The organism is Frondihabitans sp. GW821-FHT04F02, assembly GCF_059420045.1.
In genome coordinates this window covers 446,817-500,784 of sequence record NZ_JBWKSZ010000003.1, presented here as the reverse complement: position 1 = coordinate 500,784, position 53,968 = coordinate 446,817, and the positions used below count along the sequence as shown (strand labels likewise).

Here is a 53,968-nt window from a genome sequence, read left to right as displayed (position 1 = left end):
GACCGCCGTCGACGACGTCAGCTTCCAGATCCGCCCCGGCGAGACCCTCGCGCTCGTGGGCGAGTCGGGATCGGGCAAGTCGACGATCGCTCGCTGCGTGACCCGCCTCGTCGAGCCGACCGCCGGATCCGTCCACATCGACGGCAAGCCGATCATCGGGATCTCCGCGCGTCAGCTGTCGGCCTCGTACTCCGACCTGCAGATGGTGTTCCAGGATCCGACCTCGTCGCTCGACCCGCGCATGACGGTCGCCGCCACCCTCGACGAGCCCCTCCGGCTCCACACCCGCCTCGACAAGGAGGGGCGTCGCGCTCGCGTCGCGCAGCTCCTCGCCGACGTCGAGCTCGACGAGTCGTACCTCGACCGCCGCCCGCGCCAGCTCAGCGGCGGGCAGCGCCAGCGCCTCTCGATCGCCCGGGCCCTCGCCGCCGAGCCCAAGGTGATCCTGCTCGACGAGCCGACGGCGTCGCTCGACGTGTCGGTGCGGGGCCAGATCATCCGGCTCCTGAAGCGGCTTCAGCAGGAGCACGGCCTGGCCTACCTCTTCATCAGCCACGATCTCGGTGTCGTCCGCCAGATGTCCGACCGCGTCATGGTCATGTACCTCGGCGGCATCGTGGAGCAGGGGTCGACCGAGGAGGTCTTCGAGAACCCGGTCCACCCGTACACGAAGGCGCTGCTCTCGGCCGCACCCGTCGTCGAGTACGGCCGCGAGCACGATCGCCTGCGGCTCACCGGCGAGATCCCCAGCCCGATGAAGGTGCCCGCAGGATGCCGCCTCGTCGGACGCTGCCCGATCGCCGAGGCGGCCTGCGCGCTCAAGCGGCCCGACCTCATGCTCGTGACCGAGACGCACGCCGTCGCGTGCCCGGTGTCCGCGCCGGACGCCGCTCCGGTGCTCGCCGTCCCGGTCCCCTGATCCTTCCCTCTCCCCTCGCACCATCCCTTCGCACCCTCCCACCGAAAGGAACACCCGTGTCCGCACCCCGACCGCGCAAGCGACTCCTGGCCGCTGCCAGCGTCGTCGCCGCAGCCGCTCTCGCCCTCACCGGCTGCAGCGCCTCGTCGTCCTCCTCGAACACCTCCTCCTCGACCAGCACGGGCATCACCACCGCCTGGCCCGCCGACCTCACGTCGCTCTACCCGATGAACCTGTCGAACAGCGAAGATGCCGAAGTCGCCAACAACGTCTACGAGGGCCTCGCCGCCTACACGTTCACGACGGCCGCCGACGGCTCCCACGTCTGGCAGGGCTCGAAGGTCTCGCCCGCCCTCGCGAAGAGCTGGGACATCGGCACGAACTCGATCACCTTCCACCTCGACCCCGACCGGAAGTTCTACCCGTCGGGCAACCCGGTCACCGCCGACGACGTGAAGTGGAGCTTCGACGGAGCCCTGCACAGCCTGAACGCGCAGGACCTCACGTCGAATGGTCTCCAGAAGGCCTCCGACATCCACGTGATCGACGAGAACACCGTGAAGATCGACTTCACCGACGCCGACGGCAAGCCGATCGAGGTCGGCACCGCGCAGCTGGCGATGTTCGTCAACACCAACGAGCGGATCATCGACTCGGTCGCCGCCAAGAAGCACGCGACCTCGTCCGACCCCTACGCGGCCAAGTGGCTCCGCGACAACGTCGTGGGAACCGGCCCGTACTACGTCGCCAGCTGGAAGAAGGGCCAGGAGGTCGTCCTCAAGGCGAACCCCGACTACCCGAACCCGCCTGCCTACAAGACGGTGACCGCGCGCATCGTGAACGATGCCAACGTCGCCTCGCTCGTGAAGAGCGGCTCGATCAACTTCGCCGAGTTCGACATGTCGCAGACCGACATCACGTCTCTCAAGAGCGCCGGCTTCACCGTGGCGTCGCAGGCGACCCCGACCCTCACGTACCTCACGATGGCGTCCGACACGGGTGCCTTCGCCGACGAGAAGGTGCGACAGGCCGTCGCCACCGCGATCCCCTACGAGAAGATCGTCTCGACCGTCTACGCGGGCCGTGCCGAGCGCGCGCTCAGCATCGTGAACAAGAACTCCTCGAGCTACGACCCGGCGTGGGGCGAGTACGAGACCGACCTCACCAAGGCCAAGGAGCTCATGAAGGAGGCCGGCAACCCGTCGATCTCGGTGCCGCTGCACTACGACACCTCCGACTCGTCGCAGGAGAACATCGCGCTGCTCATCCAGGAGAACCTGAAGCAGATCGGCATCACCGTGAAGCTGACGCCCCAGACGAACAACCAGCAGTGGGACATCATCAACGGCCGCTCGCGTAAGCCGTCCAACCCCGGCGCCGCTGACATGGTGCTCTTCAACTGGGGCCCCTGGACCGACGACCCGAAGATCCCGATCGGCTACGCCACCACCAAGGGCGGCGTGAACAACTACGCGCTCTGGAGCGACAGCACCGTCGACCAGATCAACTCGACCTGGGAGCTGAAGGCCGACTCGACCGAGCGCGAGGACGCCTACAAGAAGGCCCAGGGCATCATCGCCGACGCGGCGCCCGTCATCCCGATCACGTACGCAGACCGCCAGTCGGTCATGGCCAAGGGCATGACCGGAGCGACGTTCGAGCAGTTCGCCGGCACGCGCTACTACCTGATCAAGCCGAGCAAGTGATCACGAGAGAGAGATTGAGCATGATCCAGACGAAGACCGCTGAACGGCTTCTCGACGGCTTCGAGCCGAGCTTCGAAGTCGACTACGCCAAAGCCATCCCCGAGTCCGAGTTCGCGGACCGCATCGCTCGGCTGCGCCGCGCCGCCGCGGTCGCCGAGAACGAGGTGACGCTCATCCACGCCGACGGGCTCACCGGCTTCCAGACCTCGAACACCTACCTGAAGTGGCTGTGCGACTGGTCGCGCGAGGGCATCCTCGTCGTGCCGACCGACGCCTCGAAGGGCATCCACCTCTTCACCTTCTACACCGAGTCGGTCATCATGCCGCCGCAGGGCGAGGCCGTCGGCGTCGAGGAGGTCTGGCAGATCAGCCCCTTCAGCATCGAGTACGGCGGTCGCGCGGGCGACCCGATCCGCAAGACCATCGAGGCGACCGTGAAGCGCCTCGCCGAGCTCGGCTACACCCGCTCGAGCATCGGCCTCGTGGGCGACCGCCTGTCGGCCGACTTCTGGCGCGTCCTCGCGGACGAGCTGCCGAAGGCCCGCTTCTCGGACCGCACCGAGACCCTGAACGACATGACCAAGCTGCTCTCGGAGAACGAGCGCGACCAGGTCCGCACCGCGGCGCAGCTCGCCGATGTCGCCTACGAGGCGGCCTGCCACGTCACGAAGCCGGGCGTCACCGACTTCGAGATCTACGCGGCGTTCACCTTCGCGCAGCTGTCGCGCGGCGGAGAGACCGGCGACGGCTACCAGATCGGCGTCAACCAGTGGGGCACCGCCTGCGGCAAGCCCTACGGCCACGTGATCCGCGGCGGCGACCTGCTCAACCTCTACGTCTCGAACGTCAAGTACCACGGCTACACCGCGCAGATCGCCCGGATGATCGCGATCGGGAGCATCACCGAGAAGCAGGAGACCACGCTGGCCATGTGCGCCGACGCGGTCCGCCGTGCCGAGGCGCGCATCCGACCCGGCGCCCCGATCCACGAGCTGCACGACGCTGCCTTCAGCGCCTACACCGACCGGGGCTACCTCACGGCCGAGCAGACCGACACCGCGAAGATGCCCTACAACTGGGAGTCCGAGAAAGACGGCGGCGCTCGCAAGGTGCCGAAGCAGTACGTGCCCGACGTCGACTACGAGGCCACCGGCCGTCGCCTCGAGCGCGTCTACCCGGCGACCTTCGGCCCGCACAACCCGAACCTCGGCCACAGCGTCGGCAACATGGGCGGCCCGAAGTTCAACGTGACGAGCCACAACACCGAGCTGCTCCAGCCGGGCATGGCGATGGTGCTCCACGCGCAGTGGCTCGACCCGCTGAGCGACGGCGCCAACATCGGCGACATGTTCCTGGTCACGGAGGACGGCTACGAGAACCTCAGCCGCCACACGTCGGTCGACGCCTTCCGCGTCGAGGCCTGATCGGTACCGCGCCCGTTCCGGCTTCGGCCGGGGCGGGCGGGGTGCGTCGGCGGCTCAGGCGTCGTGAAGCGACCGCACCATGCTCTGCAGGATGCGGAACGCCCGGGATTGCTCGTCGGCCGTCATGCCGCTCAGCATCCGCAGCTCGACGGAGCGGACCGCCGCGGTCGCCGACGCCAGGCTCTGCTGGCCCGCAGGCGTCAACCGGGTCGGCAGCGCTTTGCCGATCGGCGCCTCCGTCGGCCGGGTGACGTAGCCGTCGCGCTCCAGCGCCTGCAGCAGCACGTTCATCGACTGCCGGGTGACGAAGGTGCCTCGCGCGAGCTCGGAGTTCGACAGGCCCGGGCGCTGCGAGAGCAGCTCCAGGCACGAGTAGTGCGTCACCGTCATGCCGAGCGGCTTGAGGACGGCCTCCATCGCCGCACGCAGCGCACTCGACGCCTCTTTCAGCAGGTAGCCCAGGGACGTCTCGAGATCGACGCCGGCATCGTCTTGACTCATGTCAGTATTCTGACATAGCCTGGTGTGTGTCAGAAAACTGACACATGACCAAGGAGCACACCATGCCAGTCACCGGCCCCGACTTCATCTCGCTGCAGACCCGAGACCTCGACGCCTCGCAGGCGTTCTACGAGCAGTATCTCGGCCTCGTCCGCTCGCAGGCCGGCCCGCCGCACGCCGTCGTCTTCGAGACGAAGCCCGTCGCGTTCGCGCTGCGCGACCTGGTTCCCGGCACCGACCTCGACGCCGTCGCGCAGCCGGGAATCGGCGCCGCCATCTGGTTGCACGCCACCGACGTCCAGGCCATCCACGACGCCCTGGCCGCCGACGGGCACGCGATCGTCGCCGCGCCCATCGACGGCCCGTTCGGCCGCACGTTCACGTTCGCCGACCCCGACGGCTACAACATCACTCTGCACGACCGCGCCTGACGTCGGGGTCCGGTCAGGCCGCCCGCTGCAGCGCCCGCATCGCCCGGATATCGCTCTCCTGCGTCACGATCATGCTCCGCGCGAGCGCCGTCACCTGCGGGTTCGTCGAGCGGTCGAGCACGGCCTGGGCCATCTCGATGCCGCCCCGGTGGTGCGCGATCATGAGGCGCAGGTACAACCGGTCTTCGGCGGTGCCGGACAGCCTCGCCAGGCGCGCGAGGTCGTCGGCTGACGCGAAGCCCGGCATGACAGCAGGAACTGCGCCGCCCCCTCCGTGATCCATCGCCATGCCGCCCCCGGCCAGCGCCGGCCGGCTCATCCACGTCATCGCGGGCTCGGCCGGTGCCTGCGGAAGCCCCCAGACCTCGAGCCACCCGAACATCTGGCCGGCCTGCTGCTGCTGCGACCGCGCGATGTCGTACGCCAGTGTCCTGACGGCGTCGCTCTCACCGCGGTCGCGCACCGTGAACGACATGTCGACGGCCTGGTTGTGGTGCACCTGCATGTCGCGGGCGAAGCCGGCCTCGGCGCTGGTGGTCGCCGGTGGAGCCTCGCCCCGGACCGTCCGGGCGCCGAGGAAGACCCCGGCGACGAGGATCAGCGCCGCGGCGAGGAGGGCGGCGGCCGTGAGGCGGATCCTGCTTCGGGTCACGCGATCTTTCCGGGGCCGTCCACGCCGCCGGTGCAGGGCGCACCCGGCTCGGGTGCCGTCGAGGCCTGCCAGTACTTCGTGATGAACTGCTCGACGCGCGGGTCGTCGGCCTTCGAGAAGCCGAGCTGCGCGCCCCAGGCCGAGATGTACATCGGCTTGTCGAGGCCCGCGTAGGGCGAGAGGACGGCGTAGGTGGTCGGGACGACCTTGCGCAGGGCAGTGACCTCGGCGTCGCTCACCTGATCGGGGTCGTAGGTGATCCAGACGGCACCGTGCTCGAGGTCGTGCACCGCGTTCTCGCTGGGCACCTCCTCGCTGTAGACGCCGCAGTTCAGCCAGACCTGGTTGTGGTCGCCGCCCGCCGGCGGAGTCTGCGCGTAGTCGACGGTGCCGGCGACGTGGTTGCTGGTCAGGCCGTCGTAGGTCTTCACTCCGGAGATCGACGAGGCCGTCGGCGCGGTCGACGAGCCGCTCGTGACGACGAACACGATCACGAGAGTCACCGCGGCGACCGCCGCCGTGCCGCCCACGATCAGGCCGACGAGGCGGTTGCGCTTGGTGCGGGCCTGCTGGCGCTTGAGCTCTGCGAGCTTCTCCTGCCGGGCGGCGAGCCGCTCCTGCTTCGTCGACGGGGTCTTCGGGGTGCCGCTGGTGGGGGTGCGAGCCACGGGGGTCCTCTGTGATCGGGGATCGTGTTGACGTGTCACCGAAGAAGGTAGGGAACCCGGCTGGAGGAGTGCCGAGAGGGCAGTGTCAGCGCGGCGTGGCCCTGAGCTCCTCGTCGTCGAGCTCGGCCTCGGCGGCATCGAGCTCGGCTTCCGGCGCGGCTTCGGCCTCGGGCGCGACCCGCGGCTTCCACGTCAGCGCCATCGAGGTCAGGGCGAGCAGGGCTCCGAGCACCCCGACGGCGATGAGCAGACCGCCGATTGTACTGCCCGACTGCGTCGCGAACAGCTTCGGGTAGTCGGCGGTGCCGGCCGTGTAGATCGCGGCCTCTCTCGTGTTCGAGATCGTCAGGAGCAGGTAACCGCCGACGGCGACGACCAGCGACGCCAGCCACAGGATCATGCGGGGCAGGTTGATTCGCGACAGGCGGGGTGCAGGGGTCGAGGGCATGGCGGCTTTCCGTGGGGGAGTGATCCGGGTCGGATCACGGCCACGCTAAAGAGGCCGCCTATCCGTCGGGTAAGTGCCGGCCCTCCGGAGCCTCTGCGTCGGCGGGGCCAGCCGCAGCCCCGACGCTCAGATGCCGGAGACGAGCCTGACGCCCGCGGCGATCTTCGCGACGAGGTAGGAGGGAAGGTGCCCGACCGGATACGGGTCGAGGAACCCGCGGCTGACGGGCCCGATCTGCGTCACGACAGCGACGGAGTCCTTGTCGAGACCCGACGCGTCGAGGGGGACGAGCACGTTGCCCGGGAATGACTCGAGGGCGACGTTCGACGTGAGCGGCACCACCAGGACCGTGTTGATGTCGGTCGCCAGCACCCAGTTCTCCTGCGTGACGATGGCCGGCCGGATCTTCGCGGGCTCAGAGCCGCGAGGCGATCCGAAGTCGACCCACACCACGTCTCCGTGGGCGATCACCACTCCGTGCTGCGCAGAGTGGTGCGTGCTGTCTCGCGCAGGAACTCGCCCTCGCCCGACGGCTGACCGGCGCGGGCGATCGCGGCGTTGGCGAGAGCGGTCAACTCGCCCTCGCCCTCGAGCTCGCGCGCCAGCTTGTCGGCAGCAAGTCGGTAGAACTCCGACCGGTTCATGCCGTTGCGCGCGGCCACCCGCTCGAAGCGCGCGAAGTCGCCGTCGGGAAGCGAGATGGCTGTTCTCATTCAGTCAGTATAACAAGTTATACCGATCCGGGCCGAGGCGGTGGTGTCGACCGAGCACGGCGGGGTACAGGCTCCACGCGGCCTCAGAGTGCGGGCGTACCTTCAGCCGCGTCCACGCATCTGACCCCGAAAGCGAGACCACAATGCCGTTCCTCACCGTTCCCCAGCTGTCCGCCCCCGACGTCGAGCTCCACTACGACGACTTCGGCACCGGCAGCCCCGTCGTCCTCGTTCACGGCTGGCCCCTCAGCGGCCGCTCGTGGGAGGGCCAGGTCCCGGCCCTCGTCGAGGCCGGCCACCGTGTCATCACCTACGACCGCCGCGGATTCGGCCAGTCGTCGCAGCCGTGGGACGGCTACGACTACGACACCTTCGCCGCCGACCTGAAGGCGCTGCTCGACCACCTCGACCTCACCGGCGTCACCCTCATCGGCTTCTCGATGGGCGGCGGCGAGCTGGCCCGGTACGTCGCCCAGTACGGCACCGAGCGCATCGCGAAGCTCGTGTTCGCCAGCGCGGTGCCGCCGTACCTCTACAAGGCGTCCGACAACCCCGAGGGCGGGGTCGACGACGACCTGGCGGCCTGGTTCCACGACGGGATCGTCGGCGACCGGCCCAAGTTCCTGCGCGAGTTCATCACCATGTTCTTCACGGCGGGCAAGCCCTCGCTGATCAACAGGCCGCTGGTGAGCGACGAGCAGGCCGCGTACAACCTGGCCATCGCCGAGCTGGCCTCGCCGAAGGGCACGCTCGACTGCACGGTCGCGTTCGCGACGACCGACTTCCGCGACGACCTGACGAAGATCGACGTGCCGACGCTGGTGATCCACGGCGACTCCGACTCGATCGTGCCGTTCGAGGTGAGTGGCAAGCGGACCCACGAGGCCGTCGCGAACTCCGAGCTCGTGCTGATCGAGGGTGCACCGCACGGCGTCACGGTCACCCACAAGGACGAGTGGAACCAGCACGTCCTCGCCTTCCTCTCGAAGTGACCGCCGGCCCGATCGTCAGCCCGCTGGGGTACTCGCACGTCCGGCTCACCGTCACCGACATCCACCGGAGCAAGGCGTTCTACACGGCGCTCTTCGGCATGGGGCCGGGCAGCGACTTCAGCGACCAGATCGACGACCCGACGATCCACGACGACCCCGCCCGCACCTACGGCGGGTGCTCGTTCCGGTTTCACGGACAGACGCTCGGGCTGCGGCCGGTCGCCCCGGTCGGCGACACGTTCGACCCGAACCGGGTGGGGCTCGACCACCTGAGCCTGCGCGTCGGCTCGGTCGACGAGCTGCACTCGGCGGCTGAACGGCTGTCCGAGGCGGGTGTCGTGCACGGCGAGGTCACCGAGCTGCCGGCGTTCGGGCTCGTGATCCTCTCGTTGCAGGACCCGGACGACATCAACCTGGAGCTCGCCGCGGCGCTCGGCTGAGGTGCCCTGGGCTCACGCCCCCCCGCCGAATCGGCACGCCCCCTCCGTCTCGACGGAGGGGGCGTGCCGCTGTGGCGGGGTTGGAGCTGCTCGGCGGGTGGCGGCGGGGGCTCGGCGGGGGCGGCCCCCTAGCCGGCCAGTGCCCCGAACCGGGCGCGGATCTCGCCCAGCACCGTCTGCACGGTGCGCCGCTGGAGGGCCTCGGGCCGAGCGAGCGCGTCGATGCGGCGCGTCACCGAGAAGCCCCGCGTCGGGCGGAGGTCGATGCCGGGCGGGCGAGAGTCGGCGGCGAGGTGGCGGGGCAGGAGCACGACGCAGTCGGTCGCGGCCACGACGGACGCCGCCACCGCGAAGTCGTTGACGCGGTGGCGCACGTCGGCGTCGATGCCGGCGAGCGTGGAGAGCGTCTCGATGGCGCCTTCGAGCGGGAAGCCGTCGTGCACCGCGACCCATTCGGCGGTGCGCAGCTGGTCGGCTCCGACGGCGTCGAACCGCGACAGCGGGTGGCCCTGGCGCAGGGCGATGTCGAGGGGCTCCTCGAGCAGGGGGACCACCGCGACCGACGACGGCCACGGCGGGCTGTTGCGCAGGCGGTGCGCCACGACGAGGTCGTGGTCGAGGGCGAGCGACGGGAAGGCGTCCTGCTGCACGTCGTGGTCGCTGACCGAGACGGCGACGGTCGAGCGCGAGGGGGCGGCGAGCAGCGGGCCGAACAGGGCGAGAGCGGCACTCGTGAAGGCGGCGACCGTGACGTCGCCGACGGGCTCGGCGTGGAAGCGCCCGACCGACTCGTCGGCCTTCGCCAGGGCGATCTCGACGTCGACGACGGCGGCCGAGAGTGCGCGACCTGCGGCGGTGAGGGTGGTGCGGCGGCCGATCCTCTCGGTGAGCGGCACGTCGACGCCACGCTGGAGGGCGGCGAGCTGCTGCGACACCGACGACGGCGTGACCCGCATCGCTGCCGCGACGGCGGCGATGCTGCCGCGATCGCCGAGCTCGCGGAGGGCGCGGAGCTGAGCGAGTTCCATTAGCCGAGACTAATGCTTCACCCAATCAAGCGGTGGCTTGTGCGACTGTCCGCGCGGCGGGACGATCGACCCGTGCTCGCTCGCCTGCTCGGACTCCGCGTCGACGGACTCCTCCTGCTCGTCGCCCTGGTCTGGGGCTCGACCTACCTCGTCGCCAAGGAGCTCGTCGGCCCCGACACCGTCCTGGCCCTGCTCGCCGTGCGCATGCTCGTCGCGACGCCGCTCATGGTCGGCGCCGTCGTGATGCTCGGTCGGCGCAGCCTGCCGACGCGCGCCGAATGGGGAGTCGGGGTCGTGCTCGGCGCCCTGCTGTCGGCGGTCTTCCTGCTCGAGACGTTCGGCATCGCCCACACCTCGGCGACGAATGCGGGCGTCATCATCAGCCTGACGATCGTGTTCACGCCGCTGCTCGAGTCCGCCGTCGCGCGGGTCGCCCTGCCGAGGCGGTTCTCTCTCGCAGCGCTCGGGGCCCTGGCCGGCGTGGTGCTCCTCACGAGCGGGGGAGCCCTGTCGCGGCCCTCCCTCGGCGACGGCCTCGTGCTCGGTGCGGCCGTCGTTCGCGCCGTCCACGTGACGACCATGCACCGGCTGACCCGGCGATCCGCGCGGCGGCTCGACTCGGCGACCCTCACCGCCGTGCAGCTCGCGACCTGCGCCGCCGTCTTCGCGGCCGCCTCGGCGCTCGTCGGGCAGCCCGTGGCGACCTACGTCGGGAGTCTCACGACGAGCGCCGTCGCGCTGCTGCTGTACCTCGCCGTCGTCTGCACCGTGTTCGCGTTCTTCGTGCAGATGTGGGCCGTGCGCCGCACGTCGCCGACGCGGGTCAGCCTGCTGCTCGGCACCGAGCCGGTGTGGGCGGCGCTGATCGGCGCGTTCGTGGCGCGCGACGCGCTCGGGCCGGTGGGGTGGGCCGGCGTCGTCGTGATCCTGGTGGCGACGGCGTGGGGGCGGCGGGTGGAGGGGCGACGGGTGCTGGCGGCGGCGGGCGTGAACCCGCCGGACCGGCCCGTGCCCGCCGTCTGACCGGCGGGGGTGTGCCGATCCGGCGGGTGGGCCGGGCCGGGCCGGCGGGGGTGTGCCGGTTCGGCGGGTGGAGGGGGCGGCGAGTAGCGACGGCGGAGGCGCGGTGAGCGTCAACCCGCCGGATCGGCCCGTGCCCGCCGTTTGACCGGCGGGGGTGTGCCGGTCCGGCGGGTGGCGGGCGCGGCGGGTGGAGGCGGCGGCGGCAGGACGGCGGCGGCGAGCGGCGCCGGGAGTCGCGGCCCGGCGGCGGGCCGCGAGTTCCTGCGCCCGGGTCAGGCCATCGACCCGACGACGCCGAGCAGCTGCAGCCTGTCGTAGGTCTCGGAGCCCGGCTCGGCCGTGTACACGAGGAGGAAGTGCGACTGCTCCGGGTCGATCAGCGTCTGGCAGGCCAGGTCGAGCGCGCCGAGCTGCGGGTGCACGAAGCGCTTGAGGGGCTGCGGGCGGAGGCCGATCTCGCCGAGGTCCCAGAGCTCACGGAACTCGGCGCTGCGCTCGGACAGGTCTGCGACGTAGGCCGCCGCGCGTGAGGCCGGGCCCCGGCGGGCGGCGACGTCGCGCAGGCCGGAGACCCAGAGGCGCGACAGGAAGGCGTGGTCTTCGTCGGCGTAGAGGCGGCGGCTGCCCGCATCGGTGAACCAGCGGTAGCCGATGCTGCGCGCGGGCCCGGTGAAGTGCGCGGTATCGCCGGTCAGCGCGACGCCGAGAGGTGTCTGCCTCAGCGTCTCGCCGAGCTCCGACACGATCTCGGCCGGGGTGTCGTCGAGCCGGTCGAGGATGCGGAGCAGACCCGGTGCGACGTGATCACCCGACGGCCCCGGGGTCGGCGGGTGGTGCCCGGCCAGATGGAACAGGTGGTCGCGCTCGGCCACCGACAGGTGCAGGCCCTGCGCGATGGAGGCGATCATCTGCTCGGACGGCTGCGGCCCGGTGCCGCGCTCGAGGCGCGCATAGTAGTCGGGCGACATGTGGCTGAGCCCCGCGACCTCCTCGCGGCGCAGCCCGGCGGTCCGCCGACGCTGCCCGCGGGGGAGCCCGACGTCTTCGGGCTGGAGCGCCGTGCGCCGGCGGAGCAGGAAGGCTCCGAGCTGATCTCTGTCCACGTTCCAGTTCTAGTGCCCCGGCGCGGATCCGCGTAGCCGCCAGCCAGGACTTCACGAGTCCTGGTCAGACGCCGCCGCACGGGTCAGAGTCGGAGGACCCCACCGACAGGAGCAGCCATGCCGCGCAGCATCAGCGAGATCAGCCTTTCCGACCTGACCGGACAGCGCGCCGTCGTCACGGGCGGCAGCGACGGAATCGGACGCAGGATCGCGACCCGCCTCGCGGCCGCCGGCGCCGAGGTCGTGCTCCCGGTGCGGAACCCGGCCAAGGGCGCGGCGACCGTCGAGACGATCCGCGCGGCCGTGCCATCGGCCGCCGTGACCCTCCGGCAGCTCGACCTGTCGTCGCTCGAGTCGGTCGCGGCTCTCGCCGACACCCTCGCAGGCGAGGGCGATCCGATCCGCATCCTCGTGAACAACGCCGGGATCATGACGCCGCCGAGCCGCCAGGTGACGGTCGACGGCTTCGAGTCGCAGTTCGGCACCAACCACCTGGGCCACTTCGCGCTCGTCGCCCGGCTGCTGCCGCAGCTCACCGCCGGCAGCGCCCGGGTCACGTCGCAGATCAGCGTCTCGGCGAACAACGGCGCCATCAACTGGGACGACCTCGGCTGGGAGCGCAGCTACGCCGGCGGCCGCGCCTACAGCCAGTCGAAGATCGCGCTCGGGCTGTTCGGCCTCGAGCTGGATCGGCGCAGCCGGGCCGGAGGCTGGGGAATCACCAGCACCCTGGCTCACCCCGGCGTCGCTCCCACGAGCCTGCTCGCCGCTCGGCCCGAGATGGGTCGGGCAGCCGACACGGCGGGCGTGCGGCTGATCCGCTGGCTCTCGGCTCGCGGCATCCTGCTCGGCACGCCCGAGTCGGCGGCCCTGCCGGCGCTGCTCGCCGCGGCCTCGACGGCCTCGGAGGGCGGCCGCTTCTACGGTCCGAGCGGCGCCGGGCACCTGGGGGGCCCGCCCGCCGAGCAGAAGCTGTACTCGCGCCTGGGCAGCGAGGAGGACGCCCGCCGCATCTGGACCGTGTCGGAGCACTTGACCGGAGTCGCGTTCCCGGCGGTCTGAGTGCTCACGGCGTCGGAGGTGTCGTCCCGCTGAAGTCGACCTTCTGAGTGCTCGCGTTCCAGGTGAGCGTCGCCGTGGTGCGGCCCGTCGGGTCGGCGTTCGAGTCGCTGCCCTCGGCGTACCGGTAGGTGACCGACAGGCGGTCGTCGGCCTCCCTCGCGACGTCGGGAGAAAAGGCGTAGGAGGTGGAGGTGGCCGTCCCGAGATACGAGCCGTCATGGAAGAGCAGGATCGCGTACGGCGAGCTGGACGTGGCTCGGGCGAACGTGGCCACCGACCACGACAGGGCGGCGCACGCATCGTAGCCGCTGTAGTCGGCCCCGGAGGCGTCCCACTTCTCGCCGCTCAGGCCCTCGGGGACGGGCAGGGCCGCGATCGGCGCAGCCGCCGCATCGCGCGCGTCGGATGGGCCGCAGGTGCTGGTCGCGGTCCCTTCCGTCGGCGGGGGTGGGGTGGCGGTCGTCGTCACCGTGGCGGTCGGCGCCGACCCGGGCGTGGTCGACGTGCACCCCGAGAGTGCGGCGACCAGCCCGGCGCCGGCAAGGAGCAGGGCGGGGGCGGTGGTGGAACGCATGACTCCACCGTGCTCGCTCCCGCCTCCGAGAACCGTGAATGCGCCGGGGGAGCGTGGGCAGGAGGGGAGCGCCGGCGCGAGGGGAGCACTGCCAGGGCACCCCGCTCGCAGGCGCAGGCGTCTACCGTTCACGGCGACCGAACAGGAGACAGCACATGACAACCATGGCAATCATCGGCGCCGGGCCCGGCCTCGGCCTCACCGTCGCCCGCCGCTTCGGGCGCGAGGGATTCTCGATCGCGCTCATCTCTCGCCACCAGGGTCGGCTCGACGAGCTCGCCGCGACCCTCGAGGACGAGGGGATCACCGCGCGCGGCTTCACGGCGAACGTGCGCGACCAGGAGTCGCTGCAGGGGGCTCTCGAGGCGGCGGCCGAGCAGCTCGGACCCATCGAGATCCTGCAGTACAGCCCTCTGCCCGCCAAGGAGTTCATGCGGCCCGTGCTCGAGACGGTCGCCGACGACCTGCGCGGCCCCGTTGAGTTCTCGATCTACGGGGCAGTCACGGCGGCTCGCCAGGTGATCCCGGGCATGCGCGCCCTGAAACGAGGCACGCTGCTCTTCGTCAACGGCGGAAGCGCCGTGCGCCCCGGCCCGGCGGTGACCGGCACGTCGGTGGCCTTCGCCGGTGAGAGCGCCTACGCGCAGCTGCTCCACGACGCCGTGAAGGAGCAGAACATCCACGTCGGGCAGCTCATCATCCCGTTCGGCATCGACGACGGAACCGACGAGCACTCGGCCGCATCCGTCGCGGAGCGGCTCTGGACCATGCACGCCGAGCGCGGCGACTTCCGCGTCTACGCGGAGCCGCTGCCGTAGGGCGGCGCTACTCCGACGGCGGCCGCTGACGGTTGCGCTTGGTGGCCGAGCGCTCCGACTTCGCGTCGAGGCGCCGGCGGTCCGAACCGCGCGTGCGCCGGGTCGGCCGCCGTGGGGCCGCCTCGGGCGCGAGCCCCGCGGCGATGACCGCGGCGAGCTTGGCGAGGGCGCTCTCGCGGTTCTGCAGCTGCGACCGCTGCTCCGACGACACGGCCCTGACCTCGCCGCCGACGAGCCGACCCGCGAGGCGCGCGAACAGCAGCGCCCGCTGGTCGTCGGTCAGCACGGCCGATGCCGCCGGACTCCACGACACCTGAGCGCGCGTGTCGGACGTATTGACGTGCTGCCCGCCCGGCCCCGACGACCGCGAGAACTGCCACCGGAGCTCGCCGGCGGGGATCGTCAGCTCGGGCGTCACCTCCAGGTCCATGCGACAAGGGTGGCACGTCGGCCCGCGCCCGCGCCGCCGGTGCTACTGCTCGATGTCGCTGAACAGGCCCGTGAACGTCGTGCCGAGGCCGATGACCTCCTGGAAGAACGCTCCGCCGGGCTCGTCGGCGACGGCCGCAGACGCCGCCTCGTACGACTCGAAGTAGAGGTCGAGGGTGCGGTAGGCGGGGGTCGGGGTGCCGTCCTCCTTCGGCCAGACCTTCGCCGACTCGACGCGCTGCAGGCCGGTGAGCTGGGAGGCGAGCTCGAGGACGCGCGGGTAGGCGGCGTCGAATGCCGCGGTGTCGGCGGGGTTGTCGATGACGAGGGTGATCTTGGTTCCCATGGTGTGCCTTTCGTGAGGGGGTGCCGGTGCTCGGGGCGATAGCCGAGGTCAGGGAGAAGATACCGCCGCGCCTCCCCTGCCGGGCCAGACCTCACGGCAGAGGAGGGCCGCGTTTGCCGGGCGTTCAGCCGCGATCGCTAGACACGGGGCATGGACACCATGCCGATCGGCGACCTGCGCGAGTACATCGAGGAGCTCCGGGCTCAGGGGTACTCCGTCGGCAACGCCCACACCGCCGACCCCGACCTGATCGACCCCGAGGGCAACCCGATCTACACCTGGCAGGAGGACTACCCGTACGACGAGCGCATGAGCCGCGAGGAGTACGAGTTCGAGAAGTACCGCCTGCAGGTCGAGCTGCTCAAGTTCCAGTACTGGCTCGAAGACACCGGCAAGCGCGCCATCATCCTGTTCGAGGGGCGCGACGCGGCGGGCAAGGGCGGCACGATCAAGCGCTTCACCGAGCACCTCAACCCCCGCATGTCGCGGGTGGTGGCCCTGTCGAAGCCGAGCGAGCGCGAGTCGGGGCAGTGGTACTTCCAGCGGTACGTCGAGCACCTGCCGACGGCCGGCGAGATCGTGCTGTTCGACCGATCCTGGTACAACCGGGCCGGCGTCGAGCGGGTGATGGGCTTCGCCTCCGACGAGGAGTACGAGACGTTCATGGCGCAGGCGCCGTCGTTCGAGAAGATGCTGATCGACTCGGGTATCCACGTGACCAAGTTCTGGTTCTCGGTGACGCGCAAGGAGCAGCGCACGCGCTTCGCGATCCGGCAGCTCGACCCGGTGCGCCGCTGGAAGCTCTCGCCGATGGACATCGCCTCGCTCGGCCTGTGGGACAAGTACACGGCCGCCAAGGAGGAGATGTTCCGCCGTACCGACAAGCGGATCGCCCCGTGGACGATCGTCCGGTCGAACGACAAGAAGCGCGCCCGCATCAACGCCATGCGCTACTTCCTGTCGCAGTTCGAGTACGAGGACAAAGACCGCCGTGTCGCGGTCGCGCCGGACCCGCTGCTCGTGATGCGCGGCAAGTCCCTGCAGCTCGAGGAGTAGCTCGAGAGCGCCGGACGCTCCTCCTTCGCCGCCGCCGCCCGAACGGGTGCCCACCGAAGGGGGACTCGTGGCAGCGCGGGCCTCTGCCTAGCGTGGAGGCATGAGTTCTCCGCGCCACCGCGATGCTCCGCCGTCGCGCGGACGACACTCGCGCCCCGCCTCCTCCGCCTCGCAGTGGAGCGGCAAGCGCGTCGTGCTCTCGGCCTCGGCGGTCCTGGCGATCGGCGGGCTGTCGTTGACGGCGCTGATGCCGGCGTTCGCCGTGACCGGGCCGGCGGAGGCTCCGTCTGCCGCGAGTCGGTCCGCCGCGAGTCAGCCGGCCGCCAGCCGGTCCGCTGCGGGCACACCTGCGTCCCTGCCCGATCAGCAGTCGTACACCGTGGCCGACACGGTCGACGTCGAGCCGTCCGTGGCGCGCGACGGCTACACCGCGACCTCGCCGCAGGTGCTCCAGGCGCGCATCGACGCCGCCCTCGCCCTGAAGACCAGCGCCGGCAAGAAGGCCGCCGCCATCCGCTCCATCCTGAAGACGCCGGTCACCGTCGTCTCCGTCAATGCGGCCGCGCTGAGCGACACCACCCCCGCCGACGACGTCGTCAACACCGCGACCGCCGACGAGAGCGTCACGACGACGACGGTCGGCACGGTCTCCGACGTCGTCTCCGAATCCACCCTCGATTCGGCGTCGGCGACCCAGAACCGCCTCGTCGCCGCGGCCACGAAGTACGTCGGAGTCGTGCCGTACGTCCACGGCGGCGCGACCCCCGAGCAGGGCTTCGACTGCTCCGGGCTGGTGAAGTACGTCTACGCGGAGTTCGGCGTCGACCTGATCCACGACGTCGACGCGCAGGCCGCGGCGGGCACCGAGATCCCGGCCTCGAAGCTCCAGCCCGGCGACCTCGTCGTCTACCCGCACCAGCACATCGGCATCTACATCGGCGACGGCTACATGGTCGACGCCCCCAACGTCGGCCGCGACGTCGAGGTGCAGTCGGTCTGGGGCGATCCGGTCTACGTGCACATCAAGGTCTCCTGACAGGCGCCGGGCGCAGGAACTCGCAGCCCGCCGCCGGGCTGCGAGTTCCTGCGCCCGTGCTCGCGGGGTGGTCCTCGCGGGGTGTCCCGCGCCGGGGAGGTGAGACGATGGCCTCATGCCTCTCGGGTCGCGACGCCGTGCTCTGCCCGTCAGGCGCATCGAGCGCAACGATGCGGAGCCGCCGAAGGAGCCGGAGTGGCCGCTGACGCTGGAGCCGGTCCGCGCTCTTCTCGACGACGGGCTGGACCTCGGCGCGGTGACCGTGCTCGTGGGCGACAACGGCGCTGGCAAGTCGACCGTCGTCGAAGCCGTGGCGGACGCCTTCGGACTCAACCTCGAGGGCGGCTCGACCGGCGCGCGGAATCGGACTTTCGGCAGCGAGTCGGCCCTCGGGGAGCGGCTCACGCTCGTTCGCGACGTCGGGGCCTCCCGCAAGGGGTTCTTTCTTCGCGCGGAGACCATGCACGGCTTCTACACGTATCTCGACGAGGTGAACGACGCCGGCGGGTACCACTTGAAGAGCCACGGGGAGTCGTTCATCGACCTCGTGATGGACCGCAGCCTGATCCGCGGCCTCTGGCTGTTCGACGAGCCGGAGTCGGCGTTGTCGCTCCCCGGATGCCTCGCACTGCTCGGTCTGATGCGCGGCCTCGTCGAGAACGGGTCGCAGATCGTCCTGTCGACGCACTCGCCCGTCCTCGCCGCGTACCCGGGGGCCTTGCTCTACGAGCTCGGCGACTGGGGCATTCGGGCCTGCGACTACGACGACCTCGACCTCGTCCGGAACTGGCGCGGGTTTATGGCCGACCCTGCGCGCTACCTGCGGCACCTGGGGTAGCGGCCCCGGTCCGGAACGTGACCCGAGCGGCGCGAGATGGCCCGCGCCGTCGGGCCGCGGGCTCGCACCCGACGCGGAGGGCCACCTCGCGGCGGCGACCATCGGGCGCGAGGGCCGGGCGCCCCTAGCTCTCTGTGCCCCGCTGCTCGGCCTGGATCTTCGCATCTTCAGCGGCGAGGATGCGGTCGGCCTCGGCGTTCACCTGCTGGGCGTCGTAGTCCGCGATGAACTTGTCGGCGTTCTCGCGTGTGACGCCGTAGGCCGTGCCGCAGTACGCGCACGACACCGTGTACGAGCCATGGCCGAACGGGAAGATCGGCGCGAAGAACAGCGTGAACCAGGTGCGCCGTCGCACCAGGCGCTGCGCCGCCTCGTGGTGGCAGGTGGCGCAGACGAAGATGAGCATCGCAACGACCTTGGAGCTCGTGCGCGAACCGAAGATGATCATGTGTGTTCCCCCTTTTCGTGGTCGAACATACTCTCGTCCGGTTCGCGCACGGTGCGGCGCGGTCAACCGTCCACGACCTGGGCCGCTCACGCCGCGCAACTTGTATAGTCAAGTTGTGCCCGCGCCCATCCATGAACTGATCGCCGAGCAGCTCCGCGGCCGGATCCGATCGGGCGAGCTCGCTCCCGGCGCGTCGATCCCGTCGGAGTCGCAGCTCTGCGCCGAATGGCAGTCGTCACGCGGACCCGTGCGCCAGGCGCTCGCCACCCTCCGCGCCGAAGGCCTGCTCGCCGGCGGCCAGGGGCGTCGCGCGGTCGTCAGCACCCCCGCCCTGGCGCAGCCGTTCGACACGCTCCTCTCGTACTCCGCGTGGGCGACCTCGATCGGCCGCACCCCGGGTCAGAAGACGCTGGAACTCGCACGGCGCCCGGCGAGCCCCCTCGCCCGCGAGCGACTCGGCCTCGAGACCGGCGAGGACCACGTCGTCGAAGAGCTCCGCCTCCGCCTCCTCGACGGCGACCCGGCCATGCTCGAGCGCACCACGTACGCCCTGCGCGTCGGCACGCTCCTGCTCGACTTCGACACCGACTCGGGCTCCGAGTGGAGCTACCTCGAGTCGCACGGCGTGGCCTTCGCCGCCGCCAGCCACGTCATCGACGCTGTGGCCGCCGACGCGGTCGACGCCGCCCACCTCGGCGTCGTCGAGGGCTCCCCGCTGCTGCGCCAGCGGCGCTGGGTGCGCGACGCCGACGGCGCGGTCATCGAGTACGACGACGACCGGTACCTGCCCGGCCTCGTCAACTTCAGTCTCGAGAACGGCCCGGCGCTGACGCATGTCTCCTGACCTCCTCCTGCTATTGCTCTGCGGGGGAGTGGTCGCGGGCGTCATCGGCACGGCCGGTGGGGTCACCTCGCTCGTGGCGTACCCGCTGCTGCTCGCCGTCGGGATCCCGCCGCTCACCGCCAATGTCACCGGAGCCGTCGCGATGCTCGGCTCGGGCGTCGGGTCGACCCTGCGCGCCGGCCCCGACCTCGTGGGCCATCGCGCCACCCTGCGGCGCTGGATGCCCGTCGCCGTGACGGGGTCGCTGCTCGGAGCCGTGCTGCTGCTGGTGACGCCGCCCGACCTGTTCGGGCGGATCGTGCCGTTCCTGGTGGCGGCGGGTGCGCTGCTACTGCTCGTGCAGCCGACGATCACCGGCTGGAACGAGCGTCGGCGCGGGGCGGTGGGAACCGGGGTGACGGCCTCGGCGATGACCGGCGTCACGATCTACAACGGGTACTTCGGCGCCGGGTCGGGCGTGCTCATGATCGGCGTGCTGCTGCTGACGCTCGAGCCGCAGATCCTGCGGGCCAACGCGCTCAAGAACGTGCTGCTGGTCGGGGCCGACCTCCTGCCGGCCGTGCTGTTCGCCGTGTTCGGGCACGTGGTGTGGCTCGCGGCGCTCGCCCTCGGCGTCGGGACGCTCGCCGGCGGGCTGCTCGGGCCGAGCGTCGCCCGCCGGGTGCCCCGCACCGCGCTGCGCCTCGCTGTGGCCGCGTCGGGCTTCGCCCTAGCCGCCTGGCTCTTCGCCCACCCCTGACGCCGCCGCCCGCCCCGCCCCGCCGCCCGCCCCCGCCCCCGCCCCCCGCCGCCGCCGCCCCCCGCGCCGTCGAGACTCCAGCGTTGGCCCCGGTTCCGCCGCAGAAAAGGGCCAATTCTGGAGTCTCGATGCCACGGGGCTGGGCGGGGCGCCGGCGCCCCGTCCGGCAGTGACCCGCCGAGTCAGCGCAGCAGCGCCGTGACGACGTCGCCCACCGGCCCCGACAGATCGGCCGCCGACGCCGACGCCAGCGGGCCGAGCTCGGTCGACGCCCGCCAGAGCACGATTCCGAACCCCGTGGCCATCGCGATCTGGGCCCGCAGCAGCAGCGCCTCGGTCGCGGGGTCGTCGCGCTTCCAGCCGGCGATCGCCGCCATGCTCTCGGTGTAGCGGGTGAGGGTGGCACGGCGGATCTCGTCGGCCTTCTCGTCACCCGACGACCGAATGAGAAGCAGCAACTCGAGCGGCTTGACGCCGCCCGACTGGTCGGCGACGCGCGCGACGAGGCTGGCGACCATCTGGTCGAACGTCGTCTGCGACTCGGCCGGTGGCTCCATCTGCTCGACGGTGCGGTTCAGGCAGGCGGCGAACAGCCCCTCCTTGCTGCCGAAGTAGCGGTTGATCAGGGCGACGTTGACGCCGGCGTCGGTCGCGATGTCGCGGACGGTGGTGGCCGCGTACCCGTCATGCGCGAAGCGGCTGCGCGCCGACTCGAGGAGCGCCTGGCGCGTCTTCTCGGCGTCGCGGCTGCGCGATGCGACGGGGCTGTCGGTGGTCATGGTGCTCATCCTCCCAAGTCCCGCAACCGTACCGGCCCGTCTCGTCGATGTAAACAAAAGTTGACATTGCTCGGCGAATCACTAGTCTTCACAAGTCAGCAATTGTTTACACGACTCCGGAGACCGATGTCAGACACCCTTCAGGAGCCCACCACGGGCTCCATCGCCGCTGCCGAGCACAGCGAGCACAAGCCGAACCTCACCCTCGTCATCGTGTACCTGGCCCTCGGTGGCCTGGCCTACGCGGTCCTCCAGTCGCTGGTCGCCCCGGCCCTCTCGACCATCGGCGAAGACCTGAACGCCTCGACGTCGAACGTCAGCTGGGTCATCACCGCCTACCTGCTCTCGGCGTCGGTGCTCACGCCGATCCTCGGCCGCCTCGGCGACATGCTGGGCAAGCGCCGCATCCTGATCGTCGTGATGTCGCTCCTCCTGATCGGCACGCTGGTGGCCGCGCTCGCCACGAGCCTCGGCGTCCTCATCGTCGCGCGGATCCTGCAGGGTGCCGCCGGCGCCGTTCTGCCGCTGTCGATCGGCATCGTCCGCGACGAGTTCCCGAAGGAGCGCGTCAGCACGATGATCGGCCTCCTCTCGGGCATCTTCGGAATCGGCGCCGGCATCGGCATCGTCGCCGCGGGCCCGATCGTGCAGCACCTCAACTACCACTTCCTGTTCTGGCTGCCGCTGATCCTCGTGGTCATCGCGCTCGCCGGCATCATCTTCGGCATGCCCGAGTCGCCGATCCGCAAGCCCGGCCGCCTCGACCTCGTCGGCACCGTCATCCTGACGGTCTCGCTCGTCTCGCTGCTGCTGGCCGTCTCCGAGGGCGAGACCTGGGGCTGGGGCGACTTCAAGACGATCGGCCTCCTCGCGGTCGGCGCACTCGCGATGGTGGCGTTCGTGCTGATCGAGCTCCGCGTCGCAGAGCCGCTGATCGACGTCCGACTCTTTAAAATCCGCGGCGTCTGGACCGCCCACGCTGTCGCGCTCGTCTTCGGCTTCGCGATGTACGGCACCTTCGTGCTCGTCCCGACCCTGCTCCAGCTGCCGGCCTTCACCGGATACGGCTTCGGCAAGGACGCCTCGCAGTCCGGCCTCTTCCTGCTGCCGACCGTCCTGATGATGATCGTCGTCTCGCCGATCTCCGGCGCCCTGGTGCGCAGGCTCGGCGCGAAGCCGCCTCTGGTCATCGGCGGCATCCTGCTCACGGCGGCGTTCGTCCTGCCGGCGCTCACCCACGAGCACACCTGGCAGATCCTCCTCTCGGGCATCCTCACCGGCGCGGGCATCGGCTTCGGCCTGGCGGCGGCGTCCAATGCCATCATCGAGAGCGTCCCGAAGGCGCAGACCGGCGAGGCCATCAGCGCCAACACCGTCGTCCGCACCATCGGCTCGAGCGTCGGAACCGCCGTCATCGCAGCCCTCATCTCGTCGCACTCGAAGGTCTTCACGACGCCGGCGGGCTCGATCGCGCTCCCGTCGGGCGACACCTTCACGATCGGGTTCTGGGCGTGCGCCGGCGTCGGAGCCCTCGCCATCGTCGCGGCCCTCGCGGCGCCCGGCCTGCGCAAGCGCCACGACGACGCGGTCGCCGCGGGCGTGGACGACGTCGACGACCTGCTCGCCCAGTAGGGCGCAGGAACTCCCCGCCGCCGCCGGGGTCAGACCTCGGCGGCGGCTGTGCGAGTTCCTGCGCCCCGTGTCGTCAGCAAGTCAGATCGGGCGAACCCGCACCATCTACGGCAGATTCGCCCGATCTCACAGGGGAAGGCTCCGACAGCGACCGGCCCCTCGACGCGACCCGATGTGGGGGAGGCGCCGACGCACGGCCCTTCCTAGGCTGGTCGCATGGGGGATGCAGCGCCGCAGTGCACCGGAGAGGGCTTCGACGATACGGCGCCGACCCCACGGCAGCGGGCCAAGGGCGCGCTGGCCGTGGTCGCGATGATCGGGCTGCTGCTGGTCGTGCAGCCGGTGATCCGCGACGCGGTCACCGAGCATCCGATCATCAACGGCCTGCGCATCGGGGTGCCGGTCGCCGCGCTCGTAGTCGGCAGCGCGGCCACGCTCGTCCGCAGCCGCATCGTCGCGTGCCGCGTGGGTCGCATCGAGCGGCTGCGTCCCGACGCCGTCGTGTTCGTGGCCCCGCGCACGCCACTGGTCCGCACGGCGCTCGCCGCCGTCCGCCCCGGGATCGGCCTGCCTGCGCGCTTCCTGGTCTCGGCCGGCTGGCAGGGCGTCGAGCTGTGGGCTCAGTCGACCGACGAGGCGCCGACCGTCACGTTCTCGTGGCGCGAGGTCGACGGAGTCGCCGCCGCCTTCCAGCGCGTCGGCGCGGGCACGTACGCCCCCGACGCTCGAACCGTGCGGGTCCGCATCGGGGCGGGCGGCCACGACTCCGTCGACCTCCCGCTGTCGATCTACACGCCGAACCTCCTCGGCTTCGCCCGAGCGCGCCGAGCCAACGAGGTGCTCGCCGGCTTCACCAGCTGGGCACCGTATCGCACGGCCACGACCCCCTAGGGCGCAGGAACTCCGTCCCCGCCGCCCTGCCCGCCGATCGCCGCGCGCGCCACGTCGATCACGTGCATGACTCCGACGATGTCGTCGTGCGTGTGCACGGGTGACTCGGCGAGGCCCTCGCCGATGTACGACGCCACGGCCGTCGCCTGGTAGCCGAGGCCCTCGTGCACGGCCTCGAAGCGGTCGTCGATCCAGGTCGCCGTCTCGTCGGAGCCCATGCCGCCGCGGGTCCAGGTGATGCCACTGGGGCCGAAGAACGGGCTGGGCAGGTCGATGCGGCCCTCGGAGCCGATCACCGACGCGACGACGGGAAGGGCGGTCACGAGCGAGGTGGACGCGAAGGCGCGGGCACCCGACGCGTACGAGAGGAGGAGGTCGGCGCGGGCGTCGACGTCGCCGGGGCCGAGGTCGCCCCGGGTCACGATGTCGGTCGGGGTGCCGAGCACCGAGGCCGCGAACGAGATCGGGTAGACGCCGGCGTCGAGGAGGGCCCCGCCGCCGAGCTCCGTGTTCCAGAGGCGGTGCGACGGGTCGAACGGCATGGTGAAGCCGAAGTCGGCCGTGACGAGGCGGACCTCGCCGATGGCTCCGTCGGCGAGGAGCAGGCGGAGGATCTCGGTCTGCGGGAGGTAGCGGGTCCACATCGCCTCGGTGACGAACACGCCCGCGGTGCGGCCGGCGTCGGTGATCTCGCGGGCCTCGTCGGCCGACATCGCGATCGGCTTCTCGATGAGCACGTGCTTGCCGGCGGCGATGGCGGCCAGAGCCTGCTCGCGGTGCAGGGGGTGCGGGGTCGCGATGTAGACGACGTCGACCTCGGAGTCGTTCACGAGTGCGTCGACCGACTCGGCCACGCGCGGGATGCCGTGCCGCGCGGCGAACGCGGCGGTCTTCTCGGCGTCGCGCGCCGTCACGGCGACGACGCGCTGCGCCGTGTGGGCGTGCAGGGCGAGCACGAAGCGGTCGGCGATGCCCGTGCCGATGACGCCCCAGTGGAGGGCGGGGACGGCGGCGGGATCGGGGAGGACCGGGGTGGGCAGGGTGAGGGACATCGTCGGCCTTTCAGTGCTTGGCTCGTGCTAACCACGTTACATCCACTCTACCGGCCCGGTTTCGGCAGTGTTTCGCGCTCGCGCCGGGTCTGTAACAGCTCTCGGCGTCCTCTAGCCGCAGCGCTCGGGCACGGCCAGACTGTGCTTCGGATCGACCGACCTGGACGATCGACCGAGAGGGATGCCATGGCACAGCGACGACCACTCGCCGAGACGCGGCAGCTGCTCGTCGACGCGGCGATCCGGGTCATCGCGCGGCAGGGCGTCGCCTCGGCGTCGACCCGGGCGATCACGGCCGAGGCCCGGGTGCCCCTGTCGGCGTTCCACTACGCGTTCGACTCGTACGACCACCTCATCGACCGCGTCATCGAGTCGGTGACCGAGGGCGAGCGGGCCATCGCCGTCGCGGCCGTCGAGATCGACTCCGACGTCGACGCCGACCTCGAGACCGTCGTGCTCCGGGCCCTCGACCTGTATCTCGACGTCCTGGCCGCCCACCCCGACCAGCAGCAGGCCCTCCTCGAGCTGATGGCCTACGCCCAGCGCACGCCGGGCCTCGAAGGCCGTGCCCGCGACTACTACGCGAGCTCGTTCGCGCTCGCCGAGGGCGCGCTGGCCACTCGGGCCGGCGTCGAGTGGACGGTGCCGCCGGCCGAGATCGCCCGGCTCGCGATCGTGCTGCTCGACGGCCTCACGACGACCTGGCTCGCCGACCGCGACACCGAGGCGGCCCGGCGCACCGCCCGGCTCGCCGCGGCGAGCCTGGCCGGCTGCGCCGCGCAGCGGGTGCGGGTGTGAGCGCCGACGAGGTCACCGTCGAGGCGACGGCCGCCGCCCTCCGCGCTCCGGTCGGCCGCCGCTGGATCCAGCTCTTCTCGCTCGCCTGGTTCGGCATCTGGATCGCGCAGCTCACCCCCATCCAGCTCCTGCTGCCCGAGCAGGTCGCCGCCGTCCTGAATCTCGACCCGGCCGACTGGGTGGCCAACGTCGTCGCGTTCGGCGTGGTGTCGGCGATCGCCGGCGTCTTCGCGCTCGTGGCGTACCCGCTCACCGGTGCGCTGTCCGACCGCACCCTGTCGCCGTTCGGCCGGCGTCGGCCGTGGATCGCCGCGGGAGCGGTGCTCTTCGCCATCGGACTCGTGCTGCTCGGCGTGCAGTCGTCCATCGTCGGGGTCACCGTGTTCTGGGTGGTGACGCTCGTCGGCTTCTGCGTGCTGACGGCGGCCCTGACGGCCGTGATCTCGGACCAGGTGCCGGTCGGCCAGCGCGGCACGATCTCGGGATGGATGGCGGCGCCGCAGCCGGTCGGCGCGCTGGTGGGGCTGCTCGCGGTGCTCGCGCTCGGGCTGTCGCTCTTCGCCGGCTACGCGCTCGTGGCCGTGCTGCTCGTCGTGTGCGTGGCGGCGTTCGCGGTGCGGATGCCCGACCGGGTGCTGGCCCGGAGCGAGCGGCCGCGGCTGGGGGTGGCCGAGTTCCTGCGCGGATTCTGGATCGACCCGAGGAACCACCCGGATTTCGGCTGGACGCTGCTGAGCCGCGTGCTCGTCAACTGGGCGAACGCGCTCACGACGACGCTGCTGCTGTACTTCCTGATGTTCGGGCTGACGCTGCCCGAGGGCGACGCCGAGACGGTCCTGCTCGTGACGACGGTGATCTACAGCGTGTTCTCGGTGATCGCGTCGCTGTGGTTCGGCGGGCTGTCCGACCGGCTGGGCCGCCGCAAGATGTTCGTCGTCATCACGGCCGTGATGCAGGCGGCCGCGGGGATCCTGCTCATCGCCGCTCCCTCCGAGCCCATGGTCTATGTGGCCGGGGCGCTGTCGGGCTTCGGGTTCGGCGCGTTCCTCGCAGTCGACCAGGCCCTCGCCACCGAGGTGCTCCCGTCGGCCGTCGACCGCGGCAAAGACCTGGGCATCATGAACATCGCCTACGCGATCCCGCAGGCCCTGGCACCGCTCGCCGGCGCCGGTCTCGTGGTCGCGGTCGGCGGCTTCTGGCTGCTCTTCGTGGCCGTCGGCGTCTTCGGCATCGCCGGCGCCGCGGCCCTCGCTCCCGTGAAAGGGGTCCGCTGATGCTGACGACGATCGACGACCGCGCTCTGGCGTTCGTCAACCTGCACGGGGTGCTCGGAGCACTCGGCGAGCTCTGCGCCCGAGTGCCCGAGGCCCGCGCCCTGGTCGAGAGAAACGATCGGCCGACGTCGATCGGATTCGCCGTGCGCGGGGGGCCGCGAGCCGCCCTGCGCTTCGCCGACGGCGGGGTGACCGTCGACCCCGCGACCGGCCGGGGCACGATCACGCTCCCGTTCGCGGGGCCCCGCGCCTTCAACAAGGTGGTCGCAGGAACCGCGACACCCATCCCGGTCACGGGTCTCCACCGCATCCCCTTCCTCACCGGGGTCTTCGCGCCCCTGGCCGAGCTCCTCACGAGATACCTCCGGCCCTCCGCCGACGACCTCGCCGACGAGGCCTTCCGCGACACGAGCACGGTCCTCACCCTCGTCGTCGCCCTGGGCGCGGTCGCCGAGCTCGCGACGCACGACCGCAGCGGACGAGCCAGCGCGAGCCTCATGCCCGACGGCGATCTGTCGGTGCGCATCGGCGACGCCGTCTCGTACACGCTGCGCGTCGCCGACCACCGCCTGACGTTCGTCGCCGCCGAGTCGCCGTCGCCCCGCGCGATCCTCGCGTTCGCCGACATGGAGGTCGCCCGAGGCATCCTCGCGGGCGACCTCAGCGCGCTCGCCTGCGTCTGCGACGGACGCCTCGCCATGAGCGGCTACGTGCCGATGGTCGACAACGTCAGCCGCATCCTCGACCGCGCCGGTCAGTACCTCTCGTAAAGGACAACGCATGAGCATCTCGACCCCCGCCAAGCCGTTCACCACGGAGCCCTACAAGTACCCGAAGAGCCGCGCCGCCTTCGCCCGCGCCACCGCCGTGATCCCATCCGGCATCTACGGCCACCAGGGGCCGTCGGAGGGCTGCTACATCCCCGAGGACGCCTTTCCGCGGTTCTCGTCGCGCGCCGAGGGCACCCGCTTCTGGGACCTCGACGACAACGAGTACATCGACTACATGTGCGGCTACGGCCCCAACGTGCTCGGCTACAACGACCCCGACGTCGTCGCCGCGGCCGAGGCGCAGCAGCGTCAGGAGGACGTCGTCACGATCCCCTCGTCGATCATGGTCGACTTCGCCGAGCTGCTCGTCGACACCGTCGCCAGCGCCGACTGGGCGTTCTTCGCCAAGAACGGCGGCGACGTCACGACCCTCGCCGTGATGACGGCCCGGGCCGCGACGCACCGCAAGAAGATCGTCTTCGTCAAGGGCTACTACCACGGCGTCGCACCCTGGACGCAGAAGCTCGACTACCCCGGGGTGCTCGAAGAGGACGTCGCGAACAACCTCACGGTGCCGTTCAACGACCTGGCCGCTCTCGAGACGACCCTGCGGGAGCACCGCGGCGAGATCGCCGGACTCATCGCCCAGCCGTACATGCACGGCAACTTCGTCGACAACGAGCTGCCCGCCGACGGCTACTGGCAGGCGGTGCGCCGCCTCTGCGACGAGCACGGCGTCGTGCTCATCGTCGACGACGTGCGTGCCGGGTTCCGGCTCGACCTCGCCGGCTCCGACCACTTCTACGGCTTCCGTGCCGACCTGATCTGCTTCTGCAAAGCGCTCGCGAACGGCTACAACGTGTCGGCGCTCTGCGGCCGCGACTCCCTGAAGGACGCCGTCAGCAGCATCACCTACACCGGCAGCTACTGGATGAGCGCCGTGCCGTTCGCGGCGGGCATCGCGTGTCTCACGAAGCTCCGGGAGCTCGACGCGCCCACGCTGTTCCGGTCGCTCGGCGAGCGGCTGACCTCCGGCCTGGTCGCGGGTGCCGCCGACCACGGGCTCACCCTGGCGACCTCCGGCGAGCCGGCACTGTTCTATCTGCGGCTGGCCGACGACGACTCGCTGATGCTGCACCAGCAGTGGGTCGCCGAGTGCGTGCAGCGCGGGATGTTCATCACATCGCACCACAACCACTTCATCAACGCGGCGCTCACCGAGGCGGACGTCGACCGCTCGCTCGAGATCGCGCACGAGGCGTTCGGGATCGTGGCCGCACGGCGCTAGGCGGTGGTGCGGGCGCCGGTCAGTGGACGATTCCGCGCTCCAGGCGCCCGGCGAGGTGGTCGACGATCGCGAAGGCGATCGGCTCGACGAGCGGGCCGGGCCGGTGCTGCGAGGCGTTGACGTCGAAGCGCTCGCGGAAGCCGGTCGTCCACGGCTGGTCGACGATGGGGCCGGCGCTGTGACGGCCGTCGGCGGGAGCCGACCAGCGCCACAGGAGCTGCCCGCGACGGTTGACCTCGACGTCGCCCGGCCCGGGCCCGACGACGATCGGGGTCGGGCGAACGCAGATGACCGGGGCGTCCGGCCGCGGGGGAGGGTCGATGCCGAAGGCGGAGCCGGTGAGCATCGTGTAGGGCAGGGCCACGCCCCGCGTCGTCAGGGCGAACAGCTCCAGCGGCCAGCACGCCGCGACGGCCTTGTACACGCCCGCGCGGGCCTCCATGACGGTCGGGACCGGCTCGATCCCGCGCCTCCGCAGCGCGATGGCCGTCTCGGCGAGGAGCAGCTCGAGGGCCCACGAACCCGCCTGCTCATCGGTCTCCTCGGGCACGGCGACGACGTTCCGCCGCGGCCGCGCGAAGCGCTCGATGGCCTCGTCGAGTTCGGTCATGGTGCTCCTCTCGCGGGCCACCACGCTATCGGGCGGAGCCGGGCGCGAGAAGAGGCTCGGCGGCGGGGCGCCAGTTCCTGCGCCCGGAGCGGGACGGGGGCAGGGCTACGCTGAGCCTGTGACGACAACGGCGGCGCCCACCACGGACTACCCCGACCGTCTCCGGTACGGAGCCATCGCGGCGCTCGCCGGCACCGGCTTCGTCTACTTCACCGCCGAGACCCTGCCGGTCGGGCTGCTGCCGCAGATCGCGTCGGGGCTGCAGGTGACTCCCGCGCAGGTCGGGCTGCTCGTCACCGTCTACGCCGCTTTCGCGGCGGCCGGGGCGATCCCGCTGACCAGCCTCACTCTCAAGGTGCCGCGGCACGTGCTCATCGCCTGCCTCGTCGCCGCGTACGTCGTGTCGCAGACGGCCGCCGCCCTGGCGCCGACCTTCCTGGTGCTGGTGATCGCGCGGATCCTGACCGCGCTGGCGCACGGGGTGTTCTGGTCGGTGATGGCCCCGGTCGCCCAGCGGCTCGGGCCCCGCGGGCAGGGCGGCAAGGCGGCGTCGCTGGTCATGGCCGGGACGACCGTCGGAATGGTGCTGGGCGTGCCCATCACCACGCTGCTCGGCCAGGCCGTCGGCTGGCGCGCCGCGTACGGGGTGCTCGCCGGGGCCGGGACCGTGGCGCTCGTCGGCGTGATCGTCTTCCTTCCGAAGACCCCGGTCACCCGCGCTCAGGCCGCCTCGAGCATGCGGTCGCAGTTCTCCGCCGTGCGCCGGCTGCTCGGCTCGCGCGCCATCACGCTCGTCTGCGCGGTCACGACGCTCGGGTGCCTCGGCCACTACGCCGCCTACACGTTCACCGCGCCCATCGTGGAGCGGAGCGGGCACATCAGCGGATCGGGCCTCAGCCTGCTGCTGCTCGGCTACGGCGCGATGGGGCTCGCGGCCACAGTCGTCGTCGGGCGGATGGTCGATCGGCGCCCCGGTGCGGCGCTGATCGGCTGCTTCACGGCCGTCGTGCTCGCCCTGGTCACGCTCTCGATCACCCGCAGCACCGTCGTGACGGTCATCGCCGTGCTGGTGTGGGGCGCCGGATTCTCGTCGGTGCCGCTCATCGTGCAGCAGACCGCGATGCGCGTGGCGCCGCAGGCCCGCGACTCGGCGTCGGCGATCCGGCAGAGTGCCGCGCAGATCGGCATCTCGAGCGGCTCGCTGGTCGGCGGGGCCATCCTCGCGGCCGGCGACGTGCGCTTCCTCGCCCCGTTCGGCGCCGTCGTGATCGGCGTGTTCACCATCGTCGTGATCGCCAACCGGTGGCTGTTCCCGCTCAAGCAGGACCCGTCGCTTGCGCCCGTCACCGGCGAGATCGGGATCATCGGGGCGCCGCACGACGCCTAGGGCGACGCCCGCTGCCCGCCTGCGGGCGGGCCTTGGCTCGCACCACGATCGGGACTCCGCACCGCAGAGAGTCGTGGTGCCGAGTCCCGATCGTGGTGCGGGGAGTCCGCGCACGGTGAGGCCCACGATCGGGACTCCGCACCGCAGAAAGTCGTGGTGCCGAGTCCCCGATCGTGGTGTGCTGCGAAGCCCGCGTGGTGCCGAGTCCTGATCGTGGTGCAGCACGACGCGCACGCGCTACGCCACGGGGCCTAGGCCCGCGCGCGACGCCGCGGCGACGTCACGACGAGCAGCACCAGAGCGACGAGCACCCCGATGACCGTCTCGACGAGCCGGTCGGCGATGAGCGTCCCGAGCGGGGCGGGCGACGCCAGGTGCACCATGATCAGGGCGAGAGGCGTGACGGCCATGGTCGCCAGCGCGTAGTTGCGGAGCACGAACAGCTCGGCGAGCAGCTGGGCCACGCCGACGGCGGCGATCAGGACGCCCAGCGGCGGGTCGGCTCCGATGAGCGCGGCTGCGAGCAGCACGCCGACGACGGTTCCGACGAGGCGCTGCGTGCCGCGGCCGAACTTCGCGCCGAGGGTGGCCCCGGTGAGCGGGACGGTCGCAGCGACGGCCGCCCAGTACGGGTGTCCGATACCGACGCCCGTGGCGATGGCTCCGGCGACGAGGGGGCCGACGACGTACCGCACCATCTCGAGCCGAGCGCCCGGTGCCGCGAGCACGGCGCGCAGGGGCACGATCTCGCGACGGGGGTGCTTGGTGGCGCGAGACGGGGGCAGGATCCGGCCGACCTGCCCGACCACGATCGCCAGCGCCGCGGCCCCGAGCGGCAGGGCGGCCGCCAGCACGAGGTCGGCCGGCGCGTGGCGGAACGACGACGTGCTCCCCGCCGCGAAGACGAGGAACAGCGACGGCACCGGGAGCAGGCCGACGCGCTTCGAGACGAGGAGGCCGACGAGCGAGAGGGCGGCGATCGCGCCGACGGCCAGGAACGAACCCGGTGCGACGACCCCGACCGCCGTGCCGACGAAGACGGCCAGCGAGAGGCTGAGGCCGGCGACCGCCTGCTGGTAGAGGCGTGCGGAGTAGGTCGCGTGGCGGCCGAAGACGCCGGCCATGGCGCCGAACGTGGCGTAGAGCGTCAGGTCGGCGTGCCCGGTGAGGGCGAGGGTCGCGATCGGGATCGTGATGACGATCGCCGCGCGCACGGCACCCCAGTGCGCGCGGTTGTGCGGGAGGACCGACAGGAGCTCGCGCCGCCACTCGGAGACTGCTCCGCCTGGTGCTGTGCTCGAGCTCACCCGCTCCCCGCCTCTCGATCAGTTATAAGAACATAATCATCCTACGCCCGGAGAGGCTGATCGACAACGGCGAGATGGCCCTCGCCGTCGGTCCGGGCACGCCGGGCCGACGGCGAGGGCCATCTCGCGAGAAGGAGCGCCTAGCTCTCGCCGCCGACAGCGGGCTCGCCCACGAACGAGTGCGACTCGCCCGCGAGCTCCGGCCACAGCTCGACGTCGGCGATCGAGACCCAGCCGGCTCCGTCGGCGTGCGCCTTCGCGACGCCGCGGGCGACGAGGTCGTCGCTGCGGTCGGCCGGGAGCTTGATGACGATCGAGTCGCCTTCGAGGTAGAGGAAGAGCGTGCCGCGGGCCAGAAGCCCGTCGTCGGTCACGGTGACATCGTCGTCCTCGTCCTGGCTGAGGTCGAGGACGAGCTCGTCGTAGGCGTCGGAGATGTCTGACATGAGGGGCTCCTGAGGTGTGAGGCGGACCTCGCCAGTATGGCGCGATCGGGTCGCGGCCGCCTGCTCACGCCACAGGGGTCCGCGACCTCCTCGCGCGCACGACGCCGCTGACGACGATCGGCAGGACCGAGACCGCCACCACCAGGATCGACAGCACGTCGATGTGCGTGCGGACGAACGGGATCCGACCGAGGATCACGCCGAGGATTGAGACGCTGGCCGTCCAGATCGAGGAGCCCGCGAGGTTCCAGACTGAGAAGCGGCTGTACCGGTACCGGCTCGTGCCTGCGGCCAGCGGCACGTAGGTGCGCACCACCGGCACGAATCGGCCCAGGATCAGCGCCGCGCCGCCGTACCGCGCGAAGAAGGCCTCGGCCTCCTCGAGGTGCTTCGTCTTCAGGAGGCGGGCGTCGGGCCTGAACAGGCGGCGCCCGAAACGGTGTCCGAGCCAGTAGCCGACCTGGTCGCCGAGGGCGGCTGCGACGAAGGCCACGACGATGACGAGCCACACGGGCACGCCGATCACGCCGCTCGCGGCCAGCAGCCCGGCGGTGAACAGCAGCGAGTCGCCGGGAAGGAAGGGGAACAGCAGCCCCGACTCGATGAACACCATCACGCCGAGGCCGATGAGCACGGCGGGGCCGAGCGAGGTCAGGAAGGACTGCGGGTCGAAGATCACGGCCTGATCCTGAATCGGCGGCTCTCAGAAACGGTGAAGAATCGGCCGCGTGAAACACTGTGGCCATGCCCGAGACCTCCCGCCCCCGCGTCACCATGGACGACGTCGCCGCGGCCGCCGGGGTGTCGCGCTCGCTCGTCAGCATCGCGTACCGCGGTGTCGCGGGTGTCAGCGACGAGACCCGCGAGCACATCCTCGCCGCGGGCCGAGCGCTCCGGTACCGCCCGAACACGGTGGCCTCGCGCCTGGCGAGCCGCACCGGGAGGTCGCTGGGGCTCTTCCTTCTCGATCTGCGCAACCCCGTCTTCGCCGACATCTTCGACGGCGTCAGTGCCGTGACCGAAGAAGCGCGTGCCCACCTCGTGCTCGGCGTCGGCGACACCGCGGGCACCCGCGACCGCCCGGCGCTCGAGACGCTCCTCGGCGCGCGGGCCGACGTCGTCCTCGCGGCCGGCGCGGTGCTCTCCGACCGCGAGCTGATCGCGCTCGTCGGCGCCGACCGCCTCGTCAGCGTCGCTCGTCGAGTGCCCGGCGTCGACAGCGTCTACGCCGACGACCTGGCGGGCGCCCGCCTCGTCGTCGACCACCTCTACTCCCTGGGCCACCGCAGGATCGCCCACCTCGCCGTCCCGCCCACCGACGGCCGCACCGACCGCCGCGCCGGCTACGAGGCGCGGATGCACGAGCTCGGGCTGACGCCGCAGGTCGTCACGGCGGTGCCGACACTGGAGGCCGCGCTCGCGGTGGCGACCCCGCTGCTGGGCGGGCCGGGGCGCCCCACGGCGGTGTTCGCGAACAACGACCTGGCAGCCCTCGGCGTCGTCGAGGCAGCCGGGCGTCTCGGCCTGCGGGTGCCCGACGACCTCTCGGTGGTGGGCTACGACGACAGCCCGCTCTCGGGGCTGCGGGCGGTGGGCCTGACGTCGGTCGACCAGCACGCGCTCGAGCTCGGGAGGCGGAGCGCGGAGGCCGCCCTGTGGCGGCTCGAGAATCCGGCCGGGGAGGTCGTCGACGTGTCGCTCTCGCCGCGGCTCGTGGTGCGGTCGTCGGCGACCGCCCCGAGTTCCTAAGCCGTGTTTGTCATGACATGAGCGGCCTGGTATTGTCAAACTAGAGCGCTCTAGTCGTGCTCGCCGCGAACGGCGGCCTGAATCGAAGGAGCTTCAATGGCGCAGGAACTCGGCATCGGACTCATCAGCGTGGGCTGGATGGGCCGCCTCCACTCGCGGGCCTACCGCGCCCTCCCGGACCACTTCCCCGAGCTCGACGTGTCGCCCCGCTTCGTCGTCGCAGCCGATCCGGTGCCTCAGGCCGCCGCCGAGGCCGTGTCGCGCCTCGGCTACGAGCGCTCGGTGAGCGACTACCGCGAGGTGCTCGCCGACCCCGCCGTCGACGTCGTGTCGATCTGCTCGCCGAACTTCCTGCACCGCGAGATGGCCGTCGCCGCCGCCGCCGCGGGCAAGCCGTTCTGGATCGAGAAGCCGATGGGGCGCTACGCATCCGACTCGCGCCAGATCGCCGATGCGGTCGCGAGCGCCGGCGTCATCACCTGCGTCGGCTTCAACTACCGTCACGCCCCGGCGATCGAGCACATGAAGAAGCTCGTGAGCGACGGCCGCCTCGGGCGCATCACCAACGTGCGCGGCACCCTGCTCGCCGACTACTCGTCGAACCCGCTGGCGCCGCTGACCTGGCGCTTCGAGCGCGAGCAAGCGGGCTCCGGAGTGCTCGGCGACCTGCTGTCGCACGGCCTCGACCTCGCGCAGTACGTCGTCGGCCGGATCGCGAGCGTCTCGGCGATGGCCGAGACGTTCATCACGGAGCGCCCCGTCCCGGCGGCGGGCGTCGTCGACCGGTCGGCCGCCGGATCGGGCGAGCTCAAGCGGGTCGAGAACGACGACTACGCGGCGCTGCTGATGCGGTTCGAGAACGGCGCCGTCGGCACGATGGACTCCAGCCGGATCATGCGGGGCCCGCGCGCCGAGTACGCGCTCGAGGTCTACGGCACGCTGGGGTCGGTGCGGTGGGACTTCCAGCGGCTGAACGAGCTCGAGGTGTGCCTGCCCGACGACTCCGAGGCCGGCGAGTACGGCTACTCGACCGTGTACATGTCGCCCGGGCACGGCGAGTTCGGGCGCTTCCAGCCGGGCGGCGGAACGGGCATGGGCTTCGACGACCTCAAGACGATCGAGGCGGCGCAGTTCGTGGCGTCGGTGCTCTCCGGCACGCAGATCGCGCCCTCGGTCGCCGACGGGCTCGCGGCGGCCGCCATCGTCGAGGCCGCCGAGAAATCCCTCGCCGACGGCGCCTGGCACGACGTGCCGTCCGTCGACGGGCCGCTCACGTACGCCGCGCCGGCCCCCGCCCTCTGACCGGGCTGCCCTGGCGAGGGCCGGTCAGGCGTAGATCTGCGACCACTCGTCACGCTGGCGCAGGAACTCCCGGGCGGCGTCCTGCGCGGCCTCCAGCGAGTGGTTCGAGCCCCAGCCGCACTGCGTCTCGTTCGCGGCCGGAACCTCCGTCGCCGCGAGGATGTCGGTCAGCGTCTGCTCGATGAGCGTGTAGACGTCGTCGACCTCGGGCGTGCCCTCGAGCAGCAGGTAGAAGCCGGTCTGGCAGCCCATCGGCGAGAAGTCGATCACCTTCGACGAGTGGTTGCGCGAGTGCTCGGCGAACAGGTGCTCGAGCGAGTGCACGGCCTTCATGTCGAGCCGCGAGACGTTCGGCTGGGCGAAACGGAGGTCGTACTTCGAGAGCGTGTCGCCGCCCGGCAGGTCTTTGTGATCGGCGAGCCGGACGAACGGCGCCTTCACGATGCGGTGGTCGAGGTTGAACGACTCGACGTTCATGCGCTTTTCTTCCATGGGACGAGCCTACGCACCGTCGGTGTGCGCGGGAACGACGATGCGCTCGATCAGGGCGAGAATGCGCGGGATGTCGATCCGGTCGTCGAGCAGCCACTGCACCTGCAGGCCGTCCGACGCGGCCATGATCAGCGACGCGAGGTCGTCGAGGTCGACGCCGGGGGCGATGCCGCGCTCGGCCAGGTCGTGCTCGAGAGCCGCTCGCGTGGACTCGCGTCCCCTCTCGAATCGGTCGGTGAAGAACTCGGTCGCGACCTCGTGACCCGGCTCGACGGCGGACGCCATCATCACCGTGTGCAGGCCGACCAGCCCCGGCACGTTCTTGTTGTGCTCGGCGATGACCGTGGTCCGCTCGAGCACGCCGTCGATGTCGGCGATGGCTTCGGCGCCCTGGAGGTCGCGCTCGCGCAGCACCTCGACGAGCAGAGCCTCCCGCGACTCGAAGTAGTGCGACAAGGCCGCGTGCGAGACGCCGATCGCCTCGCCGATGGCCCGCAGGGAGGTGCTCTCGAAGCCCTTCTCGGCGAACACCTCGAGGGCTCGGTCGAGGATCTCGCGTCGGCGCTGGACGCCCTTCGGGTATGGGCCTCGGGTGGTCATGTCCCGAGAGTAGCCGTTCAGCGCGGTCCCCTCGCAGAAAAACATCCACGTGGAGGTTTTCGGTGCTACGGTCGTCGCGACGGCCACAGGCGCGCGTCCCGGGCGAAGACGCCCGGCTCACTCTGGGAGAACCGATGGACATCTCGCTCCAGCTCTACACAGTCAATTCCGCCCTCGAGTCCGATCTCGACGGCGGCCTCGCCCGCCTCGCCGAGATCGGCTTCACGACGGTCGAGGCCTTCGACTTCGTGCGACGCGCGCCGCAGCTCGCGAAGGCGTTCGGCGCCCACGGCATCACCGCGGCGACCGGCCACGCCTTCCTGGTGCAGTCCGAGATCCCGCTGCCCGACGGCACGACGATGACGGCCCCCAGCCGCGCCGAGACATTCGGAGCCGCGGCCGAGCTCGGCATGACGACCGTCATCGACCCGTTCGTCGGAGTCGACGAGTGGTCGACCCTCGACGGCGTGAAGCGCATCGCCGACGCTCTCAACGCGGCGTCGATCGACGCGGCGAAGGAGGGGCTCCTCGTCGGGTACCACAACCACGACCACGAGCTCCGGTCGATCATCGAGGGCAAGCCAGCCCTGGCCGTGCTCGCCGAGCTCATCGATCCTGCCGTGAAGCTCGAGGTCGACCTCTACTGGGCGACCGCCGCGCACGTCGACATCGCCGAGTTCGTCTCCGGGCTGGGCGAGCAGGTGCTCGCCGTCCACGTGAAGGACGGCCCGATGGACCGCGAGATCACGACGGCGAACGTCCCGACCGACCAGGTCTCGGCCGGCCGGGGCGACGTGCCGCTGGCCGCCGCGCTGGCCTCGAACCCGCACCTGAAGTACGCCGTCATCGAGTTCGACGGGTTCCAGGGCGATATCTTCGACGGAGTCCAGGGCAGCTTCGACTGGCTGACCGCGACGATCGCCGAGATCGACGCCGCCGGCACGAAGGCGAGCGCCTGATGCCCGGCACCGGCAGGGTCGGAGTCGGCTTCATCGGAGCCGGCATGATCAGCGACGCCTACCTCGCCAACCTCACGCGCTTCCCCGATGTCGAGGTGCTGGTGATCGGCGACATCGACGCCGAGCGCGCGGCCGCGCAGGCCGCCAAATGGGGCGTGCCCCGCTCGGGCACGGCCGACGACGTGCTCGCCGACCCCGACGTCGAGATCGTCGTCAACCTGACCATCCCGGCGGCCCACGTGGCCGTGTCGACGAGTGCACTCGAGGCCGGGAAGCACGTCTGGAGCGAGAAGCCGATCGGCGTCGACCGCGCCACGGCGAAGGGGCTCGTCGAGCTCGCCGCGAGTTCCGGCCTCCGTCTCGGCATCGCACCGGACACCGTGCTCGGCGCCGGCTGGCAGGCCGCCAAGCGCGCGATCGAAGGCGGCATCATCGGCACGCCGCTGACCGCCGTGACGAGCATGCAGTGGCAGGGGCCCGACCTCATGCACCCCAACGCCGACTTCCTGTTCGCGAAGGGCGCCGGCCCGCTGTTCGACATGGGCCCGTACTACTTCACGGCGCTCGTGCACCTGTTCGGTCCGATCGAGTCGGTCGCGGCTTTCGGCACGAAGGCGCAGGCCACCCGCACGATCAAGGAGGGCCCCCGCACCGGCGAGGTGTTCCCCGTCGAGGTGCCGACCCATCTCAGCGTGCTGTCGTCGTTCGAGGGCGGGGGAGCGGCGCAGAGCCTGCTCAGCAACGACACCGCGCTGTTCCGCCACGGGGTCTTCGAGGTCAACGGCACCGAGGGCACGATCGTGCTGCCCGACCCGAACACCTTCGGCGACACCCCGATCAAGGTCGTGCGCCCGCTGACCGGGATCACCGGGTTCCCGATCGAGCAGGACTGGGAGACCCTGCCCGACGTCGGCGAGGTCTTCGGCCGCGGACTCGGCGTGCTCGACATCGCCCGGGCCATCCGCGGCGGCGGAGTCCACGTCGCCACCGGCGAGGTCGGCTACCACGTGCTCGACACCATGGTCGCCGTCGAGGAGAGCGTTGCCCGCCGTGAGTACGTCGACGTCGAGAGCACCGTCGGCCCCGTGCCGTCGCTGCCCGAGTCGTTCGATCCGCTCGCGGCCACCCTGTAGCGCCGCGCCCGCGGCGCGGTGCCCGCGGCCCTGCCCGCGCGGCCCCGCGCTTTTGGGGCTCCGGCCCGCTGAATCGGCTCGCCCCCTCCGCTCTTCCGGAGGGATCGAGCCGTTTCTGCATCGTCTGCGGGCGATGCGATCATTCCTTGAAATCCCGACTTCTCATCCAGTATGTTGAATGAAAATGAGAGTGAGGCTTCAATGAAGAGACACCTGTTCTTAGGCATCATCACCGTTGCAGTGATCGCCGCCACGTCCGTTCCCGGGGCCGCTTACGCGTCCGCCTCGCCGTCGGCGACCGACGCCGTGGCCCGCGCCGAGGGCATGATGGGCCTCGATGACGACATAGACCCCGCAAAGCCGCTGGTGGCGGTGCCAGGCGAACGGGTCGCCGTTGGCGATTCCGCGGCCGGAGTTGCCGTAGCAACCGACGCCAGGGCGGCATCAAGCAGCGCTCCTGCGTACACAGTCGATCGCTTGGATCCTGAGACGACGCGACTTGCAGCAGTGCTCACGACGGCGGGGCAAACCGCGAGCTGGGATTTCGGTCCTGACACGGAGCTGTTCGTCCTGGCCGACGGTCGCGTGAGCGTCAGCGACGAAGACGGTGAGTTCCTGGCCGGGATCGCGGCACCGTGGGCAGTGGACTCGCATGGGGTCAGGCTGGCGACTCGGTATGTCGTAGACGGGTCCAGGCTCGTTCAAGAAGTAACGACTCGTCGGGACACCGTCTACCCGGTGGTCGCCGATCCGACGATCAAGACGTACGTCGGCTACTACCAGATCACGTTCACCAAGAGCGAGAGCTTTACGGTCGTCGGCACGGTCGGCAGTTGCACCGCGCTGCTTGCCAAGGCTCCACATCCCGCAATGCGCGCCCTCATGGTCGGGTGCGGAGTCTTCGCTGCCTTCAGCGCCGCCCAGCTCTCCGGCGGGAAGTGCATCCGAGCCCACATCGTCGGATTCCCGCCGACCATCGGCACGTGGTGGCCGACTTTCCCGAAGTGCTGACGGTGACCAGTTCAGTCGCCTTCGGCCTCGCGCTCGGGTGTGCTCTTGGAATCGCCCTGCTGCGACTCGGTCGTGTCGGGGGTGCACTCGTGGCAGTCTCTCCGGTCGTGGCGTGGACGGTGATCGGAGTCGTCCGGCCGGCTCCCATCGACGAGCCAGCGCTCGGGTGGTGGCTACCCGGGTACTTACTAGGCCTCGTGGGCATGAGCTTGCTGGTCCGACATCGACGCAGAAGCCACGGCGACTAGGGGCGCAGGAACTCGCCCCCGCCGCCGAGCCGAACCCGGCGCGGCTACAGCAGCACGGTCCCGGCGATCGCCGTCGTGCTCTCGCCGCCGACCCAGACCGCGTCGTCGACGACCGTGATGCGCACGACGCCGTCGCGGCCGAGGCGCGTGCCCTGGCCGTTCGTGTAGGCGGCGGACGTCCGGCCCTCGCGGTGCAGCCACTGGGCGAGCGACGCGTTGAGGCTGCCGGTCACCGGGTCTTCGGGCACGCCGATGATCGGCACGAAGCCGCGCACCTCGTGGGCGTGCTCGTGGCCCTCGGGGTAGGCGCCGAAGACGCCCGTGTTCAGGTCGGGGATGATCGACAGGTCGGGCTCGAGGCCGAGCACCCTCTCGGCCGACGCGAGCTCGACGGCCAGCCACGGCGGGCCGTTGACGATCCACTGGTGGCTGAGGATCTCGGAGCGCTCGACTCCCAGCCCTCGGGCGATGCGCTCGACGGTCTCCTCGTCGACCGGGCCGGAGCGCGTGGTCGGGGGAGCGGCGAAGGCCAGGGTGGCGCCGTCGCGGCGGATGTCGATCAGGCCCGCGATGCACTCCTGCACGATCAGGTCGCCGCGGGCGGGGACGCCGCCGGCCTCGAGCCAGGCGTGCGCCGAGCCGAGCGTCGGGTGGCCGGCGAACGGGAGCTCGCCGCCCGGCGTGAAGATGCGGAGGCGGTAGTCGGCGTCGGGCGTGGTCGGAGGCAGCACGAACGTGGTCTCGGAGAGGTTCGTCCAGCGCGCGAACGCGGCCATGGCCTCGTCGGTCACTCCGTCGGCGTCGAGCACGACAGCGACCGGGTTGCCGAGGTAGGGCACCGACGAGAAGACGTCGACCTGAGAGAAGGGGCGCTTGATCATGCGGCAACGCTAGGGGTGGTCAGGGGCCGCCGAAAGGGCCAATCGGCGGCCCCTGGCCCGCTAGGGCCTGCTGATGAAGCCTTCCTTCACCATCCAGTCGAATGCGACGTCGGCGGGCTCTTCGCCGTCGACATCGACCTTCAGGTTGAGCTTGCGCATCTGGGTGTCGGTCAGCTTCGGCGAGATCTGGTCGAAGACGCCCTTCAGCTGCGGGTACTCCTTCAGCGTGGCGGAGGCGAAGACCGGCGCGACGTTGTAGGCGGGGAAGAACCCCTCGTCGTCGTCGAGCACCGTCAGGTCGAGCGAGTTGATCCGGCCGTCGGTCGTGAACACCTCTCCGAAGTTGCATTTGCCGCGGTCGGTCGCCGTGTACACGGTGCCGGTGTCGAGGATGCTGACATTCGACGACGGCACGCCGTCCTCTCCCGACGAGCCGAGCTTCAGCCCGTACTTCGCGAGCATCGGCCTGAACCCGTCGGCGCGCGAGTTGAACTCCGACTCGACGCAGAAGGTCCGTTCCGAGACCGGCAGGTCTTTGATCTGCGACAGCGACGAGATGCCGTCGAGGTCTTTCACGGCCTCCGACCGCACGGCCATCGCGTACGTGTTGTTGAGCGGCGCGGGCGTCAGCCAGTCGAGGCCGTTCGCAGCGTCGGCGTCGCGGACCGCCGCGTACTGCTTCTGCTTGTCGGGGATGCCCTTCGTGTTGCCGAGGTAGGTCAGCCACGCTGTACCCGTGTACTCGTACGTCATGTCGGCGCCGCCGGTCAGCATCAGCTGGCGCACCGCGACGCTGCCGGGCGTGTTCGTCATGTCGGTCACATCGAAGCCCGCGGTCTGCGCCGCCAGCACGGCGATCTTGCCGAGGATCAGCTGCTCGGTGAAGTTCTTCGTCGTCACGGTGAGGTGCGCGTCGTCGGGGAGGCCGGCGATCGGCTTGATGGTGCCCGGAGCGGTGGCCGGGACGAAGGCCGTCGCGGGCTGGAGCCCGCAGCCGGTGAGGAGGAGGGCGGAGGCGGCAGTTCCTGCGACCAGTGCGGAGCTCAGGATCGGGCGGCGGCGGGTCATCGGAGTCCCTTCGGTCGGGCGACGTGCTCGACCATGCGGCCGAGCCAGTCGATCAGGAGGGCGAGCAGGGCGATGAGAAGGGCGCCCGAGACGAGCACCTTCGGCAGGAAGAGCGTCACGCCGGTCGTGATGAGCAGCCCGAGTCCGCCGGCGCCGATGAAGGTCGCGAGGGCGGCCGAGCCGACCAGGAGCACGAGGGCCGTGCGGATGCCCGAGAGCATCACGGGCACCGCCAGGGGCAGCTCGACCTTCATCAGCACGGAGAACGCCGACATGCCCATGCCGCGGCCCGCCTCGACGAGCCGGGCGTCGACGCTCTGGATGCCGATCATCGTGTTGCGCAGCACCGGCAGGATCGCGTAGGCCACGAGCGCGACGACCGCAGCCCAGAACGAGAAGCCCAGCCAGAAGGCGAGGAGCACGACGAGGCCGATGGCGGGTGCCGCCTGGCCGACGTTGCTGACGGCCAGGATCACGCCGCTGGCGCGGTTCAGCGGCGGACGGGTCAGGAGCACACCGAGCGGGATCGCGATGACGAGCACGATGACGGCCGACACGAAGGTGAGCGCCAGGTGCTGGCCCGTGTAGTCGAGCAGATCGGCCGGGTTGAGGGTCGAGCGCTCCGACGCCGAGAGGTCGGCCGTGTTCAGCCAGACGACGAAGCCGGCGAGCACCACGAGCACGGCGATCGGCTGTGCGGCGAGGCCGCGCCAGGGGTGCGTGCTCGCCGGCGCGCGGGCGGTGACGACGTCGCTCATGCCGGGGCCTCGGAGGCGAGCGCAGGATCCACGACGACGTCGAACGTGCCGGTGTTCGTGCCGACCGGCTTCTCGGCGCTCTCCGCCGCCAGCCGGCGGGAGCGCGTGATCGCCTCCATGACCACCTCGACGGTGATCACGCCGACGAACCGGTCGCGCGGCCCCGTCACCAGGGCGGCCCCCGCGCTCGACACGAGCATGGTGTCGAGGGCGTCGTTCAGCGTCGCGCCCTGTCCGACGACCGGGAGGTTCGGGTCGACGTCGGACGGCACGGTCTCCATGCGGCCGAGCTGGCGCTTCGAGGGCCAGCGGATCGGGCGCTCGCGGGAGTCGACGATCACGGCGTGGCCGTGACCGGCCGCCTCGATGCGCGCGAGCACCGCGGCGGCGGATTCGCCCGCCTGGACGACGACCGCGTCGGCGAGCTCGACGTCGCGCACGCGGTTGAGCGTGAGCTGCTTGAGGCCTGCGCCGGCGCCGATGAAGTTCTCGACGAACTCGTTGGCGGGCTCGGCGAGGATCCGCTCGGGGGTGTCGTACTGCACGATGTGCGCCCCCTCCGAGAAGACGACGATCCAGTCGCCGAGCTTCACGGCCTCGTCGAAGTCGTGGGTGACGATCACGATGGTCTTGTGCAGCTCGTGCTGGATGTTGATCAGCTCGTCCTGCAGGCGCTGGCGCGTGATCGGATCGACGGCGCCGAAGGGCTCGTCCATCAGCAGCACGGGCGGGTCGGCGGCGAGGGCGCGGGCGACTCCGACGCGCTGCTGCTGTCCGCCCGAGAGCTCCTTGGGGAAGCGGTCGCGGTAGACCTCGGGGTCGAGCGACACGAGCTCGAGGAGCTCGTCGACGCGGGCGGCGATCCGGTCTTTCGACCAGCCCAGCATCTTCGGCACGACGCCGATGTTGGTTGCGACCGTCATGTGCGGGAAGAGCCCGCCGGCCTGGATGACGTAGCCGATCTGGCGGCGCAGCTCGTCGCCGTCGATGCCGGTCACGTCGTCGTCGCCGAGGACGATGCGGCCCTCGGTCGGCTCGATGAGCCGGTTGATCATCTTGAGCGTCGTGGTCTTGCCGCAGCCCGAGGGGCCGACGAGCATGACGATCTTGCCGGCGGGGATCTCGAGCGTGATGCCGTCGACGGCGGGCTTCGCCTGGCCGGGGTAGCGCTTGGTGACCTGGTCGAGCAGGATGCTGCGACCGGAGTCGGTGGTGGTGGTGGTGGTGGTGGTGGTGGTGGTGGTGGGGTCAGCGTGCGACACGGATACCTCGCGAGATGGTCAGTCGGCCGAGGCCGAGAAGAAGGAGGTCGAGGACGAAGGCGAGGACGACGACGCCCACCACCCCGACCACGACGGACTGCAGGGAGTTGGCGCCGCCGAGGCGGGACAGACCCGAGAAGACGAAGCCGCCGAGACCGGGGCCGAGGCCGTAGGCCGTCACGGCCGCCACGCCCATGACCATCTGCGCCGAGATGCGCACGCCGGTCAGGATGATGGGCCAGGCCAGAGGGAGCTCGACGGTGGCGAAGGTGCGGAACCGGCTCATGCCGATGCCGCGCGCCGACTCGACCACCCCCTCATCGACCTCCGAGAGGCCGACGACGGCGTTGCGCAGGATCGGCAGCGCGGCGAAGAAGGTCACCACGACGACCGACGGCACGACGCCGAAGCCGAGCGGCGCGATCAGGAGCCCGATCAGGGCGAAGGACGGGATCGTGAGCCCCACGGCGGAGACGCCGTTGGCGATCCCGCTCCAGGTCCGGCTCCGGTAGACGAGGGCGGCGATCACCAGCGCGATCACCACGGCGAGCACGAGGCACTGGATCACCAGCGACAGATGCTGCCAGGACGAGAACCAGATCTGGTCCCATCGGTCGACGAGAAATTTCCACAGCATCAGTCGTATACGTTCCGTTCACATCAGTAAGCACGAGGTCACGGCTCGTCTGGGCGACACCCGTCGCGAGCAAATGCCGACCAGCCTAGTGACGTTTCGCGTTTCCCTCGAATCAGACGGATGGCAGACGTTCGACCAGGGAGTAACTAAGTTCGGTCGATCCGCGTAGAGTCGGGCCCCATCGACCTCGAGAGGACCTCGTGAATCCCGCCTCGGACAGCAGTCGCCCCGACGGGCGTCGGCTGCGGAGTGCCGCGTCGCGGGTGGAGATCCTCGACGCCGCCGAGCGGGCTCTGGCCGAGGGCGGCTATGCCGAGACGTCGATCCGACGGGTGTCGGTCGCGGCCGGGATGAGCGCTCCGGGTGTGGCCCGCCACTTCGCCACGAAGCAGGCTCTGTTCGTCGCCCTGCTCGAGCGCATCCAGGACCGCAACCTGGCCGCCCTCACCGGCTCCGAGCTCGGCCGGCTCGACGCGGCCGAGCGGATCGTGCTCCAGGCCGAGCAGCTCGCCTCGCGGCGCCGGGAGACGGAGCTGTATACGGTGATGCTCGGTGAGGCGCGGACGCCGGAGCACCTCGGGCACGACTGGATCATCGGCCAGATGAACGGCGTCCACGCCAGGCTGGTCGGCGAGTTCGGCTCGGTCGGTCCGGCCCTGCACGCCGCCTGGGACGGCCTCCGCCTCCTCGGGCTGTACCTGCCCGGGCGGGTCGACGCCGCGCAGTCGCTCGCCTACCGGCTGCGGACGGGCGCGACGACGGAGACCCCGGCGGCGCCCCGGGGAGAGCCCGCCGCCGCGTCGGACGCGCCTCGCGGTGACGACGACGCGGTCGAGGCGCGGATCCTGCGCTCCGCCATCCGGGTCTTCGCCTCCTCGGGCTACCGGGACGCGAGGATCCGCGAGATCGCCGCGGACGCCGGCATCGCCCACAGCACGCTGCTCTACCACTACCCCACCAAGCAGGCGCTGCTGCAGGGCGTCTTCGACTCGGACGGGACGGAGCTGGCCACGCGGATTCCGCGGGGGATCGCTCGCGACGGGGGCGAGTTCCTGCGCCTGGTGCACGAGGTCGCCCGGAGCACCACCCGCGAGAACGAGGCGGACATCGAGCGCGTGCGGTCGGCGCTGGCGTTCGAGGCGATCGAGCCCCAGCATCCGGCGAACGGCTACTTCGTCACTCGGTTCGGCGGTCAGCTCGACCGCCTGGTGGGGGTCTTCCGCGATGTCGAGGCTGCGGGCGAGCTGGCGCCGGGTGTCGAACCGGTGGCGGAGGCGACGTGGACGCTGGCGCTCTGGGAGGGTCTGCGGATCCAGACGTTCTACCTGCCGATGGAGGGCGCCGCCGAACTGATTCGTACCGAGATCAACCGGGCGCTGGTGCCGTCGCGGCACCTCACCTGACCACGAGACAACATTTTCTCGACCAGGTATTAACTTTGTGGTCGAACCTTGCTACATTCACGAGGCAAGCTCGATTAGACGGGGTGTAGGGGCCGCGGAGATCGAGTGACGGCCGATTCGGGTTCGGCCGTCGCACCCGCACAACTGCAAGGCCCGCCGTCCAGTTCGGGGACGACGGGCCTTCTGCGTGCGAGGCCGGTTCGGCGTCAGTCGGCGTTGCCGACGGCCTCGGCCTCGGCGAGGTGCTCCTCTTCGGCGGTGGCGGGCAGCGCCTCCTCGCCGCGGTCGGCTGCGGTGAGCGCCTTGTGCGCCGTGCTCAGGACGATCGCCGCGGCCACCAGGGTCGCCGTGCCCAGCAGGAAGGGGACGTGCTCGCTGAACGCGGCAGCCAGGATGCCGGCGACGAACGGCGCCATGCCGCCGCCGATGAATCGGACGAAGCCGTAGGTCGCGCTCGCGACCGGGCGCTCGACCGGCGAGATGCTCATCACGGCCGTGGTCACGAGCGTGTTGTTCACGCCGATGAACGCGCCGGCGATGATCACGCAGACGATGACCGCGACGTGGTTCGACGGGACGATGCCGATGACCGCGAGGTCGACGGCCATCAGCACGAAGTTGACGTAGAGCGTCTTCGGGGTGCCGAACCGGCGCTGCAGCCAGGGCGCGCCCCAGACGGCGAAGACGGCGACGAGGATGCCCCAGCCGCAGAAGACGAAGCCGAGCTTGATCGGGCTGTCGATGCCCATCAGGAAGGGCGAGTAGCCGAGCAGCGTGAAGAAAGCCCAGTTGTAGAGGAAGCCCACGATGCTCGTGGTGCGCAGGGCCTTGTGCTTGAGAGCCGTGAGCGGCTCGGAGAGCTTCTGCTTGCGCGCCGGTCTCGGGAGCGGCGGCAGGAGGAAGACCGTCGCGAGGAGGGCGATGAACATCAGGGCCGAGACCCCGAAGAACGGCCCGCGCCAGCTGATCGAGCCGAGCACGCCGCCGATCAGCGGGCCGAGCGCGATGCCGACGCCGAGGGCGCTCTCGTAGAGGACGATCGCTCCGGCGAAGCCGCCGCTCGCCGAGCCGACGATGACCGACAGCGAGGTCGCGATGAAGAGCGCGTTGCCGAGGCCCCAGCCGGCTCGGAAGCCGACGATCTCGCCGATCGAGCCGCTGGCTCCGGCGAGGGCGGCGAAGACGACGATGATCGAGAGGCCGCCGATGAGGGTGCGCTTCGCGCCTATGCGGCTCGAGATCCAGCCGGTGCCGAGCATGCAGACGGCAGTGACGACGAGGTAGCTGGTGAAGAGCAGCTCGACCTGCGACGGGGTCGCGCTCAGCTGGCCGGCGAGGGTCTTGAGGATGGGGTCGACGAGGCCGATTCCCATGAACGAGACCACGCAGGCGAACGCGACGGCCCACACCGCTCGCGGCTGCTTGAAGGGGCTCGGCGCCTTCTCGTGGGGGCCGGCGGGGGAGTGGTGCGACATGTGATCAGTCCTGTTCTGTGACGAATCGGCGCAGGGCGTCGGTTGCCTGGGTGAGTGCGAGCCGCGACTCGGGGTCGAGGCGCTCGAGTCGCGCCGCGATCGTGGCGGTCCGCGAGACGCGGTACTCGGTCAGCCGCGCGACGCCGGCTCCGGTCAGAGCGACGAGCACAGCCCGGCCGTCGTCGGGGTCCGAGAGGCGCTCGGCGAGACCCTGACCGACGATTCGATTGACGAGCGTGGTCATGCCCGGCTGCGTGAGGCCCTCGCGCACGGCGAGGTCCGTGATGCGAAGCGGGCCGAGCGCGTCGAGGCGCGCCAGGACGCTGAGGGCGCTCTTCGACATGTCGGCGGGCTCGCGCGAGTCGCGGAGCCAGGTGATGACCGCCTCGAGGGCGTGCGCCGTGTCCTGGGTGGTGACGGAGCTGGGCATAAGCCAACTATATAACTGGACTATGCAAAGCGTCCAGCCTCATGCGATGGATCACGGTTGGATAACCGGTTCGCCAATTTGTGCGAAAACCTATGTACCGCTCGGTTTTTGTGTTAGCTTCCTCGATCAGAGTCGCTCCAACGGTGGAACGACCCGACCAGCGAGGATCAAAGATGTTCCGATGGAAGACGCTGACGGCGATCGCCGTTGTCGCCGGGCTGGCCCTGACGGGCTGCTCGTCGAACTCAGGCAGCACTGACAGCAGCAACTCCGGCAGCGGCACTCTCACGCTCGGCGTTCTCGCCCCGGCGACGAGCTTCGCCGCCCAGAGCATGAGCTGGGCGAACGAGTCGCCCTACGGCCAGGCCGTCTACGACGGACTCGTCCACGCCGACCCCGACGGCACGGTCGTGCCGTGGCTGGCGACCAAGTGGAGCTACGACTCCTCCAAGACCAAGCTCACGATGGACCTCCGTACCGACGTGAAGTTCTCGGACGGCACCAAGTTCGACGCCTCTGCCGCCGCGCAGAACGTGCTTCGGTTCCGTGACGGCGACTCGGCGAACAAGTCGCTCCTGGCGCTCGTGAAAGACGCGAAGGCGGTCGACTCCTCGACCCTCGAGATCGACCTCACGGCTCCCGATCCGGCTCTGCTCACGTCGCTGACGCAGAACGCCGGCCAGATCGAGTCGCCCGCGGCCTTCACGAGCTCGACGCTCAAGACCGTCCCGGTGGGCTCGGGCCCCTACACGATGGACGTGAAGAACACCGTCGTCGGCTCCAGCTACGCGTTCACGAAGAACCCCGACTACTGGGCTCCCCAGGACCAGCACTACGCCAAGCTCGTGCTGAAGTACTTCGCGACGCCGACCGCCCTGCTCAACGCCATCCGCGGTGGCCAGGTCAACGGCGCCAACGTCTCGGACATCACCACCGTCGACCAGATCAAGGCGGCCGGCTGGACGCTGAACGACCAGGAGTACAACTGGGCCGGTCTGATCCTGTTCGACCGCGGCGGCACCGTCGACAAGCCCCTCGGAAACGTCAAGGTCCGTCAGGCGATCAACTACGCGTTCGACACCAAGGCGCTCCTCAAGACGGTCGGCTACGGCTACGGCACGACGACGACTCAGATCTTCCCGACCTCGTCGCCCGGATACGACAAGTCGCTCGACTCCGCCTACGCGTACAACCCCACGAAGGCCAAGGAGCTCATGAAGGAGGCCGGTTACGCCGACGGCTTCACGCTCTCGCAGCCGAGCTCGGCGCTCCTCGGAACGGCCACCTACACGCTGCTCGCGCAGCAGCTCAAGGCCATCGGCATCACCGTGAAGTTCACCGACCCTGGCAACAACTTCATCGCCGACGTTCTCGCCCCGAAGTACACGTCCTCCTACTTCCAGCTGCAGCAGGATCCCACGGCGTGGCAGATCCTGAACTTCGAGCTGCTTCCGACCGCCACGTTCAACCCCTACAAGTACAACGACCCCAAGGTCGTCGCGTGGGGCAAGACCATCCAGAGCGGATCCGAGTCCGAGGCCGCCGCGGCCACCAAGGAGCTGAACGCCTACATCGTCCAGCAGGCCTGGTTCGCTCCCTGGTTCCGCCCGAAGGGCGAGTACGTCACCGACGCCAAGACGAGCGCGATCGTCCAGGTCGGAAACGCGTACCCGTACCTCTACAACATCACGCCGAAGTCCTAGCGGGCCGACGCCGCACCGCACCTCGGCGAGCCGGCGGGACTCCCCGCCGGCTCGCCACCCCCTCCGCACTTTCTCGAGTCACAAGGGAACCAACGATGCTGACCTTCATCATCCGGCGTCTTCTCGCCGGCGCCGTCCTGGTCGTGGTGATCACGACGGTGGCCTTCTTCCTCCTCTATGCCGGCAGCGGCAACGTGGCCAGGAAGATCCTCGGCAACAGCGCCACACAGGCGGGCGTCGCTGAGAAGAACCACCAGCTCGGCCTGGACCGGCCGATCCTCGTCCAGTTCGGCGACTGGCTGGCCAATGCGCTCCACGGCAGCTTCGGCGACTCGTGGTTCACCGGCCAGCCCGTCAACGACGCCATCGCCAGCCGCCTCGGCGTGACGCTCACCCTCGTCATCGGCGCCACCGTCATCACTGCGGTGTTCGCCGTGGTCCTCGGCGTCTGGGCGGCCACGCGCCGCGGCTGGGTGGACCGCATCGTGCAGTTCCTCTCCGTCCTCGGGTTCGGCATCCCCGGCTTCCTCATCGCGCTGGCGCTCGTCCTGGTGCTCGCGATCAACCTCAAGCTCTTCGCTCCGACGGGATACACCTCGTTCTCGGACTCCCCGTCCGAGTGGATCAAGACCGTGACCCTGCCGGTCATCGCCCTCGCGATCGGCGGCGTGGCGGGCGTCACGCAGCAGGTGCGCGGCTCGGTGATCGACGCCCTGCGTCAGGACTACGTCCGCACGCTCCGCTCGCGCGGCCTCTCCACCACGAGCGTCGTCTTCAAGCACGTCCTCAGGAACGCCGGCGCTCCAGCCCTCGCGGTCCTGGCAGTGCAGTTCGTCGGCCTCCTCGGCGGCGCGGTCATCGTCGAGCAGGTCTTCGCCATCCCCGGCGTCGGGCAGGTGGCGGTCACCGCCACCAGCCAGGGCGACATCCCCCTGGTGATGGGCCTCGTCCTCGCCACCGCAGTCATCGTCGTCATCGTGAACCTGGTCATCGACCTGGCTCAGGGCGCTATCAACCCGAAGGTGCGTCTGTCGTGATCGAGCTTCCCACCGTCCTCGCCGACGAGGCCCCCAAGGCCACCGGCACATCGCTCTTCCGTCGCCTCACGAAGAACCCGGTCGGCCTCGGCTCGCTGATCTGGCTGGCACTCCTCGTCCTGACGGCGATCCTCGCGAACGTCATCGCGCCCATGGACCCGAATGCGGCCGACATCAACGCCGTGCTCGCGAAGCCGGGCGGCGCCCACCCGCTGGGTGCGGACAGCGCCGGGCAGGACGTGCTGTCGCGCCTGTTCTTCGCCAGCCGCTACAGCCTCCTCGGCGCCATGCTGGCCCTCGCCGTGGCCGCGGTGTTCGGAATCATCGGCGGCCTCATCGCCGGCTACTACGGCAAGTGGTTCAACGCCGTGTCGTCCTGGCTCACCGGCCTGCTGATGGCCCTCCCCGGCATCGTCGTCCTGCTCGCAGCCCGGTCCGTCCTCGGCCCGTCGCTCTGGGGCTCGATGGCCATCTTCGGCGTGCTTCTCAGCCCGGCCTTCTTCCGCCTCGTGTTCGCCGCGGTCTCGGCCGTGCGAAACGAGCTCTACGTCGACGCGGCACGCGTCTCCGGTCTGTCGGACGCCCGCATCATCGGCCGCCACATCCTGACCGTCGTCCGGGCGCCCGTCATCATCCAGGCCGCCATGATCACCGGAATCGCGATCGCCATCCAGGCGGGCCTCGACTTCCTCGGCCTCGGCGACACCTCGATCCCCACCTGGGGCTCGATGCTGTCGGACGGCTTCCAGCAGATCTACTCGAACCCGCTGCTCATGATCTGGCCCAGCCTCGCGATCGCACTCACGTGCGTCGCCCTCACGCTGCTCGCCAACGCGATGCGCGACGAGCTAGAGCGCTCGGGCGGCAGGAAGCGCCGTCGTCGCGGCGCCGTGGAGCTCTCCCCGGCCGAGGCCGAGCCGATCATCGTCCACGACGAGATCCCCGACACCGAGGGTCGCTTCGGCGAGGAGCTCCTCCGCGTCGACCGGCTCGCAGTCGGCTACGACCAGCCCGACGGGTCGGTCAAGCGCGTGGTCCACGACGTGTCGCTGGTCGTCAAGCGCGGCGAGGTCCACGGCCTGATCGGCGAGTCCGGATCCGGCAAGACACAGACGGCCTGGTCCGTCCTGCGCCTGCTCCCCGAGGGCGGCCGTGTCGTCGGCGGCGCCATCTCGTTCGAGGGCGTCGACCTCGCCGATGCCAGCGAGAGGAAGCTCCTCGGGATCCGCGGAAAGAAGATCGCGTACATCCCGCAGGAGCCCATGTCGAACCTCGACCCGTCGTTCACGATCGGGTACCAGCTCGTCGAGCCGATCCGCAACAGCCTCGGCCTGTCGAAAGACGAGGCGAAGGCCAAGGCGATCGGCCTCCTCACCCGGGTCGGGATCCCCAACCCGGAGCGCACTTTCACGGCGTACCCGCACGAGGTGTCGGGCGGCATGGCCCAGCGGGTCCTCATCGCGGGAGCGATCTCATGCGATCCCGACCTCCTGATCGCCGACGAGCCGACCACGGCTCTCGACGTGACGGTGCAGGCCGAGGTGCTCGACCTCCTGCGCGACCTGCAGCGGGAGCTCCAGATGGGCGTCATCCTGGTCACGCACAACTTCGGCGTCGTCGCCGACCTGTGCGACCGCGTCTCGGTGATGCGGAACGGCCGGATCGTCGAGACCGGGCCCGTCCGCTCTCTGTTCGCGAACCCGCAGCACGAGTACACCCGGGCCCTGTTCGATGCGATCCTCGAGGAGGGACCGCCCCGAGGTGAGCTCAAGGAGCCCGACCTCGTTCCGATCATGACCGAATCGGTCTTCCTGCCGTCGAACATCAACAAAGGAGTCGTCCTGTGAGCACCTCAGCCGTGTCGGAGAGGCCCCTCGTCTCCACCCTGCTCGACGTCAAGGACGTCACGGTCGACTACCCGATCAAGGGCTTCCGCAAGGAGCCGTTCCGGGCGCTGAAGGGCGTGTCGCTCGACATCCGCCCCGGTGAGACCGTCGGTCTCGTCGGCGAGTCGGGCTCGGGCAAGACCACCCTGGGTCGCGCTGTGCTCGGGCTCGCCCCGGTCACCGGCGGCAGCATCACCTACCGCTCGCAGGAGATCTCGCAGCTCGGCCGCAAGGCCCGTCGCGCTCTCTCGAGCGAGATCCAGGTCGTCTTCCAGGATCCGTACACCTCGCTCAACCCGTCGCTGACGATCGAGCAGATCCTCGCCGAGCCGCTCACCGTGCGGAACGTCCCGGCCAAGGAGGCCGGGAAGCGTGTCCGCGAACTGCTCGACCAGGTCGGCCTGCCGAGCGGCTCCGTCGACCGCCTTCCCCGCGAGTTCTCGGGCGGTCAGCGCCAGCGCATCGCGATCGCCCGCGCTCTCGCCCTCGACCCGCGCCTCATCGTCTGCGACGAGCCCGTCTCGGCGCTCGACCTGTCGACCCAGGCCCGCGTGCTCGAGCTGTTCAAGGAGATCCAGGAACGCACCGGCGTCGCCTACCTCTTCGTCTCGCACGACCTCGAGGTCGTGCGTCACCTGAGCCACCGCGTCGCGGTCATGTACCACGGCGAGATCGTGGAATGGGGCGACGGCGATCAGGTCACAGCCCGCCCGGAGCACCCCTACACGCAGCGCCTCTTCCTCGCGGCACCCGTGCCGGACCCCGTGCGACAGGAGCAGCGCCGCGCCGAGCGACGACGGCTCGTGCTGGAGCAGCGCGAGGCCGACCTGCAGGCCGGCGCCGTGGCGTAGCCGTTCCCCTCACCTCGCCTCGCCTCACCTCACCTCTTCCCGAACACCACCAGAACGGCTCAACGATGACGGACACCCTGGCGACCATCGACGCACGGCTCCAGCCCCTGCTCGATTCGCTCACCCTCGAAGAGAAGGTCCAGCTCCTCACGGGGCGCGACTTCTGGACCACCTGGCCGATCCAGAAGATCGGGCTGCGTCGCCTGCTCATGTCGGACGGCCCGTCGGGCGTCCGCGGCGAGGTGTGGGACGAGCGCTCGCCGTCGCTGAACCTGCCGTCGGCCACCGTGGTCTCGTCGTCGTGGGACACCGCGATCGCCGCGCGCTACGGTGCCGCCGCCGCCGTCGAGGCCCGCCGCAAGGGCGTCGACGTGGTGCTCGGACCCACCATCAACCTGCACCGCTCGCCCCTCGGCGGCCGGCACTTCGAGGCGTTCTCGGAAGACCCGGTGCTGACGGCCGAGCTCGCCGCCTCGTACGTCGACGGCATGCAGGAGAACGGCGTCGCCGCGACCCCCAAGCACTACGTCGCCAACGACTCCGAGACCGACCGCTTCACCGTCGATGTGAACGTCGCCGAGCGTCCGCTCCGCGAGCTCTACCTGCTCGCC

Annotated in this window: 59 protein-coding genes (2 of these 59 only partly in view); 32 read left to right on the top strand and 27 right to left on the bottom strand. The window is 70.6% G+C overall.

All coding sequences use genetic code 11. The features are described 5' to 3' along the window. The 3 genes in view from AC07TY_RS11140 to AC07TY_RS11130 are tightly spaced (at most 56 nt apart) and all read left to right on the top strand, a layout consistent with a single transcriptional unit that may run on beyond the window. Positions 1–919, top strand: partial view of an ABC transporter ATP-binding protein gene (locus AC07TY_RS11140; protein WP_494785390.1) — the 3' portion only. Its footprint begins 110 nt before the window's first position; 919 of the gene's 1,029 nt are visible here — the last part of the coding sequence; its start codon lies off the left edge, out of view; it ends in the stop codon at positions 917–919. Positions 920–975: 56 nt separating this feature from the next. Then, positions 976–2,625: an ABC transporter substrate-binding protein gene (locus AC07TY_RS11135; RefSeq protein ID WP_494785389.1), complete on the top strand. Its 1,650-nt coding sequence runs from the start codon at positions 976–978 to the stop codon at positions 2,623–2,625. 20 nt (positions 2,626–2,645) lie between these two features. Then, positions 2,646–4,049, top strand: coding sequence for a M24 family metallopeptidase (locus AC07TY_RS11130; RefSeq protein ID WP_494785388.1), 1,404 nt, complete (start codon positions 2,646–2,648; stop codon positions 4,047–4,049). 54 nt (positions 4,050–4,103) lie between these two features. Here AC07TY_RS11130 and AC07TY_RS11125 read toward each other — a convergent pair whose 3' ends face one another. Beyond that, positions 4,104–4,550: a MarR family winged helix-turn-helix transcriptional regulator gene (locus AC07TY_RS11125; RefSeq protein WP_494785387.1), complete on the bottom strand. Its 447-nt coding sequence runs from the start codon at positions 4,548–4,550 to the stop codon at positions 4,104–4,106. A gap of 62 nt (positions 4,551–4,612) precedes the next feature. On the opposite strand from AC07TY_RS11125, the gene AC07TY_RS11120 reads away from it, so the two are divergent. After that, complete coding sequence (locus AC07TY_RS11120) at positions 4,613–4,981, top strand: VOC family protein (RefSeq protein ID WP_488625542.1); 369 nt, start codon at positions 4,613–4,615, stop codon at positions 4,979–4,981. Between the two features lie 13 nt (positions 4,982–4,994). Here AC07TY_RS11120 and AC07TY_RS11115 read toward each other — a convergent pair whose 3' ends face one another. The 5 genes from AC07TY_RS11115 to AC07TY_RS11095 all read right to left on the bottom strand — a co-directional run bounded on the left by AC07TY_RS11115 (position 4,995) and on the right by AC07TY_RS11095 (position 7,462). Continuing rightward, entirely contained in the window at positions 4,995–5,633 is a 639-nt protein-coding gene (locus tag AC07TY_RS11115) for a DUF305 domain-containing protein (RefSeq protein WP_494785386.1), read from the bottom strand. Continuing rightward, positions 5,630–6,301, bottom strand: coding sequence for a thioredoxin-like domain-containing protein (locus tag AC07TY_RS11110; RefSeq protein ID WP_494785385.1), 672 nt, complete (start codon positions 6,299–6,301; stop codon positions 5,630–5,632). Before AC07TY_RS11110 ends, AC07TY_RS11115 begins: the two co-directional genes overlap by 4 nt. Positions 6,302–6,386: 85 nt before the next feature. After that, positions 6,387–6,749, bottom strand: coding sequence for a dinucleotide-utilizing enzyme (locus tag AC07TY_RS11105; RefSeq protein ID WP_494785384.1), 363 nt, complete (start codon positions 6,747–6,749; stop codon positions 6,387–6,389). Between the two features lie 126 nt (positions 6,750–6,875). Continuing rightward, on the bottom strand, positions 6,876–7,223 hold the full coding sequence (locus AC07TY_RS11100) for a type II toxin-antitoxin system PemK/MazF family toxin (protein ID WP_494785383.1): 348 nt from the start codon (positions 7,221–7,223) through the stop codon (positions 6,876–6,878). Next, positions 7,217–7,462, bottom strand: a complete 246-nt coding sequence (locus AC07TY_RS11095; RefSeq protein ID WP_488625546.1) for a CopG family transcriptional regulator — start codon at positions 7,460–7,462, stop codon at positions 7,217–7,219. The genes AC07TY_RS11100 and AC07TY_RS11095 overlap by 7 nt, the downstream gene beginning before the upstream one ends. Before the next feature lie 143 nt (positions 7,463–7,605). On the opposite strand from AC07TY_RS11095, the gene AC07TY_RS11090 reads away from it, so the two are divergent. Both AC07TY_RS11090 and AC07TY_RS11085 read left to right on the top strand, forming a co-directional pair. After that, positions 7,606–8,454, top strand: a complete 849-nt coding sequence (locus AC07TY_RS11090) for an alpha/beta fold hydrolase (protein WP_494785382.1) — start codon at positions 7,606–7,608, stop codon at positions 8,452–8,454. After that, positions 8,451–8,894 carry a VOC family protein gene (locus tag AC07TY_RS11085; protein ID WP_494785381.1) on the top strand — a complete coding sequence of 148 codons (444 nt, stop codon included), beginning with the start codon at positions 8,451–8,453 and terminating at the stop codon, positions 8,892–8,894. Before AC07TY_RS11090 ends, AC07TY_RS11085 begins: the two co-directional genes overlap by 4 nt. Before the next feature lie 128 nt (positions 8,895–9,022). Here the strand turns inward: AC07TY_RS11085 and AC07TY_RS11080 are convergent, their stop codons facing one another. Further along, positions 9,023–9,922, bottom strand: coding sequence for a LysR family transcriptional regulator (locus AC07TY_RS11080; protein ID WP_488625549.1), 900 nt, complete (start codon positions 9,920–9,922; stop codon positions 9,023–9,025). Between the two features lie 72 nt (positions 9,923–9,994). Between AC07TY_RS11080 and AC07TY_RS11075 the strand changes: the two genes are divergently transcribed. Beyond that, on the top strand, positions 9,995–10,945 hold the full coding sequence (locus AC07TY_RS11075) for a DMT family transporter (protein WP_494785380.1): 951 nt from the start codon (positions 9,995–9,997) through the stop codon (positions 10,943–10,945). A gap of 272 nt (positions 10,946–11,217) precedes the next feature. Here the strand turns inward: AC07TY_RS11075 and AC07TY_RS11070 are convergent, their stop codons facing one another. Next, positions 11,218–12,048 (bottom strand): helix-turn-helix transcriptional regulator, encoded by an 831-nt coding sequence (locus AC07TY_RS11070; protein WP_494785379.1) that lies wholly within the window; start codon positions 12,046–12,048, stop codon positions 11,218–11,220. A gap of 117 nt (positions 12,049–12,165) precedes the next feature. On the opposite strand from AC07TY_RS11070, the gene AC07TY_RS11065 reads away from it, so the two are divergent. Continuing rightward, a complete protein-coding gene (locus AC07TY_RS11065) occupies positions 12,166–13,110 on the top strand; it encodes an SDR family oxidoreductase (RefSeq protein WP_494785378.1) in 945 nt (314 codons plus the stop codon). A gap of 4 nt (positions 13,111–13,114) precedes the next feature. Here the strand turns inward: AC07TY_RS11065 and AC07TY_RS11060 are convergent, their stop codons facing one another. After that, positions 13,115–13,684: an LppP/LprE family lipoprotein gene (locus AC07TY_RS11060; RefSeq protein WP_488625553.1), complete on the bottom strand. Its 570-nt coding sequence runs from the start codon at positions 13,682–13,684 to the stop codon at positions 13,115–13,117. Positions 13,685–13,839: 155 nt separating this feature from the next. Between AC07TY_RS11060 and AC07TY_RS11055 the strand changes: the two genes are divergently transcribed. Then, entirely contained in the window at positions 13,840–14,502 is a 663-nt protein-coding gene (locus AC07TY_RS11055; RefSeq protein WP_494785377.1) for an SDR family NAD(P)-dependent oxidoreductase, read from the top strand. A 7-nt stretch (positions 14,503–14,509) separates the two neighbouring features. On the opposite strand, the gene arfB is transcribed toward AC07TY_RS11055, so the two are convergent. Both arfB and AC07TY_RS11045 read right to left on the bottom strand, forming a co-directional pair. Next, positions 14,510–14,932, bottom strand: coding sequence for an alternative ribosome rescue aminoacyl-tRNA hydrolase ArfB (gene arfB / locus AC07TY_RS11050; protein WP_123506412.1), 423 nt, complete (start codon positions 14,930–14,932; stop codon positions 14,510–14,512). 42 nt (positions 14,933–14,974) lie between these two features. Beyond that, positions 14,975–15,277 (bottom strand): EthD domain-containing protein, encoded by a 303-nt coding sequence (locus AC07TY_RS11045; protein ID WP_488625555.1) that lies wholly within the window; start codon positions 15,275–15,277, stop codon positions 14,975–14,977. 150 nt (positions 15,278–15,427) lie between these two features. Between AC07TY_RS11045 and ppk2 the strand changes: the two genes are divergently transcribed. The 3 genes from ppk2 to AC07TY_RS11030 all read left to right on the top strand — a co-directional run bounded on the left by ppk2 (position 15,428) and on the right by AC07TY_RS11030 (position 18,207). Further along, positions 15,428–16,333: a polyphosphate kinase 2 gene (gene ppk2, locus AC07TY_RS11040; RefSeq protein WP_370454095.1), complete on the top strand. Its 906-nt coding sequence runs from the start codon at positions 15,428–15,430 to the stop codon at positions 16,331–16,333. Between the two features lie 100 nt (positions 16,334–16,433). Then, positions 16,434–17,369: a C40 family peptidase gene (locus tag AC07TY_RS11035; RefSeq protein WP_494785376.1), complete on the top strand. Its 936-nt coding sequence runs from the start codon at positions 16,434–16,436 to the stop codon at positions 17,367–17,369. Between the two features lie 115 nt (positions 17,370–17,484). Then, positions 17,485–18,207, top strand: a complete 723-nt coding sequence (locus AC07TY_RS11030; RefSeq protein ID WP_494785375.1) for an AAA family ATPase — start codon at positions 17,485–17,487, stop codon at positions 18,205–18,207. A 124-nt stretch (positions 18,208–18,331) separates the two neighbouring features. On the opposite strand, the gene AC07TY_RS11025 is transcribed toward AC07TY_RS11030, so the two are convergent. Further along, positions 18,332–18,655, bottom strand: a complete 324-nt coding sequence (locus AC07TY_RS11025) for a zinc ribbon domain-containing protein (protein WP_488625558.1) — start codon at positions 18,653–18,655, stop codon at positions 18,332–18,334. A gap of 115 nt (positions 18,656–18,770) precedes the next feature. Between AC07TY_RS11025 and AC07TY_RS11020 the strand changes: the two genes are divergently transcribed. Further along, the gene (locus tag AC07TY_RS11020; RefSeq protein ID WP_494785374.1) at positions 18,771–19,499 is read left to right on the top strand and encodes a GntR family transcriptional regulator; all 729 of its coding nucleotides are present in this window, start codon (positions 18,771–18,773) and stop codon (positions 19,497–19,499) included. Beyond that, entirely contained in the window at positions 19,489–20,238 is a 750-nt protein-coding gene (locus AC07TY_RS11015) for a sulfite exporter TauE/SafE family protein (RefSeq protein ID WP_494785373.1), read from the top strand. Before AC07TY_RS11020 ends, AC07TY_RS11015 begins: the two co-directional genes overlap by 11 nt. Before the next feature lie 182 nt (positions 20,239–20,420). Here AC07TY_RS11015 and AC07TY_RS11010 read toward each other — a convergent pair whose 3' ends face one another. Beyond that, positions 20,421–21,017 carry a TetR/AcrR family transcriptional regulator gene (locus AC07TY_RS11010; RefSeq protein WP_233580002.1) on the bottom strand — a complete coding sequence of 199 codons (597 nt, stop codon included), beginning with the start codon at positions 21,015–21,017 and terminating at the stop codon, positions 20,421–20,423. A gap of 126 nt (positions 21,018–21,143) precedes the next feature. Between AC07TY_RS11010 and AC07TY_RS11005 the strand changes: the two genes are divergently transcribed. Both AC07TY_RS11005 and AC07TY_RS11000 read left to right on the top strand, forming a co-directional pair. Further along, positions 21,144–22,649, top strand: a complete 1,506-nt coding sequence (locus AC07TY_RS11005; RefSeq protein ID WP_494785372.1) for an MFS transporter — start codon at positions 21,144–21,146, stop codon at positions 22,647–22,649. Positions 22,650–22,865: 216 nt separating this feature from the next. Next, positions 22,866–23,540 carry a hypothetical protein gene (locus AC07TY_RS11000; protein ID WP_494785371.1) on the top strand — a complete coding sequence of 225 codons (675 nt, stop codon included), beginning with the start codon at positions 22,866–22,868 and terminating at the stop codon, positions 23,538–23,540. On the opposite strand, the gene AC07TY_RS10995 is transcribed toward AC07TY_RS11000, so the two are convergent. After that, positions 23,537–24,592, bottom strand: coding sequence for a Gfo/Idh/MocA family protein (locus tag AC07TY_RS10995; protein WP_494785370.1), 1,056 nt, complete (start codon positions 24,590–24,592; stop codon positions 23,537–23,539). The genes AC07TY_RS11000 and AC07TY_RS10995 overlap by 4 nt on opposite strands. A gap of 186 nt (positions 24,593–24,778) precedes the next feature. Between AC07TY_RS10995 and AC07TY_RS10990 the strand changes: the two genes are divergently transcribed. From AC07TY_RS10990 to AC07TY_RS10975, 4 genes are read left to right on the top strand one after another with little or no spacing between them, the layout of a single operon-like run. Beyond that, positions 24,779–25,390: a TetR/AcrR family transcriptional regulator gene (locus AC07TY_RS10990; protein ID WP_494785369.1), complete on the top strand. Its 612-nt coding sequence runs from the start codon at positions 24,779–24,781 to the stop codon at positions 25,388–25,390. Then, the gene (locus AC07TY_RS10985) at positions 25,387–26,664 is read left to right on the top strand and encodes an MFS transporter (RefSeq protein WP_494785368.1); all 1,278 of its coding nucleotides are present in this window, start codon (positions 25,387–25,389) and stop codon (positions 26,662–26,664) included. Before AC07TY_RS10990 ends, AC07TY_RS10985 begins: the two co-directional genes overlap by 4 nt. Continuing rightward, entirely contained in the window at positions 26,664–27,434 is a 771-nt protein-coding gene (locus tag AC07TY_RS10980; RefSeq protein WP_494785367.1) for a hypothetical protein, read from the top strand. The genes AC07TY_RS10985 and AC07TY_RS10980 overlap by 1 nt, the downstream gene beginning before the upstream one ends. A gap of 10 nt (positions 27,435–27,444) precedes the next feature. Then, complete coding sequence (locus tag AC07TY_RS10975; RefSeq protein ID WP_123506398.1) at positions 27,445–28,722, top strand: aminotransferase class III-fold pyridoxal phosphate-dependent enzyme; 1,278 nt, start codon at positions 27,445–27,447, stop codon at positions 28,720–28,722. Between the two features lie 19 nt (positions 28,723–28,741). On the opposite strand, the gene AC07TY_RS10970 is transcribed toward AC07TY_RS10975, so the two are convergent. Beyond that, positions 28,742–29,332, bottom strand: a complete 591-nt coding sequence (locus AC07TY_RS10970; RefSeq protein WP_494785366.1) for a hypothetical protein — start codon at positions 29,330–29,332, stop codon at positions 28,742–28,744. A gap of 118 nt (positions 29,333–29,450) precedes the next feature. Here AC07TY_RS10970 and AC07TY_RS10965 point away from each other — a divergent pair, with 118 nt between their 5' ends. Further along, positions 29,451–30,719, top strand: a complete 1,269-nt coding sequence (locus AC07TY_RS10965; RefSeq protein ID WP_494785365.1) for an MFS transporter — start codon at positions 29,451–29,453, stop codon at positions 30,717–30,719. A 251-nt stretch (positions 30,720–30,970) separates the two neighbouring features. On the opposite strand, the gene AC07TY_RS10960 is transcribed toward AC07TY_RS10965, so the two are convergent. The 3 genes from AC07TY_RS10960 to AC07TY_RS10950 all read right to left on the bottom strand — a co-directional run bounded on the left by AC07TY_RS10960 (position 30,971) and on the right by AC07TY_RS10950 (position 33,151). Then, complete coding sequence (locus tag AC07TY_RS10960; protein WP_494785364.1) at positions 30,971–32,026, bottom strand: FUSC family protein; 1,056 nt, start codon at positions 32,024–32,026, stop codon at positions 30,971–30,973. Positions 32,027–32,166: 140 nt separating this feature from the next. Continuing rightward, positions 32,167–32,472 (bottom strand): hypothetical protein, encoded by a 306-nt coding sequence (locus tag AC07TY_RS10955; protein WP_123506395.1) that lies wholly within the window; start codon positions 32,470–32,472, stop codon positions 32,167–32,169. Positions 32,473–32,536: 64 nt separating this feature from the next. Then, positions 32,537–33,151, bottom strand: coding sequence for a DedA family protein (locus AC07TY_RS10950; RefSeq protein ID WP_494785363.1), 615 nt, complete (start codon positions 33,149–33,151; stop codon positions 32,537–32,539). A 65-nt stretch (positions 33,152–33,216) separates the two neighbouring features. Between AC07TY_RS10950 and AC07TY_RS10945 the strand changes: the two genes are divergently transcribed. Both AC07TY_RS10945 and AC07TY_RS10940 read left to right on the top strand, forming a co-directional pair. Next, complete coding sequence (locus AC07TY_RS10945) at positions 33,217–34,221, top strand: LacI family DNA-binding transcriptional regulator (RefSeq protein WP_494785362.1); 1,005 nt, start codon at positions 33,217–33,219, stop codon at positions 34,219–34,221. 96 nt (positions 34,222–34,317) lie between these two features. Next, on the top strand, positions 34,318–35,523 hold the full coding sequence (locus tag AC07TY_RS10940) for a Gfo/Idh/MocA family protein (RefSeq protein ID WP_494785361.1): 1,206 nt from the start codon (positions 34,318–34,320) through the stop codon (positions 35,521–35,523). A gap of 24 nt (positions 35,524–35,547) precedes the next feature. On the opposite strand, the gene AC07TY_RS10935 is transcribed toward AC07TY_RS10940, so the two are convergent. Beyond that, positions 35,548–36,015, bottom strand: coding sequence for an S-ribosylhomocysteine lyase (locus AC07TY_RS10935; RefSeq protein WP_123506393.1), 468 nt, complete (start codon positions 36,013–36,015; stop codon positions 35,548–35,550). 9 nt (positions 36,016–36,024) lie between these two features. Then, the gene (locus AC07TY_RS10930) at positions 36,025–36,615 is read right to left on the bottom strand and encodes a TetR/AcrR family transcriptional regulator (protein WP_494785360.1); all 591 of its coding nucleotides are present in this window, start codon (positions 36,613–36,615) and stop codon (positions 36,025–36,027) included. Positions 36,616–36,749: 134 nt separating this feature from the next. Here AC07TY_RS10930 and AC07TY_RS10925 point away from each other — a divergent pair, with 134 nt between their 5' ends. The 3 genes from AC07TY_RS10925 to AC07TY_RS10915 all read left to right on the top strand — a co-directional run bounded on the left by AC07TY_RS10925 (position 36,750) and on the right by AC07TY_RS10915 (position 39,718). Further along, a complete protein-coding gene (locus AC07TY_RS10925) occupies positions 36,750–37,574 on the top strand; it encodes a sugar phosphate isomerase/epimerase family protein (RefSeq protein WP_494785359.1) in 825 nt (274 codons plus the stop codon). Continuing rightward, the gene (locus tag AC07TY_RS10920) at positions 37,574–38,707 is read left to right on the top strand and encodes a Gfo/Idh/MocA family protein (RefSeq protein ID WP_494785358.1); all 1,134 of its coding nucleotides are present in this window, start codon (positions 37,574–37,576) and stop codon (positions 38,705–38,707) included. The genes AC07TY_RS10925 and AC07TY_RS10920 overlap by 1 nt, the downstream gene beginning before the upstream one ends. 201 nt (positions 38,708–38,908) lie before the next feature. After that, positions 38,909–39,718: a hypothetical protein gene (locus AC07TY_RS10915; RefSeq protein ID WP_494785357.1), complete on the top strand. Its 810-nt coding sequence runs from the start codon at positions 38,909–38,911 to the stop codon at positions 39,716–39,718. Between the two features lie 292 nt (positions 39,719–40,010). Here AC07TY_RS10915 and AC07TY_RS10910 read toward each other — a convergent pair whose 3' ends face one another. The 5 genes from AC07TY_RS10910 to AC07TY_RS10890 are packed head-to-tail and all read right to left on the bottom strand — an operon-like array spanning position 40,011 to position 44,572. Then, positions 40,011–40,847, bottom strand: coding sequence for a PhzF family phenazine biosynthesis protein (locus AC07TY_RS10910; protein ID WP_494785356.1), 837 nt, complete (start codon positions 40,845–40,847; stop codon positions 40,011–40,013). A gap of 60 nt (positions 40,848–40,907) precedes the next feature. Next, the gene (locus AC07TY_RS10905) at positions 40,908–41,915 is read right to left on the bottom strand and encodes a glycine betaine ABC transporter substrate-binding protein (RefSeq protein ID WP_494785355.1); all 1,008 of its coding nucleotides are present in this window, start codon (positions 41,913–41,915) and stop codon (positions 40,908–40,910) included. Continuing rightward, on the bottom strand, positions 41,912–42,673 hold the full coding sequence (locus AC07TY_RS10900; protein WP_123506387.1) for an ABC transporter permease: 762 nt from the start codon (positions 42,671–42,673) through the stop codon (positions 41,912–41,914). Before AC07TY_RS10900 ends, AC07TY_RS10905 begins: the two co-directional genes overlap by 4 nt. Then, the gene (locus tag AC07TY_RS10895; RefSeq protein ID WP_494785354.1) at positions 42,670–43,935 is read right to left on the bottom strand and encodes an ATP-binding cassette domain-containing protein; all 1,266 of its coding nucleotides are present in this window, start codon (positions 43,933–43,935) and stop codon (positions 42,670–42,672) included. Before AC07TY_RS10895 ends, AC07TY_RS10900 begins: the two co-directional genes overlap by 4 nt. Continuing rightward, on the bottom strand, positions 43,922–44,572 hold the full coding sequence (locus tag AC07TY_RS10890; protein WP_370454093.1) for an ABC transporter permease: 651 nt from the start codon (positions 44,570–44,572) through the stop codon (positions 43,922–43,924). The genes AC07TY_RS10895 and AC07TY_RS10890 overlap by 14 nt, the downstream gene beginning before the upstream one ends. A gap of 200 nt (positions 44,573–44,772) precedes the next feature. Between AC07TY_RS10890 and AC07TY_RS10885 the strand changes: the two genes are divergently transcribed. Further along, a complete protein-coding gene (locus tag AC07TY_RS10885; protein ID WP_494785353.1) occupies positions 44,773–45,975 on the top strand; it encodes a TetR/AcrR family transcriptional regulator in 1,203 nt (400 codons plus the stop codon). A gap of 206 nt (positions 45,976–46,181) precedes the next feature. Here AC07TY_RS10885 and AC07TY_RS10880 read toward each other — a convergent pair whose 3' ends face one another. Then, entirely contained in the window at positions 46,182–47,450 is a 1,269-nt protein-coding gene (locus AC07TY_RS10880; RefSeq protein ID WP_123506384.1) for an MFS transporter, read from the bottom strand. A gap of 4 nt (positions 47,451–47,454) precedes the next feature. Then, positions 47,455–47,880, bottom strand: coding sequence for a MarR family winged helix-turn-helix transcriptional regulator (locus AC07TY_RS10875; protein ID WP_488625583.1), 426 nt, complete (start codon positions 47,878–47,880; stop codon positions 47,455–47,457). Positions 47,881–48,053: 173 nt separating this feature from the next. Here AC07TY_RS10875 and AC07TY_RS10870 point away from each other — a divergent pair, with 173 nt between their 5' ends. From AC07TY_RS10870 to AC07TY_RS10850, 5 genes are all read left to right on the top strand, one after another. After that, positions 48,054–49,583 carry an ABC transporter substrate-binding protein gene (locus tag AC07TY_RS10870; RefSeq protein WP_494785352.1) on the top strand — a complete coding sequence of 510 codons (1,530 nt, stop codon included), beginning with the start codon at positions 48,054–48,056 and terminating at the stop codon, positions 49,581–49,583. 95 nt (positions 49,584–49,678) lie between these two features. After that, positions 49,679–50,620: an ABC transporter permease gene (locus AC07TY_RS10865; RefSeq protein ID WP_488625584.1), complete on the top strand. Its 942-nt coding sequence runs from the start codon at positions 49,679–49,681 to the stop codon at positions 50,618–50,620. Next, positions 50,617–52,467 (top strand): dipeptide/oligopeptide/nickel ABC transporter permease/ATP-binding protein, encoded by a 1,851-nt coding sequence (locus AC07TY_RS10860; RefSeq protein ID WP_488625585.1) that lies wholly within the window; start codon positions 50,617–50,619, stop codon positions 52,465–52,467. The genes AC07TY_RS10865 and AC07TY_RS10860 overlap by 4 nt, the downstream gene beginning before the upstream one ends. Further along, entirely contained in the window at positions 52,464–53,357 is an 894-nt protein-coding gene (locus AC07TY_RS10855) for an ATP-binding cassette domain-containing protein (RefSeq protein ID WP_494785351.1), read from the top strand. Before AC07TY_RS10860 ends, AC07TY_RS10855 begins: the two co-directional genes overlap by 4 nt. A 65-nt stretch (positions 53,358–53,422) precedes the next feature. Then, positions 53,423–53,968 carry the start of a beta-glucosidase family protein gene (locus AC07TY_RS10850; protein ID WP_494785350.1) on the top strand. It continues 1,917 nt past the right edge of the window, so only the first 546 of its 2,463 coding nucleotides appear in the window; the start codon lies at positions 53,423–53,425; its stop codon lies off the right edge, out of view.

What these genes read in the sequence shown, in the direction of transcription:
- AC07TY_RS10930 (WP_494785360.1), bottom strand. Translation starts at nt 36,615, where the DNA reads ATGACCACCCGAGGCCCATACCCGAAGGGCGTCCAGCGCCGACGCGAG.
- AC07TY_RS11035 (WP_494785376.1), top strand. Translation starts at nt 16,434, where the DNA reads ATGAGTTCTCCGCGCCACCGCGATGCTCCGCCGTCGCGCGGACGACAC.
- AC07TY_RS10905 (WP_494785355.1), bottom strand. Translation starts at nt 41,915, where the DNA reads ATGACCCGCCGCCGCCCGATCCTGAGCTCCGCACTGGTCGCAGGAACT.
- AC07TY_RS11095 (WP_488625546.1), bottom strand. Translation starts at nt 7,462, where the DNA reads ATGAGAACAGCCATCTCGCTTCCCGACGGCGACTTCGCGCGCTTCGAG.
- AC07TY_RS11060 (WP_488625553.1), bottom strand. Translation starts at nt 13,684, where the DNA reads ATGCGTTCCACCACCGCCCCCGCCCTGCTCCTTGCCGGCGCCGGGCTG.
- AC07TY_RS10975 (WP_123506398.1), top strand. Translation starts at nt 27,445, where the DNA reads ATGAGCATCTCGACCCCCGCCAAGCCGTTCACCACGGAGCCCTACAAG.
- AC07TY_RS10940 (WP_494785361.1), top strand. Translation starts at nt 34,318, where the DNA reads ATGGCGCAGGAACTCGGCATCGGACTCATCAGCGTGGGCTGGATGGGC.
- AC07TY_RS10995 (WP_494785370.1), bottom strand. Translation starts at nt 24,592, where the DNA reads ATGTCCCTCACCCTGCCCACCCCGGTCCTCCCCGATCCCGCCGCCGTC.
- AC07TY_RS11010 (WP_233580002.1), bottom strand. Translation starts at nt 21,017, where the DNA reads ATGACCACCGACAGCCCCGTCGCATCGCGCAGCCGCGACGCCGAGAAG.
- AC07TY_RS10980 (WP_494785367.1), top strand. Translation starts at nt 26,664, where the DNA reads ATGCTGACGACGATCGACGACCGCGCTCTGGCGTTCGTCAACCTGCAC.
- AC07TY_RS10880 (WP_123506384.1), bottom strand. Translation starts at nt 47,450, where the DNA reads ATGTCGCACCACTCCCCCGCCGGCCCCCACGAGAAGGCGCCGAGCCCC.
- ppk2 (WP_370454095.1), top strand. Translation starts at nt 15,428, where the DNA reads ATGGACACCATGCCGATCGGCGACCTGCGCGAGTACATCGAGGAGCTC.
- AC07TY_RS10970 (WP_494785366.1), bottom strand. Translation starts at nt 29,332, where the DNA reads ATGACCGAACTCGACGAGGCCATCGAGCGCTTCGCGCGGCCGCGGCGG.
- AC07TY_RS11055 (WP_494785377.1), top strand. Translation starts at nt 13,840, where the DNA reads ATGACAACCATGGCAATCATCGGCGCCGGGCCCGGCCTCGGCCTCACC.
- AC07TY_RS10870 (WP_494785352.1), top strand. Translation starts at nt 48,054, where the DNA reads ATGTTCCGATGGAAGACGCTGACGGCGATCGCCGTTGTCGCCGGGCTG.
- AC07TY_RS11005 (WP_494785372.1), top strand. Translation starts at nt 21,144, where the DNA reads ATGTCAGACACCCTTCAGGAGCCCACCACGGGCTCCATCGCCGCTGCC.
- AC07TY_RS11130 (WP_494785388.1), top strand. Translation starts at nt 2,646, where the DNA reads ATGATCCAGACGAAGACCGCTGAACGGCTTCTCGACGGCTTCGAGCCG.
- AC07TY_RS11105 (WP_494785384.1), bottom strand. Translation starts at nt 6,749, where the DNA reads ATGCCCTCGACCCCTGCACCCCGCCTGTCGCGAATCAACCTGCCCCGC.
- AC07TY_RS11065 (WP_494785378.1), top strand. Translation starts at nt 12,166, where the DNA reads ATGCCGCGCAGCATCAGCGAGATCAGCCTTTCCGACCTGACCGGACAG.
- AC07TY_RS11025 (WP_488625558.1), bottom strand. Translation starts at nt 18,655, where the DNA reads ATGATCATCTTCGGTTCGCGCACGAGCTCCAAGGTCGTTGCGATGCTC.
- AC07TY_RS11125 (WP_494785387.1), bottom strand. Translation starts at nt 4,550, where the DNA reads ATGAGTCAAGACGATGCCGGCGTCGATCTCGAGACGTCCCTGGGCTAC.
- arfB (WP_123506412.1), bottom strand. Translation starts at nt 14,932, where the DNA reads ATGGACCTGGAGGTGACGCCCGAGCTGACGATCCCCGCCGGCGAGCTC.
- AC07TY_RS11045 (WP_488625555.1), bottom strand. Translation starts at nt 15,277, where the DNA reads ATGGGAACCAAGATCACCCTCGTCATCGACAACCCCGCCGACACCGCG.
- AC07TY_RS11090 (WP_494785382.1), top strand. Translation starts at nt 7,606, where the DNA reads ATGCCGTTCCTCACCGTTCCCCAGCTGTCCGCCCCCGACGTCGAGCTC.
- AC07TY_RS11000 (WP_494785371.1), top strand. Translation starts at nt 22,866, where the DNA reads ATGGGGGATGCAGCGCCGCAGTGCACCGGAGAGGGCTTCGACGATACG.
- AC07TY_RS10910 (WP_494785356.1), bottom strand. Translation starts at nt 40,847, where the DNA reads ATGATCAAGCGCCCCTTCTCTCAGGTCGACGTCTTCTCGTCGGTGCCC.
- AC07TY_RS10900 (WP_123506387.1), bottom strand. Translation starts at nt 42,673, where the DNA reads ATGAGCGACGTCGTCACCGCCCGCGCGCCGGCGAGCACGCACCCCTGG.
- AC07TY_RS11080 (WP_488625549.1), bottom strand. Translation starts at nt 9,922, where the DNA reads ATGGAACTCGCTCAGCTCCGCGCCCTCCGCGAGCTCGGCGATCGCGGC.
- AC07TY_RS11015 (WP_494785373.1), top strand. Translation starts at nt 19,489, where the DNA reads ATGTCTCCTGACCTCCTCCTGCTATTGCTCTGCGGGGGAGTGGTCGCG.
- AC07TY_RS10935 (WP_123506393.1), bottom strand. Translation starts at nt 36,015, where the DNA reads ATGGAAGAAAAGCGCATGAACGTCGAGTCGTTCAACCTCGACCACCGC.
- AC07TY_RS10865 (WP_488625584.1), top strand. Translation starts at nt 49,679, where the DNA reads ATGCTGACCTTCATCATCCGGCGTCTTCTCGCCGGCGCCGTCCTGGTC.
- AC07TY_RS10925 (WP_494785359.1), top strand. Translation starts at nt 36,750, where the DNA reads ATGGACATCTCGCTCCAGCTCTACACAGTCAATTCCGCCCTCGAGTCC.
- AC07TY_RS10915 (WP_494785357.1), top strand. Translation starts at nt 38,909, where the DNA reads ATGAAGAGACACCTGTTCTTAGGCATCATCACCGTTGCAGTGATCGCC.
- AC07TY_RS10955 (WP_123506395.1), bottom strand. Translation starts at nt 32,472, where the DNA reads ATGTCAGACATCTCCGACGCCTACGACGAGCTCGTCCTCGACCTCAGC.
- AC07TY_RS10990 (WP_494785369.1), top strand. Translation starts at nt 24,779, where the DNA reads ATGGCACAGCGACGACCACTCGCCGAGACGCGGCAGCTGCTCGTCGAC.
- AC07TY_RS10890 (WP_370454093.1), bottom strand. Translation starts at nt 44,572, where the DNA reads ATGCTGTGGAAATTTCTCGTCGACCGATGGGACCAGATCTGGTTCTCG.
- AC07TY_RS11120 (WP_488625542.1), top strand. Translation starts at nt 4,613, where the DNA reads ATGCCAGTCACCGGCCCCGACTTCATCTCGCTGCAGACCCGAGACCTC.
- AC07TY_RS10920 (WP_494785358.1), top strand. Translation starts at nt 37,574, where the DNA reads ATGCCCGGCACCGGCAGGGTCGGAGTCGGCTTCATCGGAGCCGGCATG.
- AC07TY_RS10875 (WP_488625583.1), bottom strand. Translation starts at nt 47,880, where the DNA reads ATGCCCAGCTCCGTCACCACCCAGGACACGGCGCACGCCCTCGAGGCG.
- AC07TY_RS10945 (WP_494785362.1), top strand. Translation starts at nt 33,217, where the DNA reads ATGCCCGAGACCTCCCGCCCCCGCGTCACCATGGACGACGTCGCCGCG.
- AC07TY_RS11030 (WP_494785375.1), top strand. Translation starts at nt 17,485, where the DNA reads ATGCCTCTCGGGTCGCGACGCCGTGCTCTGCCCGTCAGGCGCATCGAG.